This window comes from Sphingobium quisquiliarum P25 (assembly GCF_000445065.1).
GTDB classification, from domain to species: Bacteria; Pseudomonadota; Alphaproteobacteria; order Sphingomonadales; family Sphingomonadaceae; genus Sphingobium; species Sphingobium quisquiliarum.
Genome location: NZ_ATHO01000055.1, coordinates 57,672 through 104,201, shown reverse-complemented (window position 1 = coordinate 104,201; position 46,530 = coordinate 57,672). Strand labels below are relative to the sequence as shown.

General features: G+C 64.4%; 51 protein-coding genes and 2 tRNA genes (1 of these 53 cut by a window edge). 26 read left to right on the top strand and 27 right to left on the bottom strand.

The features are described 5' to 3' along the window. A partial coding sequence (locus L288_RS28840) for an energy transducer TonB (RefSeq protein ID WP_021237652.1) occupies positions 1-446 on the top strand: 446 nt, incomplete at its 5' end. 102 nt (positions 447-548) lie between these two features. Here the strand turns inward: L288_RS28840 and L288_RS28835 are convergent. Further along, positions 549-1,898, bottom strand: coding sequence for an alginate export family protein (locus L288_RS28835; protein ID WP_021237651.1), 1,350 nt, complete (start codon positions 1,896-1,898; stop codon positions 549-551). A 46-nt stretch (positions 1,899-1,944) separates the two neighbouring features. Between L288_RS28835 and L288_RS28830 the strand changes: the two genes are divergently transcribed. Continuing rightward, positions 1,945-2,901 (top strand): chromate resistance protein ChrB domain-containing protein, encoded by a 957-nt coding sequence (locus tag L288_RS28830; RefSeq protein ID WP_021237650.1) that lies wholly within the window; start codon positions 1,945-1,947, stop codon positions 2,899-2,901. After that, positions 2,898-4,298 carry a chromate efflux transporter gene (gene chrA / locus L288_RS28825; protein ID WP_021237649.1) on the top strand — a complete coding sequence of 467 codons (1,401 nt, stop codon included), beginning with the start codon at positions 2,898-2,900 and terminating at the stop codon, positions 4,296-4,298. The genes L288_RS28830 and chrA overlap by 4 nt, the downstream gene beginning before the upstream one ends. Positions 4,299-4,326: 28 nt before the next feature. On the opposite strand, the gene L288_RS28820 is transcribed toward chrA, so the two are convergent. From L288_RS28820 to L288_RS28800, 5 genes are all read right to left on the bottom strand, one after another. Further along, positions 4,327-4,403, bottom strand: a tRNA-Arg gene (locus L288_RS28820). 34 nt (positions 4,404-4,437) lie between these two features. Beyond that, positions 4,438-4,914: a DUF1178 family protein gene (locus L288_RS28815; RefSeq protein WP_021237648.1), complete on the bottom strand. Its 477-nt coding sequence runs from the start codon at positions 4,912-4,914 to the stop codon at positions 4,438-4,440. Continuing rightward, a complete protein-coding gene (locus L288_RS28810) occupies positions 4,911-5,741 on the bottom strand; it encodes a carbon-nitrogen hydrolase family protein (RefSeq protein WP_021237647.1) in 831 nt (276 codons plus the stop codon). The genes L288_RS28815 and L288_RS28810 overlap by 4 nt, the downstream gene beginning before the upstream one ends. A gap of 5 nt (positions 5,742-5,746) precedes the next feature. After that, positions 5,747-6,004, bottom strand: a complete 258-nt coding sequence (gene grxC, locus L288_RS28805) for a glutaredoxin 3 (protein ID WP_021237646.1) — start codon at positions 6,002-6,004, stop codon at positions 5,747-5,749. A gap of 49 nt (positions 6,005-6,053) precedes the next feature. Next, positions 6,054-6,803 carry a double zinc ribbon domain-containing protein gene (locus L288_RS28800; protein ID WP_021237645.1) on the bottom strand — a complete coding sequence of 250 codons (750 nt, stop codon included), beginning with the start codon at positions 6,801-6,803 and terminating at the stop codon, positions 6,054-6,056. 44 nt (positions 6,804-6,847) lie between these two features. On the opposite strand from L288_RS28800, the gene L288_RS28795 reads away from it, so the two are divergent. Beyond that, positions 6,848-7,696, top strand: a complete 849-nt coding sequence (locus L288_RS28795; RefSeq protein ID WP_021237644.1) for a methyltransferase domain-containing protein — start codon at positions 6,848-6,850, stop codon at positions 7,694-7,696. Between the two features lie 72 nt (positions 7,697-7,768). Here L288_RS28795 and L288_RS28790 read toward each other — a convergent pair whose 3' ends face one another. Continuing rightward, positions 7,769-8,737, bottom strand: a complete 969-nt coding sequence (locus L288_RS28790) for a diacylglycerol/lipid kinase family protein (protein WP_021237643.1) — start codon at positions 8,735-8,737, stop codon at positions 7,769-7,771. 6 nt (positions 8,738-8,743) lie between these two features. After that, positions 8,744-9,235: a DUF2141 domain-containing protein gene (locus L288_RS28785; RefSeq protein ID WP_021237642.1), complete on the bottom strand. Its 492-nt coding sequence runs from the start codon at positions 9,233-9,235 to the stop codon at positions 8,744-8,746. Between the two features lie 133 nt (positions 9,236-9,368). Here L288_RS28785 and lptF point away from each other — a divergent pair, with 133 nt between their 5' ends. Then, complete coding sequence (gene lptF, locus L288_RS28780) at positions 9,369-10,589, top strand: LPS export ABC transporter permease LptF (protein WP_021237641.1); 1,221 nt, start codon at positions 9,369-9,371, stop codon at positions 10,587-10,589. Between the two features lie 4 nt (positions 10,590-10,593). Beyond that, positions 10,594-11,694: an LPS export ABC transporter permease LptG gene (lptG, locus tag L288_RS28775; RefSeq protein ID WP_021237640.1), complete on the top strand. Its 1,101-nt coding sequence runs from the start codon at positions 10,594-10,596 to the stop codon at positions 11,692-11,694. Positions 11,695-11,731: 37 nt separating this feature from the next. Here the strand turns inward: lptG and L288_RS28770 are convergent, their stop codons facing one another. Then, on the bottom strand, positions 11,732-12,799 hold the full coding sequence (locus L288_RS28770; RefSeq protein WP_021237639.1) for a fatty acid desaturase family protein: 1,068 nt from the start codon (positions 12,797-12,799) through the stop codon (positions 11,732-11,734). Between the two features lie 130 nt (positions 12,800-12,929). Between L288_RS28770 and L288_RS28765 the strand changes: the two genes are divergently transcribed. After that, the gene (locus L288_RS28765; RefSeq protein ID WP_021237638.1) at positions 12,930-14,087 is read left to right on the top strand and encodes a GNAT family N-acetyltransferase; all 1,158 of its coding nucleotides are present in this window, start codon (positions 12,930-12,932) and stop codon (positions 14,085-14,087) included. A 12-nt stretch (positions 14,088-14,099) separates the two neighbouring features. Here L288_RS28765 and L288_RS28760 read toward each other — a convergent pair whose 3' ends face one another. Beyond that, the gene (locus L288_RS28760; protein ID WP_021237637.1) at positions 14,100-14,990 is read right to left on the bottom strand and encodes a diacylglycerol/lipid kinase family protein; all 891 of its coding nucleotides are present in this window, start codon (positions 14,988-14,990) and stop codon (positions 14,100-14,102) included. A gap of 73 nt (positions 14,991-15,063) precedes the next feature. Between L288_RS28760 and L288_RS28755 the strand changes: the two genes are divergently transcribed. Continuing rightward, positions 15,064-15,948, top strand: coding sequence for a metallophosphoesterase family protein (locus L288_RS28755; protein ID WP_021237636.1), 885 nt, complete (start codon positions 15,064-15,066; stop codon positions 15,946-15,948). 8 nt (positions 15,949-15,956) lie between these two features. On the opposite strand, the gene L288_RS28750 is transcribed toward L288_RS28755, so the two are convergent. The 7 genes from L288_RS28750 to L288_RS28720 all read right to left on the bottom strand — a co-directional run bounded on the left by L288_RS28750 (position 15,957) and on the right by L288_RS28720 (position 22,604). Further along, positions 15,957-16,487, bottom strand: a complete 531-nt coding sequence (locus L288_RS28750; protein WP_021237635.1) for a DUF2239 family protein — start codon at positions 16,485-16,487, stop codon at positions 15,957-15,959. A 62-nt stretch (positions 16,488-16,549) separates the two neighbouring features. Further along, the gene (xth, locus tag L288_RS28745) at positions 16,550-17,323 is read right to left on the bottom strand and encodes an exodeoxyribonuclease III (RefSeq protein WP_021237634.1); all 774 of its coding nucleotides are present in this window, start codon (positions 17,321-17,323) and stop codon (positions 16,550-16,552) included. A gap of 80 nt (positions 17,324-17,403) precedes the next feature. Then, positions 17,404-17,730, bottom strand: a complete 327-nt coding sequence (gene erpA, locus L288_RS28740) for an iron-sulfur cluster insertion protein ErpA (RefSeq protein ID WP_021237633.1) — start codon at positions 17,728-17,730, stop codon at positions 17,404-17,406. Positions 17,731-17,810: 80 nt separating this feature from the next. Then, positions 17,811-18,530, bottom strand: a complete 720-nt coding sequence (locus L288_RS28735; protein WP_031304131.1) for a M23 family metallopeptidase — start codon at positions 18,528-18,530, stop codon at positions 17,811-17,813. A 104-nt stretch (positions 18,531-18,634) separates the two neighbouring features. After that, entirely contained in the window at positions 18,635-19,438 is an 804-nt protein-coding gene (locus L288_RS28730) for a ferritin-like domain-containing protein (protein ID WP_408020494.1), read from the bottom strand. 2 nt (positions 19,439-19,440) lie between these two features. Further along, on the bottom strand, positions 19,441-19,902 hold the full coding sequence (gene bcp / locus L288_RS28725) for a thioredoxin-dependent thiol peroxidase (RefSeq protein ID WP_021237630.1): 462 nt from the start codon (positions 19,900-19,902) through the stop codon (positions 19,441-19,443). Between the two features lie 2 nt (positions 19,903-19,904). Next, on the bottom strand, positions 19,905-22,604 hold the full coding sequence (locus L288_RS28720; protein WP_031304127.1) for a bifunctional [glutamine synthetase] adenylyltransferase/[glutamine synthetase]-adenylyl-L-tyrosine phosphorylase: 2,700 nt from the start codon (positions 22,602-22,604) through the stop codon (positions 19,905-19,907). Between the two features lie 137 nt (positions 22,605-22,741). Here L288_RS28720 and L288_RS44090 point away from each other — a divergent pair, with 137 nt between their 5' ends. Next, positions 22,742-22,867: a hypothetical protein gene (locus L288_RS44090; RefSeq protein WP_021237628.1), complete on the top strand. Its 126-nt coding sequence runs from the start codon at positions 22,742-22,744 to the stop codon at positions 22,865-22,867. A 193-nt stretch (positions 22,868-23,060) separates the two neighbouring features. Here L288_RS44090 and ypfJ read toward each other — a convergent pair whose 3' ends face one another. Beyond that, a complete protein-coding gene (gene ypfJ / locus L288_RS28715; RefSeq protein WP_021237627.1) occupies positions 23,061-23,933 on the bottom strand; it encodes a KPN_02809 family neutral zinc metallopeptidase in 873 nt (290 codons plus the stop codon). 140 nt (positions 23,934-24,073) lie between these two features. Here ypfJ and L288_RS28710 point away from each other — a divergent pair, with 140 nt between their 5' ends. The 5 genes from L288_RS28710 to L288_RS43615 all read left to right on the top strand — a co-directional run bounded on the left by L288_RS28710 (position 24,074) and on the right by L288_RS43615 (position 28,746). Beyond that, complete coding sequence (locus L288_RS28710; RefSeq protein WP_021237626.1) at positions 24,074-25,252, top strand: DUF3734 domain-containing protein; 1,179 nt, start codon at positions 24,074-24,076, stop codon at positions 25,250-25,252. Beyond that, positions 25,249-26,040, top strand: a complete 792-nt coding sequence (locus L288_RS28705; protein WP_021237625.1) for a 3-hydroxybutyrate dehydrogenase — start codon at positions 25,249-25,251, stop codon at positions 26,038-26,040. Before L288_RS28710 ends, L288_RS28705 begins: the two co-directional genes overlap by 4 nt. Positions 26,041-26,227: 187 nt before the next feature. Then, on the top strand, positions 26,228-26,782 hold the full coding sequence (locus L288_RS28700; protein ID WP_021237624.1) for an opacity-associated protein: 555 nt from the start codon (positions 26,228-26,230) through the stop codon (positions 26,780-26,782). A gap of 195 nt (positions 26,783-26,977) precedes the next feature. Continuing rightward, positions 26,978-28,330: an amidohydrolase gene (locus L288_RS28695; protein ID WP_031304124.1), complete on the top strand. Its 1,353-nt coding sequence runs from the start codon at positions 26,978-26,980 to the stop codon at positions 28,328-28,330. A gap of 137 nt (positions 28,331-28,467) precedes the next feature. Continuing rightward, complete coding sequence (locus L288_RS43615) at positions 28,468-28,746, top strand: hypothetical protein (protein WP_169533909.1); 279 nt, start codon at positions 28,468-28,470, stop codon at positions 28,744-28,746. 43 nt (positions 28,747-28,789) lie between these two features. Here the strand turns inward: L288_RS43615 and L288_RS28685 are convergent, their stop codons facing one another. The 4 genes from L288_RS28685 to L288_RS28670 all read right to left on the bottom strand — a co-directional run bounded on the left by L288_RS28685 (position 28,790) and on the right by L288_RS28670 (position 31,413). Next, a complete protein-coding gene (locus L288_RS28685; RefSeq protein WP_031304121.1) occupies positions 28,790-29,782 on the bottom strand; it encodes a nucleotidyltransferase domain-containing protein in 993 nt (330 codons plus the stop codon). After that, entirely contained in the window at positions 29,779-30,642 is an 864-nt protein-coding gene (locus L288_RS28680) for an HprK-related kinase A (RefSeq protein WP_021237620.1), read from the bottom strand. Before L288_RS28680 ends, L288_RS28685 begins: the two co-directional genes overlap by 4 nt. Beyond that, positions 30,639-30,926 (bottom strand): HPr-rel-A system PqqD family peptide chaperone, encoded by a 288-nt coding sequence (locus tag L288_RS28675; protein ID WP_051209619.1) that lies wholly within the window; start codon positions 30,924-30,926, stop codon positions 30,639-30,641. Before L288_RS28675 ends, L288_RS28680 begins: the two co-directional genes overlap by 4 nt. A 61-nt stretch (positions 30,927-30,987) precedes the next feature. Next, positions 30,988-31,413 carry a hypothetical protein gene (locus L288_RS28670; protein WP_031304120.1) on the bottom strand — a complete coding sequence of 142 codons (426 nt, stop codon included), beginning with the start codon at positions 31,411-31,413 and terminating at the stop codon, positions 30,988-30,990. Between the two features lie 97 nt (positions 31,414-31,510). Here L288_RS28670 and L288_RS28665 point away from each other — a divergent pair, with 97 nt between their 5' ends. From L288_RS28665 to phoB, 7 genes are all read left to right on the top strand, one after another. Beyond that, positions 31,511-32,770 carry an ATP-binding protein gene (locus L288_RS28665; RefSeq protein ID WP_021237617.1) on the top strand — a complete coding sequence of 420 codons (1,260 nt, stop codon included), beginning with the start codon at positions 31,511-31,513 and terminating at the stop codon, positions 32,768-32,770. Positions 32,771-32,915: 145 nt separating this feature from the next. Further along, complete coding sequence (locus tag L288_RS28660) at positions 32,916-33,974, top strand: substrate-binding domain-containing protein (RefSeq protein ID WP_021237616.1); 1,059 nt, start codon at positions 32,916-32,918, stop codon at positions 33,972-33,974. Between the two features lie 9 nt (positions 33,975-33,983). Further along, positions 33,984-35,378, top strand: coding sequence for a phosphate ABC transporter permease subunit PstC (gene pstC, locus L288_RS28655; protein WP_021237615.1), 1,395 nt, complete (start codon positions 33,984-33,986; stop codon positions 35,376-35,378). Between the two features lie 49 nt (positions 35,379-35,427). Beyond that, positions 35,428-36,672 carry a phosphate ABC transporter permease PstA gene (gene pstA / locus L288_RS28650; RefSeq protein WP_021237614.1) on the top strand — a complete coding sequence of 415 codons (1,245 nt, stop codon included), beginning with the start codon at positions 35,428-35,430 and terminating at the stop codon, positions 36,670-36,672. Positions 36,673-36,677: 5 nt separating this feature from the next. Beyond that, positions 36,678-37,466 carry a phosphate ABC transporter ATP-binding protein PstB gene (gene pstB, locus L288_RS28645; protein ID WP_051209621.1) on the top strand — a complete coding sequence of 263 codons (789 nt, stop codon included), beginning with the start codon at positions 36,678-36,680 and terminating at the stop codon, positions 37,464-37,466. 61 nt (positions 37,467-37,527) lie between these two features. Next, entirely contained in the window at positions 37,528-38,223 is a 696-nt protein-coding gene (phoU, locus tag L288_RS28640) for a phosphate signaling complex protein PhoU (RefSeq protein WP_021237612.1), read from the top strand. Between the two features lie 2 nt (positions 38,224-38,225). Beyond that, the gene (gene phoB / locus L288_RS28635) at positions 38,226-38,927 is read left to right on the top strand and encodes a phosphate regulon transcriptional regulator PhoB (RefSeq protein WP_021237611.1); all 702 of its coding nucleotides are present in this window, start codon (positions 38,226-38,228) and stop codon (positions 38,925-38,927) included. Positions 38,928-39,121: 194 nt separating this feature from the next. Here the strand turns inward: phoB and def are convergent, their stop codons facing one another. Together def and recR are read right to left on the bottom strand one after the other, a co-directional pair. Then, positions 39,122-39,652, bottom strand: a complete 531-nt coding sequence (gene def / locus L288_RS28630) for a peptide deformylase (RefSeq protein ID WP_021237610.1) — start codon at positions 39,650-39,652, stop codon at positions 39,122-39,124. Between the two features lie 31 nt (positions 39,653-39,683). Next, positions 39,684-40,280 carry a recombination mediator RecR gene (gene recR, locus L288_RS28625; RefSeq protein ID WP_021237609.1) on the bottom strand — a complete coding sequence of 199 codons (597 nt, stop codon included), beginning with the start codon at positions 40,278-40,280 and terminating at the stop codon, positions 39,684-39,686. 53 nt (positions 40,281-40,333) lie between these two features. On the opposite strand from recR, the gene fmt reads away from it, so the two are divergent. Together fmt and truA are read left to right on the top strand one after the other, a co-directional pair. Continuing rightward, positions 40,334-41,242: a methionyl-tRNA formyltransferase gene (gene fmt, locus L288_RS28620; protein ID WP_021237608.1), complete on the top strand. Its 909-nt coding sequence runs from the start codon at positions 40,334-40,336 to the stop codon at positions 41,240-41,242. A gap of 74 nt (positions 41,243-41,316) precedes the next feature. Continuing rightward, positions 41,317-42,060 carry a tRNA pseudouridine(38-40) synthase TruA gene (truA, locus tag L288_RS28615; protein ID WP_031304118.1) on the top strand — a complete coding sequence of 248 codons (744 nt, stop codon included), beginning with the start codon at positions 41,317-41,319 and terminating at the stop codon, positions 42,058-42,060. A 10-nt stretch (positions 42,061-42,070) separates the two neighbouring features. Here the strand turns inward: truA and L288_RS28610 are convergent, their stop codons facing one another. Further along, positions 42,071-42,790, bottom strand: coding sequence for a queuosine precursor transporter (locus tag L288_RS28610; RefSeq protein ID WP_031304117.1), 720 nt, complete (start codon positions 42,788-42,790; stop codon positions 42,071-42,073). A gap of 87 nt (positions 42,791-42,877) precedes the next feature. On the opposite strand from L288_RS28610, the gene L288_RS28605 reads away from it, so the two are divergent. Then, positions 42,878-42,954, top strand: a tRNA-Arg gene (locus L288_RS28605). A gap of 108 nt (positions 42,955-43,062) precedes the next feature. Here L288_RS28605 and L288_RS28600 read toward each other — a convergent pair. Continuing rightward, positions 43,063-43,413 (bottom strand): antibiotic biosynthesis monooxygenase family protein, encoded by a 351-nt coding sequence (locus tag L288_RS28600; RefSeq protein WP_021237604.1) that lies wholly within the window; start codon positions 43,411-43,413, stop codon positions 43,063-43,065. A 161-nt stretch (positions 43,414-43,574) separates the two neighbouring features. Further along, complete coding sequence (fsa, locus tag L288_RS28595; RefSeq protein WP_021237603.1) at positions 43,575-44,228, bottom strand: fructose-6-phosphate aldolase; 654 nt, start codon at positions 44,226-44,228, stop codon at positions 43,575-43,577. A 140-nt stretch (positions 44,229-44,368) separates the two neighbouring features. On the opposite strand from fsa, the gene L288_RS28590 reads away from it, so the two are divergent. Both L288_RS28590 and L288_RS28585 read left to right on the top strand, forming a co-directional pair. After that, a complete protein-coding gene (locus L288_RS28590; protein ID WP_021237602.1) occupies positions 44,369-45,034 on the top strand; it encodes a DUF2490 domain-containing protein in 666 nt (221 codons plus the stop codon). Positions 45,035-45,112: 78 nt separating this feature from the next. Beyond that, positions 45,113-46,530: the 5' portion of a primosomal protein N' gene (locus L288_RS28585; protein ID WP_021237601.1), read on the top strand. Its footprint extends 754 nt past the window's final position; the window shows 1,418 of its 2,172 coding nt (coding positions 1-1,418); its start codon is at positions 45,113-45,115; its stop codon lies beyond the right edge, outside the window.

Below are 46,530 nucleotides of genomic sequence, written 5' to 3'. Positions count from 1 at the left end.
CTCCGGTCATCCTCGTGCCAGCGCCGGTCCTTCCCGCCGCTGGCGTCCCGGCCGCGACGGGAAGCGGCAACGGACCGGCCGGAGACAATGGCACCGGCAATGGAAGCGGATCGGGCGGCAGCGGCGCAGGCCGTGGCAGCGGGTCCGGCAATGGCGACGGCGGCACATTCTCGCCCGCCCGGCAGACCGGCGGACGCTTCCGCAACTCGGACTTCCCCGACTGGCTGCGCGGCAAGGTGCGCCTGAAAATCGGCGTGCGCTACAGCATCGGCGCGTCAGGCCGCGTCGATAAATGCGAGATCATCGAAAAGAGCGGCTATGCCGAGGTAGACGACATGACCTGTCGCGTCATCATGGAACGCTATCGCTTCCGCCCCGCCCGCGACCCCGACGGCTATGCCGTGACCGAAGTCAGGGAAGAGGATTATCGCTGGCAGGTACGATGATCAACGGGCAGTCCGCGCTGCCCCGTCACCGTTCGGGCTGAGCCTGTCTAAGCCCCGCCTGAGCGCTTCGCCCGAGGCCTCTCTCCGCAAGGAATCCAAGGCTTAAAAACTCGCCGTCACATTGAACGAGCTATAACGCGTCCACTTTCCACCGGGCGCATTCGGTGCGTCCCGCAGGAACCGCCCCTTGGCGAGCAGCACCCCGTCAAATTCGAAACGCAGCCGCGCCGGAATGATCCAGTATCGCACCCTGCCCTCCAGCTGATGTCCGGCAAAGCTGCCCGACCGGCCCGAACTGTCGCGCACGCCGGTGGCCGAAAAGGCGTCCGTCCGCGACGCAAGCCACAGGGCGCGATAGACCGCGAACCAGTCCCACCGCTTTCCGGGCGCCGCCTCGATGCGAAGGCCCGGCGTTACGATATTGGTGCGCGCAATGGCATTATAGAGGCCAGCGGGGGCCAAATCCGCCCTGCGCATGCCGAACAGCGTGTCGAACCGGCCATAGCGCCCGCCTGCCCTGTCGCCGCTCGCCCGGTCGAACTCGACCGACAGGCGCGCCTTCCATGCGCCGGGAAAGCTGTAGCCCGCATCGGCATGCACGAAATTCGCGCTCACCTCTTGCCGCGCGGCCCCCGCCGCCAGCGAGGCGCTGATGCTGCCCGTCTGGTAGAATGCCTCGACCTCATAATCGAAGCGGCCTGTCTCCGGCTCGCGGATGATCCGCCCGCCGAACGTGTCGAGCGACCGGTCGCGCGTCGGCCTGCCCGGCCCATCGCGCTCGCCCAGGTGAAAATAGGTCAGTTCCGCCGTGGCCGGGCCGATGATCTTCGCCTTGCTGACGATGCCGCCCCACAGGACCTGATCGAAACTCTCCCGATCCACCTTCACCCGCTTGTTCCTGACGCCTTCCGCGTCGTCAGGCCGCCGAAGCTGCGGCAGCGTATAGATGAAGACCGCTTTCACCCCATGCGGCGCGCTCAGATCGGCTCGCAGGCCCGTATAGCCGTTGGTCGTGTTGCGATAATCATCCGCAGCGACCAGACGCCGCGATCCAAGGTTCAGCGTCATCCGCCCCGCCGTCAGGTCCAGTCTGCTCCCCCTGCCCACCGGATCGTCTATCCGCGCTCCGATATAAGCCTGCACCAGTTCGAACGCATTGACCTCATTGGTGGAAACCGGCGTGCCCGGATCGGCGCCATAGACGCGGCTGTCGAACAGTTCAGCGCCAATGCGGAACGCGCCTGACCGGTATTCGCCCAGCAATTGCGACCGGATGTTGAACAGGCTGTCCTCCCCGTCAAAGCCCGCCCGCGCCTGCCCCTCTATCTCTTCGAAGCGCAGGCGGACGCTGCCGCTCAAGCTGAAGCCCTCATCCTGCGCCGCGACGGGCGTCACGCCCAGCACGGCGGACAGGAGGCTGGCCATGACGGCGAAGCGAGCGGCATGTGGCATGGATATTCCTGTTTCAACGAATCATATATGTTGATACATATGCATCATGACCCAAGCCGAAACCAGCCCCTGGCTCGCTCTGCTGCACCAATTGCCCGCCAAGCCCCCTTATCTTCGCGTGAAGATCTGGCGGCGGCTGCAATCCATCGGCGCGGTGCCGCTGAAAAACGCCGTCCATGTCCTGCCCTCTTCGCCGCAGGCCGAGGCGGCCCTCCTCGGCCTTCTCGGCGAAATCGCCGAAAATGGTGGCGAAGCAACCCTGATCGAAGCGCGTCTTCTCGCCGGGCAGTCGGATCAGGATGTGCGGCTGTTGTTCGATACCGCGCGTGACGCCGATTATGACGAGATCGCGCAATCGGCGCGGCGGCTGCTGGAAACCGGCCCCGCCAGCGGCGCTGACATCGCGCGCCTGCAAAAGCGCTTGGAAGAGGTGGGACGCCTCGACTTTTTCGGCGCTCATGGCAGGCAGGATGCCGAAGCGGCCCTCGCGGAACTCGACCGCCAGCGCTACCAGCATCCCGATGTCAGCCGCTCCGAACCGGCCAGCACGCCCCCGGCCGCCGACCTTACCGGACGGACATGGGTCACGCGCAGCGGCGTCCATGTCGACCGCATCGCCTGCGCCTGGCTGATCCGGCGCTTCATCGACCCGGACGCCCGCTTCAAGTTCGTCGACAGCCGCCATTATGATCCGGCGGACGGCGAGTTGCGCTTCGACATGGCGGACGCGGAATTCACCCATGAAGCAGATCGTTGCAGCTTCGAAACAATCCTGCTCCGCGCAGGCCTGGACGCCGATCCCGCACTGCGCGCAATTAGCGAGATCATTCATGATTTAGACATTGCCGACGACAAATTTTCCCGCCCCGAAACCGCTGGCGTCGGCGCCATGCTCTCCGGCGTCTGCGCCTCCACCGACGACGATCTCCAGCGCATCGCCATGGCCAGCGAAGCGCTCAACCAGTTCCACGCCTATTTCAGCAACAGAAAGGCGGACCGATGAACGCCACCGCATCCCCCATCGCCTCCGGCTCCATCGCGGCAGGAGAACACGGCATCCCGCTCGGCGAAGCAACACGCGTCTGGGCACGTATCGCCGCGCTCAGCTTCGGCGGCCCCGCCGGACAGATCGCCGTCATGCACCGCATCCTGGTCGAGGAAAAAAGATGGATCGGCGAGGAGCGTTTCCTCCACGCTCTCAACTATTGCATGCTGCTGCCCGGACCGGAAGCGCAGCAGCTCGCCATCTATATCGGCTGGCTGCTTCACAAGACGAAGGGCGGCCTGATCGCGGGCACCCTCTTCGTTCTGCCGGGCTTCCTCGCCATATTGGCGCTCAGCTATCTCTATGTCCTTCTCGGCCATGTCCCGCTGATCGAAGGGCTGTTTTTCGGTTTGAAGGCGGCGGTGCTGGCGGTGGTGGTGCAAGCGGTGGTCCGCGTCGGATCGCGGGCGCTCAAGAACAATGTCATGCGTGGCATCGCCGCGGCGGCGTTCGTCGCCATCTTCTTCCTCGACGCGCCCTTTCCGCTGATCATCCTGGCGGCAGGCCTCGCCGGCTATATCGGCGGCCGCAGCGGAGCCGCCCAGTTCAAGGGCGGCGGCGGCCATGGTCCGTCAGCCAGCAACGTCATCCATGACCGCGACACGGCGCTGGGCGAAATGCTCCCCGCGCATGCGCAGCCGAACCTGCGATGGTCGCTCAAGATATGCTCCATCCTTCTGGCCCTGTGGCTTGGCCCGGTGCTGGCGCTGTTCCTCGTCCTGGGGCCGGATGACATATTCACCCGGATCGCCAGCTTCTTCAGCCAGATGGCGGTGGTGACCTTCGGCGGCGCTTATGCCGTGCTGGCCTATGTCGCGCAGGAAGCGGTTGGCACCTTCGGCTGGCTCAAGCCTGGTGAGATGCTCGACGGCCTGGGAATGGCCGAAACCACGCCCGGACCGCTGATCATGGTCACGCAATTTGTCGGTTTCCTCGCCGCCTTCCGCGACGCGGGGCCTCTTTCCCCGCTGGCGGCCGCCACATGCGGCGCGATCCTCACCACATGGGTCACCTTCGTTCCCTGCTTCCTCTGGATCTTCGCGGGCGCTCCCTTCATCGAAAGGCTGCGGGGCAACAAGGCGCTGTCCTCCGCACTCACAGCCATCACGGCCGCAGTCGTCGGCGTCATCCTCAACCTCGCCCTGTGGTTCGCCATCCACACGCTTTTCCGAAGAGTGCAGCAGCTGCCCACCGCTTTGGGGACGATCGACGTCCCGCTTTTGGCCTCGATCAACATTCCAGCGTCCCTGCTCTCCGCCGCGGCACTGGTCGCAGTGTTCCGCTTCAAGGCTGGCGTGCTACCGGTGCTGGGGACCTGCGCAGCCCTGGGCGCCGCTTATGTGGTCCTTGGCTGAAGAAGCAGCCGGTAAAGGATGATGTGTGTGGTGCACCCGACGGGATTCGAACCCATGGCCCTCAGATTAGGAATCTGATGCTCTATCCTGCTGAGCTACGGGTGCCCGATGACGGCTCTATTCTGCGGGAGGCGCGGGGTCAATTCTTCGCTTCGGGCGGGATGACGGGAAAAGGCAGCGCGGCCACCTCCACGCCCTCGGCGATCAGGGCGCGGGCTTCGTCGGGAGCGACTTCGCCGTGGATGCTGGCGCGGTCCTGTTCGCCATAGTGCATCGCGCGCGCCTGTTCGGCAAAGCCGCGTCCAACCCAGGTGGAGCCTTCCAATACCTTCGCCTGCGCCTGAGCGAGGCTCGCCATCAATTCCCGCATCCGCGCTTCATCGCCCGTCACCGCCACAGGCGCAGCGTCACTTTCAGGCTGGCGCACGGCGGCGGCGCGGCTGTTTCCCTTGGGCGCAACGGCAGGAGCCATCAGTGCCTTGGCCACCTGCGTGTCGCCGCACATGGGACAGGTGAGCAAGCCCCGCGCCGCCTGATCCTCATAATCGGCGCTCGACCCGAACCAGGCCTCGAACACATGATCCTGAGCGCTGCACTTCAAATCGAAAACGATCACGATATTATCACGTCCTGGGCTATGACCCGCCGGTTGGCGAGCGCGGGCACGCGCGCGCGAACCTCCTCTATGCGGGCAAGGTCGATTTCGGCAAGACCCAAGCCTGCGTCAGACCCCATGTCCAGCAGCACGTCACCCCACGGATCCACGATCAGGCTGTGGCCATAGGTCTCCCGCCCGTCCGCATGCCGGCCGGTCTGTGCCGCCGCGATGACGAAACAGCCCGCTTCAATAGCACGGGCGCGCAGCAGGACATGCCAATGGGCCTGTCCGGTAGGCACCGTGAAGGCGGCGGGCATCAGCAGCACGGACGCTCCCGCATCGGTAAGCGCCCGGTAAAGGTCGGGGAAACGCATGTCATAACAGATCGACATGCCCATGCGTCCCCATGGCGTATTCACAGCCACCACGCGATCGCCCGGTCCATAGACGGAGGATTCCCGCCAGCTTTCGCCAGTCGCCAGATCGACGTCGAACAAATGGATCTTGTCATAGCGCGCGCGGATTTCGCCCGCCGCGTCGATCATGAAGCTCCGGTTGGCCCAGCGGCCGTCTTCCCGTTCATCTTTCAATGGCAGCGATCCGACATGGACCCACAGGCCATGCTTCGCTGCGGCCTCCTGTACCCGGGGCAAGACAGGATCATCCGCTTCGGACCGCAGGGTTGCCGCAGCACGCTGCCGGTCGCGATCCAGATAGCCCGCCATTTCCGGCGTGAAGAGAATGTCCGCACCCTCCCCCGCAGCGCGCGCGATCATGTCCGTCATCGCTGCGGCATTTGCGGCGGGATCGACCCCGCTCGTCATCTGGAAGATCGCGGCGCGCATCGGTTTTATACGCCCAGCAGCGGGTCGAGCTTTCCCTGCCGGTCCAGCGCCGCCATGTCGTCGCTGCCGCCGATGTGCCGCCCGTCGATGAAGATCTGCGGCACCGTCGTTCCGCCATTGGCGCGCTCCAGCATCTCGGTGCGTTTGGGTCCGCCCATGGTGATGTCATATTCCTCGAAGTCGACGCCCTTCCCCTGGAGCAGCGCCTTGGCTCGCGCGCAATAGCCGCACCACGCCTTGGTATAGATTTCGACTTTCGCCATGGGTCCCGATACTCCTTGCCAGTTCAAATTGTGGCTGGGCGCGCCTTTGTCAATCGGCCGCCTCGTCGCGGCCGGGCAAGGCGCGCGCCCAGCACAGCAAATGAACGCTGGACGCGCCGCCGCGTTTCAGCACGCGGGCGCAGGCGGCAGCGGTGGCCCCGCTCGTATGCACATCGTCGATCAGAATCACTGCCCGCCCTTTGAACCGATGGTTTCCTGCGAGAGCGAAGGCGCCCCGCACGGCCTTGGCCCGGCGTTTGGGGTCCATGGCGCGCAGCGGTTTCGTCGCCCGGATACGCTGCAAGCCATGCTTGTCGACATCCAGCCCCAGCAGCTTGCCCAGATGATCGGCGATCAGCGCGGATTGGTTGAAGCCCCGCCACCATAGCCGCCAGCGGTGTAGCGGCACCGGCACCACCAGCGGCGGCGGATCGCTGATCCCGACGTGCCGCGCCATCTGCCGCGCGATCAACCGGGCGAGGCCGATCCGCCGCCCATATTTGAGCCGCAGCGCCACCCTTCGCGCGACATCGCCATAGGCCAGCACCGCCCGCGCAGTGTCGAACGGCGGCGGATCGGCAAGACATGATCCGCATGCGCTGTCCTCCCCCATGTCATAATCGAACGGCAGGCCGCACCGGGCGCAGCAGGGGTCGCTCAGAAATTGCATCCCGCTCCAGCAGCGCAGGCAAAAGGCGTCCTCCGCATCCACGATGATCCCGCATCCGGGGCATCGCGGCGGCAGAGCGTAGTCGATCACCGGACGTGACACGGCCTTGAGAAAGCTGAGGAGCGGCATGATCTCCCTTGTTCCCGCTCCTCCGCCGATGCACAAGGCCCGCCATGACCCAGCCCGACATCTTCGACCGCGCCTTGAGAGCCAAACGGCGGGACCGGATGATGGGCCGGTTCGCCGGTCATGACTTTCTCTATCGCACGATGCTGGACGAACTGCTCGACAGGCTTGCGGATGTGAAGCGCGATTTCTCCGAAGTGCTGCTGATTGGATGCCCGGACGACAGCGGCCGGACCGCTCTGGAAGCCATGGGCAAGCGAGTCGTCTGCGCCGATCCTGGCTTTGCGGCGGCAAGGCGGCAGGGCGGCGTACAGGTGGATGAAGATGCCCTGCCCTTCGCCGACGATAGTTTCGATCTGGTGGTCGCCTGTGGAACACTCGACAGCGTCAATGATCTCCCCGGCGCGTTGATCCTGATACGCCGCGTCCTGCGGCCGGACGGTCTGATGCTGGCGGCATTCACCGGCGCTGGCACCCTGCCCCGCCTGCGCGCCGCCTTGATGGCGGGGGAAGGCGACCGCCCCGGACAGCATATCCACCCCCAGGTCGATGTGCGCGCCGCTGGGGATCTGCTCAGCCGCGCCGGTTTCGCCATGCCGGTCGCAGACAGCGAAACGATCTCCGTGCGCTATGGCGACATAGTGCGGCTGATGCAGGATCTGCGCGGCATGGGGGCAGGCAATGTCCTGACCTCGCGGCCGCCTGCCTTGCGGCGCGAAGCGTTGATCGGGGCGGCCGGGCAGTTTGCGGCCGCTGCCGATCCCGATGGGCGCACGGCCGAGCAGATGGCGATCCTGTACCTTAGCGGCTGGAAACCGCATCCAAGCCAGGCGAAGCCCGCCCGGCGCGGCAGCGCGACGGTTTCGTTGGCGGAAGCGCTTAAACGGAAGGAATGAGGGAGAAGGAACCGGCGTTGCCCATGTTCCCTTCCACTACCTCAGGCGGTCCCCCTCCCCTTCTGAACGGGGTTAAGCAGCGAGCCGGAGAAATGGCACAGGCTCGGTGGAGCGCAGCACGATGGGCTTGCCTTCCGACGCTTCGAACAGCTCGCCGTCCAGGATGACGCTACTATGCTCGCCCTCGATACGGATGATATCGCCCTGCTCAAGGTGGATGCCCTGCATCTTCGCCTTGCCCACCCGGCGGGTCACGCTGGCCCAGGCCAGGCGCAGCAAGGCGGAAAGGCTCTGATCGACAGCCATCAGCTTCATATTGCCGCGCCGGCTGTCGCCCGGCTGCACGCCCAGCAGCAGCCGTTCCAGCGTCGTTACGATCAGTACCGCGAATCGCCCCGCAAGTTGACCGTCACGGATCAGAGAAATGCGCACCGGATGGCTGGATTGCGGCAGGAAGTGCGCCTTGATCCCGAAGATTAGCGACGCCAGCACTGCTAGCACCGTCAGGAAATGGCTAAGGCCATTGGACAGTCCCAACGGATAGATGCGGTTGCGGCAATAGAGCATGTAATCGGCAAGGCCTGCCCCGCCCAGAAACATGCCCAGCACCGGCCGCGTATCGGCACCGCCATCCGAAAGAGCGATCAATTCTCGCGCAACGACATGGTCGTCAACGCCCGCCTTGGCGATCTGAACGATCCTTTCCAGCGCTTTGATAGGATCGCCGTGGATGCCGAGATCGAGCGCGATCAGGTTGGTCTTGCCATTGGGCAGCACGGCGATCGGCGGCACCCGGCCCTTGAAATGCTCACCCTGATATAGTTCGGTCAGCGCGGCCTGAACAGTGCCGTCCCCGCCATTGATGACGATGACCACCGGATCGACGCGCGCGATGGTCTGCAACGCCCGGCCGATCTGGTCGACATGCTCCACCTCATAATGGAAGATGTCGGGATTGCTGGCGCAGTAACTGCGCACGCGCGGCAGGCTCTGCCGGTTGCCCGTGGATTTGGGATTGGACAGGAGCGCGACGTGGACCATCTGGGATCACATATATTGAAGGTTGATGGTGATCCGCGTCACACCCGGACCAACCTGAATCGCGGCCTTCTCGACCGAAGGCTTGCCCAGGTTGAAGATGCTGATGGACGGATTGTTGGAAAAGCCGCCGCCGTCGCGCGAAATCTCCGTCTTGCCATTGCCGTTGCGGTCATGGCGGACGGCAATGGCGTAGCGGCCGGGCTCAGGCACCGGCATGCAGAAGCGCATGGCCCCATTGCTGGGCCGCACTGCCGTGTCGATGCGGTTCAGCCAGGCGCCCTTTGCCAGCCAGGCGCTTTTGGTGGCGGGGTAGGTTTGCAGACGCACCTTGCCCGTTGGCGCAGCGAATCCCCGGACGTCCACCAGCACCGCCGGCCCCGTGGCCGAAGCGCCGCAGCGGTCGAGGTCGTTGCTGATTTCCTGTCCATGGGCCATTGCGGGGGTGGCGGTGAGCAGCGCCACCGGCAAGAGACCCACCGAAACTTTGAACATGACCATCCAACTCCGTGAAGCTATAGCCGCCCAATGAACCGGACGGCGAGCCCCTGTTCGCCCCGCAAACTTCTTTCCGTGATTCCGCTATGGGGTGGGTTTGCGGCCAAATCATGGTGATGGGACGACCACATAGAGAATGCTGACCGCCATTGATCGATATCTGGCCCGGCTGATCGCCCTGCCCATGCTCGGCACGCTGGTGATCTCCGCGATGCTGCTCGTACTCGACAAGATGCTCAGTCTTTTCGACTTCGTGGCGGCAGAGGGTGGGCCGGTCAGCGTCGTATGGCGGATGCTGGCCAATATGATGCCCGAATATCTGTCGCTGGGTATCCCGATCGGGCTGATGCTGGGCATTCTGCTCGCCTTCCGCAAGCTGGCCCTCTCTTCCGAACTGGATGTGATGCGTGCGGTGGGCCTGTCTTACGGCCGCCTGCTGCGCGTGCCCTATATGTATGCAATCGCGCTGGCATTGCTCAATTTCGGCATCGTCGGCTTCGTCCAGCCGCTATCCCGCCATGCCTATGAAGCACTGCGTTTCGAACTGCGTTCAGGCGCGCTTGGCGCATCGATCAAGGTCGGCGAGTTCACGAGTCTGGGCAAGCGGATGACCTTGCGAATCGAGCGCAGCCTGGAGGGCGGGCGCAATTTGCAAGGCATATTCGTGCGCGCCGTGGGGAAGGATGGGCAGACCGTCGCCGTCACGGCTGCGCAAGGCAGCTTCCTTGCCACCGACGATCCCGACACCATCATCTTCCGCCTGCGCGACGGCGTGCTGGTGAACGACGCGCCCAAATATAAATCGCCGCGCATATTGTCTTTCTCCAGCCACGACCTTCCCATCGACCTGCCGCAGATCGAGCGGTTCCGGGGACGCAATGTCGACCGGGAGAAGACGATCATCGAACTGGCGGTCATGGGCCGCGATCCTTCGGTCAAGCCCAAGCTGCGCAACGAGATACGCGCCAATTTTCACTTCCGCATGGTGGAAGTGGCGATGATGCTTCTGCTGCCGCTCGCAGCGCTCGCCTTCGCGATTCCGCCCAAGCGATCGACCTCGGCGCTGGGCGTGTTCCTGTCGATCGTCTTCATCGTCACCTATCACAAGATCAACGAATATGGGCAGAGCATCGGCGCTCTTGGCCGGATCGATCCGATCATAGCTTTATGGACGCCGTTCCTGGCCACCGCTGCCCTGATCCTGTGGATGTATCATGTCGTTGCCCATCGCCCTGGCGGACAGCCGATCGGCGCGCTGGAATATGCCTTCGCCAAGCTTGGCAAGCAGGTGGGCAAGCTGCTGCGCCTGGGGCGACGGCGCAAAAAGCCCGATCTCGCAGCGGAAGGGATAAGCTGACATCATGCAGTTCGACTTTTTCCCCTCCCGCCAGCTTAGCTGGTACATGGCGCGCCTGTTCTTCACCCGCACATTCGCGGTGCTGGCGCTGCTCGTTGTCGTTCTTCAGACGCTCGACCTGCTGGGCGAATCCGGTGATATCCTCGCATATGCGGGCAATGGCGACGCGCAACTGTGGCATTATGTAGGCCTGCGCATGCCGCAGATCATTGCCCGGTTCCTGCCCTTCTCAGTGCTGCTCGGCACGCTGATCATGCTCGCAAGCCTCAACCAGAATAGCGAGATCATCTCGATGAAGGCGGCTGGCCTGTCAGCGCATCAGATATTGGCGCCGCTGATCGCATCGGCGCTGGTTGTGGCGCTCATCAGCTTCGCCTTCAATGAAAGGATCGTGGCGCGCTCCACTGCCCGGCTCAGCGCGTGGCAGGCGGTAGATTATGGACCCCTGCCGCGCGACAGCGGGATAAAAACCAGTCCCTGGGTGCGGGAGGGCAACAATCTGGTGACGGCCGCCATCGTCGCGGGGCGCGGCACCGCCGTTCAGTTGCGGAAGGTCGAGATCTTCAACCGCGTGAACAACAGCCTCGTCACCATCATCCAGGCTCCCAGGGGCCATTATGACGCCGCGACGAAAAGCTGGGTGCTGGAGGACGCGCGCCAGTTCGACGTCGCACGCGGCACCGAACGGCAGGTCGGCACCGTCCGCTTCGGGCGCGACATACGGCCGGATCAGTTCACGCTGGCCAAGGTCGATCCCGATGCCATGACTTTCAGCGAATTGCGCGACGCCATTACGGACCTGCGCGATGCAGGCAGGCCAACGGCGGAACTGGAAGGAAGTCTGTGGCACAAGGTGTCGGGGCCGTTGTCGGCACTGCTGATGCCGATTTTGGGATCGGTCGCTGCCTTCGGACTCGCGCGTTCCGGCCAGCTGTTTGTCCGCGCGGTCATGGGAATGGCGCTTGGCTTTGCCTATTTCGTGGCGGATAATTTCTCGCTCGCCATGGGCAATCTTGGCGCTTACCCGCCCTTCCTTGCCGCCTGGGCGCCCTTCTTCCTGTTCCTGCTGCTGGGTGAAACCGTCCTGTTCCGCACTGAGGAATGAGCGCCTGCCCCAGGCCAGGGGCGCGCCGCATCCTGCCTTAGCGCTTCACCATCGTGCTGCGCGCGATCTTCCCCACCAGCGGCCACATGCCGGCATAATTGCCCCGATGATAAGGTGATTCCGTGCCCAGCGTCGCAATCAGCCGGGCATGCGCCTTGCCCAAGGCATGATAGGGCACGCTGGGCAGCAGATGATGGAGCGCGTGATAGCGCAGCCCTACCGGAGCCCAGAGGGCGGCGAAGGGCGATGGAGGCGGAACGTTGACGGAGTCGAGATATTGGGCTGTCACTGTCATCGCCTCGCCTTCATTTTCCCACAGATGCGCGACAAGGGTGCGCAGCTGGTTGATGACGGTCATGCCTGAATGCACGGCCATATAGACGAGCAGCGGCTTCCATCCGAGAACCGCCGGGCTGGTCACCAGCGCGATCGCGAACAGGCAAGCGCCCGCTTCCTGCCAGAGCCATTGCCGGCGGAACTCGCCTTCCGGCGCGCGGCGGCGATAGGCGGGATTGATCGACAGCGCCGAATATTTCTCCCGCACCAACCGCCGCAACGATGGCAGAACGAGGCCCAGCGGGGTCAAAACGGCAAAACGCAGGATCAGGCCGATGGGCGCGAGCGAGGCTACGATGATGAACAGCGGCAATGACCACGGCTTCATCAAAGCCAGCGGCAGATATTCCGGGTCGTCCGCCGTGCCATAGCGGGTGCGCGCATGATGCTGCGTATGCACCCCTTCATAGAGGAAGGAGGGAATCATCAGCGGAATGCCCACCAGCAGATTCCAGCCCAGCCGGAAGCCTGGCAGCGCGCCCTTGCGGATATGGGTCAGCTCGTGAATGAAGCTGGCCGCGCGGTAGAGCGCCAGCATCGCCACCAACCCGCTCAACAGGGCCAGGGGAACGCTGTCCACCATGATGGCAGTAGCCAGCGCGGCATATCCCAGCAGTGCCGAAGCCAGCATGTCCGGCCAATAGATCGCCGGATTCGCCACCGAATATTCGCGCGTCAGGTCTGCGGCGGCGCGCAGCATCGCGGCATCGTCGGGGATCGCCTTACGATTCACCGGAGCGCTCGCAAAGATCGGGTCATGCACAGTCATGCATGCGCTCCTAACCAGGAATTGCGCTTAGATCGTGGCAGCAAGATGACGTTTTCGCCTTTGTGAAAGCCCGATTGACAATCGCGGGCCAAGCGCCGAACTGCTCCCATCTCTTAGCGAAAGCTCAGCCGTGGCCCATTCCGATCTGGTGATTACTCCCATCGCTTCCAAGGCCGATCGCAAGGCCTTTGTCGATCTTCCCTGGCGTCTCTATGCGGGCGATCCCCATTGGGCACCGCCGTTGAAGAGTGAGGTGTATGCCCTGATCACCCCTGGGAAAAACCCGTTCTTCGGTCATGCCGAAGCGCAATATTTCCTCGCCCGCCGCAACGGCCAAGTGGTGGGACGCGTGTCGGCACATATCGATCATCTGGCGCTCAGCCAGCCAGCGGAACAGGGCATGGGGCCAGGCACCGGCAATTTCGGCCTGTTCGAAGCGGAGGACGCCGAAATCGGTGCCGCGCTGATCGAAGCCGCGGAAGGCTGGCTTCGCGCAAAGGGCATGTCACGGGTCCTGGGACCGATATCTCTGTCGATCTGGGAAGAACCGGGCCTGCTCATCCAGGGCTTTGACCACAGGCCGACGGTGATGATGGGCCATGCCAAGCCCAGCTATCAGCCAATGATCGAAGGGGCCGGATATCAGCCGGTCAAGCAGCTCAAAACCTATGAGCTGGACATCACCAAGCCCTTTCCTCCGCTGATCCAGCGGATTGTCGCTTCCGGTGAAAAGAGCGATCGTATCCGCGTCCGCAAGGTCGACAAGAGCAAGTTCGATGAAGAGGCGGCCATCATCCTCGCCATTCTGAACGACGCATGGGGCCGCAATTGGGGTTTTGTCCCGATCACCGACGAGGAAGTGGCGCATTTCGGCAAGCAGTTGAAACCGATCGTCTTCAACGACCTCATCATGATCGCCGAGCTGGAGGGCGAACCAGTCGCCTTCATGATGACCCTGCCCGACCTAAACGAAGCGACCGCGCCGCTCAATGGATCGCTGTTCCCCTTCGGCTGGGCGAAGCTGCTCTGGTGGCTGCGCAAGCCCCAGGTCCGTACCATGCGCGTGCCGCTGATGGGCGTGGTTCAGCGGCTCCAGGCGTCCCGCCTCGCCAGCCAGCTCGCCTTCATGATGATCGAATATATCCGGCGCGCCGCGACCACTCATTATGGCGCGACACGGGGCGAGATCGGCTGGGTGCTTGACGACAATCAGGGCATGAACGCCATCGCCGACGCGATCGAAAGCAAGGTGAACAAGATCTACCAGATCTACGAAAAGGACCTCTGATCGCAGCGCCCGTCAGCGCGGCACCGCCACGTCGATAGCCCCCGGCGCCACCTTCGCCGTCGCGGGGGTGGCCGCCACGACTTCCCCGTCGATCGAGATACGCTGGCGCGGATGCGTTTCAATGCGGAAGGATTTGCCGCGAAACTCCTCAGTATGGGCATCGCGATCGCGCAGCTTGAAGAATTTGGAATACCAGTCCCACGCCAGCCGTGCATGGCTCCGCCCGACGACTGCCTGGATCACCAGTTCACCGCTGTCGACATCGGCCCGCTCCGACAGTTCGACGCCGCCATGATAGGGGCCGTTGAGAATCCTGACCTCCGTCGACCACATGCGCCTTTGCTGCGCACCATCGTCGATGGTCAGGCGAAAGGCACGAAAGCTGACGGAGCATTTGACGGCCCAGACCAGATATCCCACGCGTCCCAGATAGCGTTTCAGTTTAGCGGGCACGGTCTGCCCGATCATCGGTGACAGGCCGAGCGAGGCCGCGTTCACGAAATAGTCGCGATCGATCATGCCAAGATCAATCCGCCGCCGTCTGCCAGTTGCAATGACGTCGATCGCGCCGTCCAGGTCCAGAGGAATGCCGAGCGTCCTGGCGAAGCTGTTCGCCGTCCCCAAAGGCAGCACGCCAAACACGCACTCCTTGCCGACCAGTTCATCGACCGTGCCGGACAGGGACCCGTCGCCCCCGCCGACAATGACCATCGGCGCGCCTTCCTCCACCACTTGCCGCACTGTTCCCGGCAATCGGGCAGGATCGGACACGGCATGCGCCTTGACCAGCCTGACGCCAGCGGCTTCCAGCTTCTGCTTCGCCTCTTCGAAAAGCGCCTCGCCCCTGCGGCTGTGCACATTGACGACAAGGGCCGCCTGCTGCGGCAAGGACCTATTTTCCATGGCCTCAACAACTCGCCAGCGGCGCGCCGGGTCCAATGCGAAACAATATCGCGCATGCGCTCGTTGGAAGGGGATGGCTCGCATCGCTCACCTGTCCGACATACATTTCGGCGCGCATGATCCCAAGGTCGTATCCGCCGCCGAAGCATGGCTCCAACAAGCGCAACCCGATCTTGTCATCATCAGCGGCGACCTGACCCAGCGCGCGCGCCTGCAACAATTCAGGGATGCATCCGCCTGGCTCAACCGGCTACGGGCCGCTGGCATGCGGCTGCTGGTCATTCCCGGCAACCATGACGTGCCGCTCTATGACGTGATCCGGCGGTTCGCTGCGCCGCTGCGCCGCTACAAACGCTACATCAGCAATGATCTGTGCCCCTGGTATGAGGATGCGGAAGTCGCCATCCTGGGGATCAACACGGCCCGGTCGCTGACGATCAAGGATGGCCGCATTAACCATGAACAGATGCGCCTGCTACGTGAACGTTTCGCTGCGGTCGCAACGGAAAAGACGCGCATTTTGGTGACGCACCATCCGCTCTTCGCCATGCCGATTGGCAAGGGCGGGGAACTCAGCGAAGCGGTTGGGCGGCATGAGGATGCCGTCGCGGCTGCGCGCCAGGCGGGCATCCACATCGCTCTTGCCGGGCATTTCCACCGCACCTATGCCGAAGCCGCGCAAAAGATGGTGGCGGACGCGGGCGGCGCTCTCGTGATCCAGGCAGGCACCGCCACCTCGACACGGCTGCGCAATGCCGAACCGCAGAGCTTCAACTGGTTGCACGTCCATCACAATGATGAGATCGAATTACAGGTCGTGGTCTGGGACGGTGCAGGCTTCCAGCGCGGCCACCACGTCGCCTATCGCCGCCAAACGCAAGGTTGGACCTCGCAGGAAGTCTCCGGCGACCGTTCCATGCGCCAGGGCATGAAGGTAGCCGCAATGGCCCGCGCATGAAGCGACCCCTATGTCCTGGGAGTAGCGAAGGCGGGCTCGGCCAGCGCAGCGCCATGATCACGGATGGCGGACGGCCATTCTTCTGCCGCCTTGGCAAAGCCCTGCCTGTCCCGCGCATAGAGCGCCCTTATCGCATCCTCATAGCCGGGGCGATCGCCCGCCATGCCGGTCAGGAAGTGATAGGCTGCATCCATGGCTGCGCGTGGAGAGGGTGCGTCTTCCTGTGCCTTACGCGCATCCTCCACCAGCCGCCGCAGCGCCGCCGATGCGCCCCCCGGCTGAGCGGCCAGCCACTCCCAATGACGCGGAAGCAATGTCACTTCGCGTGCTTGCACCCCCAACTTAGGACGGCCGCGTCCTCGTGATGGTTCCTGACCATCGCCACGCAGATCGATATCGACCTGACGGCCAGTAGCGTCATCAAACAGCAGTAGGTTTTGCGCGTCATTTCCTATGGCGCGCAGGGCCGCGCGCACTTCATCTTCATCGCCGGTCGCAATCCAAAGATCTCCTGAAAAAACCGTGTATGTCCGCGTCATGCCGTCCTCCTGCGGCATGATTTATAATATCCGGGTAATTATAGTCAATATACCCGGATAAATTATTCGGCCAGTTCTACCCAGGCAGGGGCATGATCGCTGGCTTTTTCCCGCCCGCGAAAATCCTTGTCGACCTGCGCATCGATCAAGCGGTCGGCCGCGGCGGGACTCAGCAGCAGATGGTCGATACGAAAGCCCGCATCACGCGGCCAGGCATTCATCTGATAATCCCAGTAGGTCCACACGCCGCCTGCCGGATGCTTGCTGGCGATCGCGTCGGTCCAGCCATCGCCCAGCAGACGGCGGTAAGCTGCGCGGCTTTCCGGCTGCATCAATGCATCACCCGCCATGGCCTTGACTGAATAGACGTCCTTGTCACGGGGGATGACATTATAGTCGCCAGCGAGAATGGCGGGCACCTCTTCCGCCCAGATCTGCCGGGCTCGTTCACGCAGCCGCTTCATCCATCGCAGCTTATAATCGAATTTCGGGCCCGGCAGCGGGTTGCCGTTGGGCAGGTAGATGCTGCTAACGCGCACCCCCTTCACATCCGCTTCAATATAGCGGCTATGCTCATCCTCAGGCTCACCTTCGAGGCCGCGCCGGACTTCCACCGGCGTCTCACCACGGGCCAATATGGCCACGCCGTTAAACCCCTTCTGCCCGTGCCAGATCGCGCCATAGCCCACATCCTCGATATCCTTGAGCGGAAAGGTCTCGTCGGACGTCTTGATCTCTTGCAGGCACGCGATATCGGGCTGGGTTTCGTTCAGCCACTCCAGCAAGCGCGGCAGGCGCGCCTTGATGCCGTTGATATTGTAGGTGGCGATGCGCATTCGGAGCCTTTCTTACATTGCAACTGCGCCAGTCCAGCCTGTGCAACCGAACGTGCTCCTAGGGCATAATGCAAGAAAATTCAGATCGAAAAGCTTGATCCGCAGCCACAGCCGGCGGTCGCATTGGGATTGGTCACCTTAAACGCAGCGCCGCCCAGATCCGACACGAAGTCCACGGCCGAACCACGCACCAGGTCAAGGCTGACATCGTCGACCACAAGCGTCACCCCATCCCGCTCGACACTGACATCCTCCGCCTCGATCGCATCGGCCAATCCGAACCGGTATTGAAAGCCCGAACAGCCGCCGCCCTCCACAGCGAGGCGCAGGATCGCGGGCTTGCCCTGCTTGGCGGCAATGGCCGCTACGCGGGCGGCAGCGGAAGGAGTGAGGTCAATATCGGCCATGGCGCTTAGATAGGATCAAGCAAAAGGCCCGGCAAGCCATGGCGTGCCGGGCCTTGAAAAGGGTCGAAGAAGAAGCTCGTTCAGTCGGCGGCTTTTTCCTGCGCCTTGGTGGGGCCGCCCATGGCGATCGGCGGCTTGGTGTTCATCGCCACCAGATAGTCGGGACCAGCCACGAAGGGCAGCGGGTTCACAGCCTGGCCGTCGACGCGCACTTCGTAATGCAGGTGACTGCCGGTCGAACGGCCGGTCGATCCCATAAGGCCGATGAGCTGGCCACGGCGTACATAGCTGTTAGCGGAAACGATCAGCTTCGACATATGGCCGTAGCGGGTTTCCATGCCACCGCCATGCGAAATCTGGACGAGGTTGCCGTAGCCGCTGGCCCACCCGGCGCGGCTGACGATGCCATCAGCGGTCGCATAGATCGGAGTGCCAACCGGACCGGGAATATCGACGCCCTTATGCATCCGCGCGCCGCCATTGAACGGGTCGGAGCGAACGCCGAAGTTGGACGTCAGCGACAGCTTTTCGACAGGACGGCCAGAGGGGATGTAGTTGGCCTGCTTGGCTTCGCCATCGAGCCGCTGCAAGCTGGAGAAAAGATTCGAAAAACCAACATCGGACGGCCCAAGGGGGCTGGTGTTGATTTCGGAGGCATCTCCGTACGGATCATCCTCGATGCTCTTGGCCGCGGCTGGCGCCGCCGCCGAAAGGACACCTGCCAAACCTGCGGCGCCCGCCAATTTTAAAGCCGACCGGAACCATCGCGCCCGGCGTGCATTGAAATGAGTAATCAACATTGCGACCCCGACTATTCACCGAAGGCTATAGCCTCTCGGCGCTCCCGTTTGACCAAATTGCGGCACAAGCCGCCACCCGCAGCGGCAGAAGTGCAAATCACGGCTCATTGTGCAAGCGCGGCGTAATATTCCAGCGTTAAACCGGCTTGCCGACGCGCCGAGTCGTTGAACGGAGGTTTCAACGCACCCCGGAAATGGCGCTTTACAAGGATTTGGTAAGAATTTGCGGGGTCCAGCCCCACTCGGTTCGCCGCATGGTTGAACCATGCTGTCCCCGCCGCGACATGCCGAATCTCATCGGCCATAATGCGCCTCAACATTCGCGCTGACAGTTCGTCCCCCGCCTGGGTAAACCGCTCCACGGTGGCGGGAGTGATGTCCAACGCCCGCGCCTCAAGCACCATCGGCACCACGGCCAAGCGCGCCATTGCATCATGCGCGGTTTCAGTCGCGGCCTGCCACAAACCGTCATGCGCGGGCAGCGCTCCGTAAAAGCTGCCCAGTTGCCGCAAGCGGCGGTCGAGCAGTGCGAAGTGCATCGCCTCCTCCGCCCCCACCCGCATCCAGTCTTCGGTAAAGGCGCGGGGGAAATCTCCTCCGAATCGGCCGATCAGGTCGAACGCCAGATCGATTGCGACGAATTCAATATGTGCGAGCGCGTGTAGCATGGCAGCGCGTGCCCGGTCCGACCCCATCTTGCCGCGCCTTGGCATCTGGTTGGGTGGCAGGAGCTCCGGCTTGCCGGGGCGTGCAGGCCGATCGGGCATCGCCACGTCGAAGCGGTGATCAAGCCGCCCCTTCGCCCATGCGCGAGCGGTCTGCCGCGCCGCCATCACCTTCTTATAAGGATCAGCGCAGTTCAGCACATGAGCGCAGGCGGCGCCTACGCTCTCATTCGGCAGAGGCAGGCTCAAAGCGCCTTCGCAGCCTCCAGCACCTCGGCGGCATGGCCCTTCACCTTCACTTTCGGCCAGACGCGGACGGCCTTGCCGCCAGCGTCGAACAGGAAGGTTGCCCGCTCGATGCCCATATATTTGCGGCCGTAGAGTGACTTTTCCACCCAGGTGCCGAAAGCCTCACATGCCGTGCCTGGCTCATCCGACGCCAGCGTGACGGCAAGGCCATATTTATCGGCGAACTTCTTGAGCTTGGCGGGCTTGTCCTTCGAAATACCGACGACGGGTACGCCGATCGCCGCGAAATCCTGTTGCAGACTGGTGAAGTCCTTCGCCTGGTTGGTGCAGCCCGGCGTATCCGCCTTCGGATAGAAATAAACCGCCAGCGGCGCGCCACGGTAGCGTGACAGGTTGAAATCAACGCCATCCGCATCCTTGAGTGCCACATCGGGCAAGACGTCACCAACTTCCAGCATCGTCACTTCTCCTCAAAGCGCGCAGCCAGCGCCGCCCAGGCATCGCGCACCCTTTGCCGGGCCTGATCGTAGCTTTCAAGCAGCGCCTCCCAGTTTTCAACGCCGCATGCGCGCGCGACCACCGGCCGCGTGGCCTCAGGCGGCTCGGTCGATCCCGGCGAAACAAGGCGCGACACGATCAGGAAGCGCGTGATCAGGTCATGCGCCGCAACCAGTTCAGCGGGCAGATGCCCGGCAGCGGCCAATTGCGCCAGCGCCGCCCGCAGATCCGGGTCGAACGCCATATTATGCTGAAATTGCGTGACATGGATCAGGAACTCCAGGTCGACGAGTCCACCGGGGACAAGTTTGACGTCCAAATCGCTCGACGGCGGCTTGTGCTTGGCGATGTCGCCGCGCATCTTGACGGCATTGCGCGCAAGCTCGTCAAAATCGCGCGGCCGCTCCAGTGTTTCGGAAAGGATGGCGTTCAGCGCCGCCCTGCCCTGCTGGGAACCGAACACGGGCCGCGCGCGAGTGAGCGCCAGATGCTCCCAGGTCCAGGCCTCCTCCCGCTGATAGCGCGCGAAGCTGTCCAGACTTACTGCCAGCAGCCCCTGTGCGCCCGAAGGCCGCAGCCTCGTGTCCACCTCGTACAGCGGACCCGCTGCGGTCTGCACCGACAGGGCATTGGTTATGCGCTGGCCAAGGCGATTGAAATATTGCGTCGCGCCCAGCGGCCGGGCACCATCTGATTCCGTCAGAAAATCGCCCGTGAAGAGATAGACGAGGTCAAGGTCGGACGCGTGGGTCAGCACGCCCCCGCCCAGCCTGCCCAGCGCGAGGATCAGCATCTCCCCACCCGGCACCTTGCCATGCGCGCTTTCGAACTCCGCGACGGTCGCACGCGCCAGCGCTTCGATTGCGCCCTCCGCCACGCGGGAATAGCCACGGCCCGCCTCCAGCGGATCGCCGCCGCGAATAATCTGCGCGCCCAGCGCGAAGCGGCGATCATTCACCCGTTGGCGCACGCGGTCGAGCAGCGCCTGATAATCCTCGCCCGGCTCCAGCTGGGCAAACTGTTCGGCAAGCACCTCCACCGGCGGCGGCGGATCGAAGGCGGATGTGTCGATCAAGCCGTCCAGCAATTCCGCCCTGCGCCCAAGTGCATCGGCCAGCGTCGGCGCATGGCTCAGAAGTTCCGCCAGCAGCTCCACCAGGCCCGGCCGGGCGGCAAGCAGCTTGAAGAAGTTGATGGCGCTCGGCAACCGGCCGATCAGGTCGTCCAGCCGGTTGAGCGCTCGCGCCGGATCAGGCGCCTTGGCGAGCGCGCGCATGAGGCCCGGCAGCAGTTCTTCCAGCGCTTCGCGGGACGGCGCGCTGCGCAACGCCCGAATCGTGCCGCCGCGCCATCGTGTGATGCGCGCCACCGGCGTCTGCGCATCGGCAAAGCCCATGTCGGTCAGTTGCGCCGCCAAGCGCTCCTCATCATGCGACAGCGCTTCGTCTTTCGCTGCGGGCGTCAGCTTGTCATAGTTGCGGCCGACCCATTCGACCTTCGGGCGCAGCAGGTCCAGCAGCGCGCCGCCGTCCGCCAGCCCATGCAGCCGCGCGACATTGTCCATTGCCTCGGCTGTCTTGGGCAGTTCGTGCGTCTGGCGATCCTCGACCATCTGCAACCGGTGCTCGATCGTGCGGAACAGCACATAGGCTTCGTCCAGCCGCTGCGCGTCTTCCTGCTCCAGCACGCCCACTGTGGCGAGAGCGCGCAGCGCCTCGCGCGTATTGCCCGATCGCAATGCCGGATCGCGGCCGCCGTGGATGAGCTGATGGACCTGCGCGAAAAACTCGACTTCCCTGATGCCGCCCCGCCCGCGCTTGAGGTCATAGCCGGGGCCGAATGCCTGGCCTTGCGCATAATGATCGCGGATGCGGCGGGAGATGTCGACGATGGCGTCGATCGCGCCGAAATCGAGGCTGCGGCGCCAGACGAAGGGGCGAATCTGCTGAATGAAATAGTCGCCTAATGCGAAATCGCCAGCCGCTGGCCGGGCGCGGATGAAGGCCGCCTGTTCCCAGCCCACGGCGGTCGATTCATAATAGCCGATGGCCGCTTCCACCGGCAGGGCGATGGGGGTGGCTTCAGGCGAGGGACGCAGGCGCAGGTCGATGCGGAACACATAGCCGTCGCCGTCACGGGCGTTCAACAGCTCGCTGACCCGCCGCCCGATCCTGACCGCCGCGTCCGCCACATCTTCCCGCTCGCCATGGGGCAGACGGGCGGGATCGTAGAGCAATATGGGATCGATATCAGAGGAATAGTTGAGTTCGCGGCTGCCATGCTTGCCGAGCGCCAGCACGACAAAGCCCTCCGGCCGCGCATCGGGGTAGCGTTCGGCAAAGGCGGTTGCCAGAGCCTCCTCCAGCGCCTGGTCGGCGAAGTCGGACAAGGTGCGGGTCACGCGGTCCAGCGGCCATGCCCCCGAAAGGTCCGCAGCGGCCGTAACCAGCGCCAGCGCGCCCTTGCGCCGCCGCAGCGACCGGGCGACGCCATCGGCCGGATCGGCAATGTCCCGCGCGGCCTGGAGCGCCGCGTCGTGATCGCCCGCCGCCAGCAGGTCCGTCACCGCCGTGAAACGGTCCATCTGCCTGGAAAGAAAAGGCGAATGCGCCTGCATCCGCTCCGCTACCGCCGTCCAGTCCGTCACCTGCGCCTCTCCCATAACGGGACCGCTATCGCGCCGGTGGAACGTGAACGCCAGAAACTTTTCGTCATCTTGGCCGTTGAACATACATGGAAATGCAGCGAAAATCGTTGAGAGCATCGAACGGAGGGCCTGACGGCTCCCGGCGCGCTGTCGTGACGATCGGTCTTCCGCAGCCTCATGAAGGCATCGGCAATGCGCTTCGCTCCACCTTCCGCGCCCGGCGGGAGAGCCTGCCCGACGATATGATGGATTTGCTCAGGAAGCTTGATCATCATTGATTTGCGTGGCGGTCAGATGATTTAAAAACAATCATTTATGGTTAGGCTGGTTATTGAATCCCACTCTTCCTTTTGAAGAAGAAGTAGGACCCTTCGACAAGCTCAGGGCGAACGGGGTGGGTGTTCGGGTTGATCGGTCCCTCACCCTTTCAGCCTTCACCTCTTCACCCTGCTAATAGGCGTACTTATCCCCTCACCCCTTGAATGTGTCGCATTGGGCGGGGTCGCCGCTGGCCAGTCCCTTGCGGAGCCATTGCATCCGCTGCTCGCTGCTGCCGTGAGTGAAGCTTTCGGGCACGGGGCGGCGGCCAGCGGCTTTTTGCAACGTGTCGTCGCCAATCGCCTGCGCGGCGGTCATGCCTTCTTCCAGATCGCCGGCCTCCATGAGGCCGGTACGCTTGGCCCAGACCCCGGCATAGCAGTCCGCCTGCAATTCGACCCGCACTTGCAGGGCGTTGCCTTCCGCTTCGTTCACCGCGCGCTGGCGCTGGTTCACCTGACGCAAAGTGCCTTCCAGATCCTGCACATGATGGCCGACCTCATGAGCGATGACATAGGCCTGCGCGAAATCCCCCGGAGCACCGAAACGCTGGCGCAGTTCAGTGAAAAAGTCGGTGTCGAGGTAGATTTTTTGGTCATTGGGGCAGTAGAAGGGCCCCATCGCGCTTTGCGCCGCGCCGCAGCCCGACGCGCCATTCTGGGAATAGAAGGACAGGACGGTCGGCCGGTATTGCTGACCCGCCTCGCTGAAAATCTGGCCCCAGACCCGCTCGGTCGACCCCAGCACCCGCAGCGACCAATGTTGAATGTCCGTCAGCTTCTGCGGATCGCGGCTGACCTCCGCATTCTGCTGCACCGGCCCGCCTCCGCCACCGACGAGGCTGAGCGGATTGACGCCCATCACCGCCAGGATGATCAGGACGACGACGATGCCGCCACAGCCGAAGCGGCTGCCGATGAAGGGCAGCAGCATGCCAAGGCCGCCGCCAAGCCCGCCCCCCAATCCGCCCCCGCGTCCGCTCTGCACCTCGAAGTTGGAACTTTCCTGTTCATTGTCCAACCGCATGACATTCTCCCTCGCCGCCCTGGTGCAGGCTGTAGACCAGCCTCGGAACGGTTGCGATACGGCTTTGGTTGCCTAAGCGCACGGATAATCACACGCCGCCCGTTGGAATGCCGCTGACATTAGTTATATTGCACTGCGACATGGCTGATATCGATCCCCCAATCCGCCGCCGCGGCACGACGCCGCTGCCCCTTCCCAATGAGGTCGCCTTGTTGTTGCAGGGCGGCGGAGCGCTCGGTTCCTTCCAGGCCGGTGTCTACGAGCGGCTGGACAATCTGGGGATCGACATAAGCTGGGTCGCGGGCATTTCCATCGGCGCGGTCAATGCGGCGATCATCGCGGGCAACCTGCCGCACCGGCGGCTCAGCAGGCTGAAGAAATTCTGGCTGACCGTGTCGGGCGGGATGCCCAATATCGTGCTGCCGGAAATCGACCATATCCGCGAGGCCGCGCATCTGATGGCGGCGGGCGCGGTGGCGACATTCGGCGTGCCCGGCATGTTCCGCCCCCGCCTGTGGCCAGCGCCGCTGATGCCGGAGGGAACGCCGGGGGCCATCAGCTTCTATGACAGCGCGCCGCTCAAGGACACGCTGGACGCCTGCGTCGACTGGGACCTGCTGAACGACGGGCCGGTGCGCCTGTCGGTGGGGGCGGTCGATGTCGAAAGCGGCAATTTCGCCTATTGGGACACGCGCGGTCCCGATGGCAAGACGCGCATCGACGCCCGCCACATCATGGCTTCGGGCGCGCTGCCGCCGGGCCTGCCGCCGATCGAGATTGACGGGCGCTGGTATTGGGACGGCGGCATCGTGTCGAACACGCCGCTCGCCCATGTGCTGGATCATCAGAGCGAGGACATGCTGGTGTTCCAGGTGGACCTTTTCCCCGCCGAAGGCCCCAAGCCGCAGCAGATGACGGACGTTTACTCGCGCACCAAGGACATTCAATATTCCAGCCGCACGCGTCAGGTGACGGATCAATATCTGCGCCTGCGCCGCGAGCACCGCGCCATCGCCGCGCTGCTGAAAAAGCTGCCCCCGGAGCTTCAGAACGATCCCGACGCGCTGAGGCTGCGCCAGTGCCTGGATCGCGGATCGGTCAACATCGTTCACCTGATCTACCGCAGCCGCGCCTGGGAAAGCGGCGCGCGCGACTTCGAATTTTCCCGCTCGACCATGCTCGACCATTGGTCGCAGGGGCGCGACGCGGTGCAGGAAGTCATGCACAAGGGCGACCTGATCGCCCGCAACATATTGAACGGGAAAAGCGCCACCTTCGACCTCGACGCGCCCGATCACCTCAAGGAGAAGAACGCATGACCAAGTCTCTGGCCGGAAAGACCGCATTGATCACGGGCTCCACCTCCGGCATCGGCCTTGCCTATGCGAAGGCGCTGGCGGCGGAGGGCGCGAACATCGTCATCAACGGCTTTGGCGACGCGCAGGCGATCGAGCAGGAGCGGCAGGCGCTGGAGCAGGCGAGCGGAGCCAGGGCGCTCTACAGCGGTCATGACCTGACCAAGCCCGCCGAGATCGAGGCGATGATGAAGGAAGCCGCCGATGCCTTTGGCGGGGTCGACATCCTGATCAACAATGCGGGCATGCAATATGTCTCTCCGATCGAAGAATTTCCGGTCGAAAAATGGGACCTGATCATCGCGCTCAACCTGACCAGTGCTTTCCACACGTCGCGTCTGGCCGTGCCCTATATGAAGTCGAAAAAGTGGGGCCGCATCATCCAGACGGCCAGCGCCCATTCGCTGACCGCGTCCCCGTTCAAGAGCGCCTATGTGACGGCCAAGCATGGCCTGGCGGGCCTTACCAAGACGCTGGCGCTGGAACTCGCGACCTTCGGCGTCACCGCAAATTGCATTTCGCCCGGCTATGTCTGGACCCCGCTGGTGGAAAACCAGATCCCCGACACGATGAAGGCGCGGAACATGACGCGCGAGCAGGTGATGAACGACGTCCTGCTTGCCGGACAGCCGACGAAACAGTTCGTCACCGTGGAGCAGGTCGCCGCCATGGCGCTGTTCCTGTGCAGCGACGCAGCGGCCAATATCACCGGCGCGAACATGAGCATCGATGGCGGCTGGACCGCGCAATAGCCGCGCGTCGAACATCCTCTTCGGCGCCGCAGCATCCCTGCTCCGGCGCCGCCAGCCGCGCTAAATTATTGTGATAAATTTGTCACGCGCGGAAGCATTTGTTTTCCGGGCGGGAAACCAACCTTCCCTCGTGCAGTTTTCCTCCCCGACGGGTTTGATCATCAAAACTGCTTAAAGGGAGTAATCCATGAAGAAATTTCTTTTCGCAGCCGCGCTGGCGGCAGCGCTGCCTTCGGCGGCTTTCGCTCAGGAAGAAACCGCGCCTGACGGCACGCCCGCTTTCGGCGTCGAACCCTATGTCGGCGTGCTTGGCGGCTGGCACAGCTTCGACCGTGGATCGGAATTCGGCAGCGTTCCCGGCGAAACCGTGATGAGCGGCGCGATCCTCAGCGGCGTCGCGGGCATCAACGTGCCGCTCGGCCCCGTCTTCGTCGGCGTGGAAGGCAATGCGACCAAGGGCTGGGCTGACATCGATTGGGAATATGGCGTGAAGGGCCGCTTTGGCGCCCGCGCCGGTGACAGCGGCATGATCTTCGCATCGGCGGGTTATCAGTGGGTCAATGGCAAGCAGGGCTGGCCGAACCGCAAGGATTGGATGTACGGCGTCGGCGTTGAAGTCGGCCCGAAGGACATCGGCCTGGGCGGCATCACCGGCAACAGCGGCATTCGCCTGCGTTTCCAGACCGAAACCTATGATTTCGACAGCTTCCGCCCGACCGCGGGTGTGATCTTCCACTTCTGATCCATCCCATAGCGATCAGAGGAAGGCGTCCGTCTCATGACGGGCGCCTTTTCCTTTGCGGGCGCTTCCGGCATTTGCATTATGCTGGCCGGGCCTGTTGCGCTCCTGCGCCGCTTCATCGCGCAGGCGTTGCCGCCCCCTTCCAAGTCGATGCCAAACAGCTATGCTCGCCATCGAAACGGGAGCTTCATCATCATGCGTCATGCCTTGGCGGCTCTGGTGGCCGCGTCCAGCCTTTCATCACCGTCGCACGCGCAGACGCCGCCCGCGCCCCCCGCTGCTCCTGCCCCGCCTAACGAGATCGCAGCCGCCATCGCCAGGGACATGGACGGGCTGATGTCGCTCTATCGCGACCTTCACGCCAATCCCGAACTGTCGGAACAGGAAAGCGCCACCGCCGCCAAGCTCGCGCGCAGGCTGAAGGCGATGAAGTTCGACGTGACGGAAAAGGTAGGCGGCACGGGCGTCGTCGCGGTGATGAAGAATGGCGGCGGGCCGGTATTGCTGATCCGCGCGGACATGGACGCCCTGCCGGTGACGGAACAGACCGGCCTGCCCTTCGCCTCCAAGGTGAGGACGAAGACGACCGATGGCGTGGAGACGGGCGTCATGCACGCCTGCGGCCATGACACGCACATGACCGCCTTCATCGAAACGGCGCGCCTGCTTTCCTCCATGAAGGACAGGTGGAAGGGCACTTTGGTGATGATCCTGCAACCGGCGGAGGAAGTCGGCCGGGGCGCGCGGCTGATGCTGGAGGACGGGCTGTACACGCGCTTCCCCCGCCCGACCCATGCGCTGGCCTTTCATGACGCGGCCAATCTGGAGGCGGGCAAGATCGGCTACACGCCGGGCTATGCGCTCGCCAATGTCGACAGCGTGGACATAGTGGTGCGGGGAACCGGCGGGCACGGCGCCTATCCCCAGACCGCGCGCGACCCCATCGTGCTGGGCGCGCGGATCGTCTCCTCCCTCCAGACGCTGGTCAGCCGGGAACAGGACCCGCTCGACCCGGCGGTGGTGACGGTCGGCAGCTTCATCGGCGGGGCGAAGCACAACATCATCCCGGACGAAGCGAAGCTGCTGCTCACGGTGCGCAGCTATTCGGACGAGACCCGCGAAAAGCTGATCCGGGGCATAGAGCGGATCGCGCGCGGCGAAGCGATCGCGGCGGGCATCCCCGAAGACCGCATGCCGGTGGTGAGCGTGAAGGATGAGTTCACCCCCGCCGCCTACAACCCGCCCACCTTCGCCAACCAGATGGCCGACAGGCTGAAGGCGCATTTCCCCGGCGGCGATGTCATGGAGGTCAAGCCGTCGATGGGCGGCGAGGATTTCGGCCGCTATTATCGCGCGGACAAGAGCATCAACAGCTTCATCTTCTGGGTGGGCGGGGTGCCCGCGGAACAGATGGCGAAGGCGGCGGCGGGCCAGGCGAGCCTCCCTTCGCTCCACAGCCCCTTCTGGGCCCCGCAAGCCGACAAGGTCATCGCCACCGCCAGCGAGGCGATGACCGTGCTGGCGCTCGACATATTGAAGAGGGACTGACCGGAAGGCGGGCTGGCGGGACGGCGGCCCTCCTCCACCCTTCGGCTGACCCTGGACTTTGGTTCATCACCCTCTTTAGCAAGCGGGAGAAGTGATGAGGTGATCTACTCTGTGCGCTTCGCAAGGAGGTGATGACCATGGAAGACAAGCCGATTTCCGCCGCCGAAGACAGACGCAGCTTCCTCAAGACCTGCGGCAGGTTCGCTGCGTCGGTTCCTCCTGCGATGACGATCCTGGTGTCCACCTCGCTCACGTCCGAAGCGATCGCGCAGTCGGCTGGCGGCGGAGGTGGCGGCGGCACAAAGGATAGCGGCGTCAAGACCGGCGCGGACTCCGGCGTGAAAAGCGGGAAGGATATAGGCGTGAAGCAGCCTGAGCCCGTGCGCGATCATCCTGAAAGGAACAAGGGCAACTGACCGGAGCGTCCGGTTCCTTCCCGGACAGGCGCGGGCCAGCGGCCTATCCGGGACGATGCCCCTTGCGCCATTTGGTGAGCAGGTGCCGCGCCAGCATCAGCGGCGGCATCCGCAGCCAGTGGGACCGGATATAGAAGGCCGAGCGCAGCAGCTTCCGGCTTTCCCCTCCCCAGCCGTCGCGCGCGAGCAGGCGGCGCAGGACGATGCGGTCCCAGAGGGTCAGCCGCGCCTTGCCCGTGCCATACAGCGCATCCGCCAGCCGCTGCGCCTGCCGCACATGCGGCGCGATGCCGTGCCGCCGCGCGCGCGCATCCAGCTTGCGCAGGTCGGCATCGGCCAGCAGGCAGTGAATGTCCCAGAGATTGCGCAGCCCGCCCGCAAGGTCGCCATCGGCAAGCATGTGGGCGGCGGCGTGGCAGACCCGGTCCTCCGGCGAGAGAATATATAACTTTCCGGTAATGGGAACGGCGGCGGCCAGCATCGCGTCCGCATCAGGCTTCTGCCGCGCGGTCAACGGCAATATGGTGTGATGCACATCGATCATGCGGTCGCGATCGCGGTGGATCAGCGGCGGCAGTTCGTGCATCCATTGGCGGTAATAGGCGTCGTCATAAGGGTCCTGCTTGACCCATTCCCAGCCCGCCGCGATGAGGCGCTGCTCCACATCCGCCATGGCCCCGCGCGGGACCAATATGTCGAGGTCGCCGATGAAGCGCCCCTCCCCCGCCGTCAGTCCGGCGGCGGCATAGGCCGTGCCCTTGAGGAGGACCACCGGGCCGTCCCAATCCGCAAGCGCCGCCGCTGCCCGGTCCGCTTCCCACAGCGCCTGCCGGGTTTCGCGTTCCGCCTCCCTGCGCGCGTCGGCCCAGATCCGGCGCACCGGCTCCGGCACGGGGCCATCGCCAATGCGCAGCGCCAGCGTGCCGATCAGCCTTTCCGCCCGTGCCGCCGCGATAAGGGCGTTCCACCCCGCCCCGTCCAGCGCCGCGACGGAGGCCGGTTGCCGCAAGGCCTGCACCAGCAGCGCGGCGCTCATGCCCGCTCCGCCCATAATTGCTCGACCATGGCGATCGCCTGTTCGCCCGATGGAAAGTCGATCGCGTGGGCGGGAACATTCTGGACGAAGCGGGTCAGCGCGCGAAATCCCGCTTCCCCCAGCGCGACATAGTTGGTCGATGCCTGGGTGAGGCGCATGAAGACCTCCGCCTGTCCCACCGGCCGGATGTCGGCGTCTCCGCCAAAGCGGGGGAACAGCAGCAAGGCCGGTTGCCCGCCCGCCTCCATGCGATCGATCGCGGTGGAGCGCGGCACGAGATGGCGGATGTCCCCCTTCGCAGTGCCAGCCAGCAAGGGCCCCATCCGCTGTTCCGGCACGTCCGCCGCCAGCACGCCGATCGCGCTATTTTTGAGCGACACGAGCCGGGGGAAGGGAAATATCCACCCGCTTTCTAGGTCCAGCAGCGCGAATTCGTCGCCCATCAGCCGCCAGCCCCGCTCGCCAAGCTGCGCGGCCAGGGTGGACTTGCCCGAACCGGACTCGCCCGTCATCACCAGCACGCGCCCGTCCTTCTCGACGCTGGAGGCGTGGAGCAGAAGGTGCCGCCGCCAGCCCAGCGCCATTTGCAGGTTCATGCCCATTTCCGCCGCGAGCAGACCATGCGCCAGGCTCATCGGCGCGGCTTCGGCAAGGCCATGATCGCCGGTGATGAAGATCGAGGGACGCAGCCAGCGGCGCAACGGGCTTACAGGCTCCAGCCGCACGCTGAAATCCGCTATCGCGCCGGGCAGAACGGGATAGGCGGCATAGAGGCTGGCAAGCCGGTCGATCGGATCGCGCCAGGCCGACCCGACCCGGAAGACCGCCGGTCCGATCCCGATGGTGATATGATGCTTCACAGGCCGCGCACCAGCCCCAGCCCGGCCAGTTCCGCCAGATGCGCGCCGATGAGGGCGACCGCTTCGGCGGCATCGCCCAATTCGTAGCGCTGGCTCATGTGGCGGTGGATGTCCGCAGGGGAAGCGGGACGCGTTTCGTCCAGAGCGTCCAATATCTCCGGCACGGGGCTGATCACCATATGGGTCTGGCCCGACGCGCGATGGTAGAGCAGCGTCATGCCGTCCAGCGCGCAAGCCGCGATCGCATCGCGTTCCAATCGGCAATAGCGGCTTAATCTGGTCACAACCCTGCTTCCTGCCGGTGGTCCTTCGCCACCGCTTTACAGCAGAGGAGTAATCAGGTGCCTAACGCGGCATTTGCAAGGAAGCAAAACAGGTAAAGCCGCTCGTCCCGGACTGAAGGCGGCGGATATAGTTCAGATAGGCCTGATTCTGCTCATAGCTCGTGCCCGGCAGCGGCCGTCCGCGCAGGGCCTGTTTTACCTGTTCCCCGGTGAAGCTGCGCCCCGTGCCGGGGAAAGCGCCCGGCGTGCCAGCGGGCACCACCTGCCCGCTGGGGGCGATATAATTGCCCGCCCGCCCCTGATCCGGGACGTTGATGGTGCAGTTGAGGACCGAGGCGGCCGTGTTGGCGAGGGCCGGACGGATGGAAACGATGGCCGAAGCCGCCACCGCGCCGCCCATCAGCAACTGGCGGCGGGAGGACACGGCAAGGCCGGTTGCTTCCTCTTCATCCGCCTTTGCGGCCTGTCCGGGCAGTTGCTCGCTCATACCATAATGATCCGCTATCGCGCTTGCCAAAGCGTAAAGATTGCTCGCTATTGGCCAGCCATCGCAGCAAGTGCGCCGAAAATCCAGCTTGGTAACCATGAATCGACTGACCATCTCCCAGATCATCGCCTCTCTTGCCGTGCTGCTGCTGGCCACGGGCAGCGCCTTGATGCTGGGCGCGGCGCCGCTGGCGGTCGCCTTGCCGGTGCTGGCAGGCGTGGCGGTGCTGCTGATCACCTCTCAGGGCGCGGAGCCCGGAACGGAGGCACCCGCCGCCCCTGCCGAGCCGCCCATGCCCGACCTTGCCGCCCATCCCGACTTCACAAGCCTGCTGGAGGGCATTTCCGACCCGCTGCTGCTGATCGAGAAAGGCCGCATCCTGCGGGCGAACCGTGCAGCGCAGCGCCTGCTGGGGACTCATATCGAGGGGGAGGATGCGCGCATCGCCATCCGCCATCCGGCGGCGGCGGAACGGCTGGCGAATCAGGCCCCGATGGCGGAGCCCGCGATGGTCGAACTGGTGGGCCTGGGCACGCGCGAGCAGCGCTGGCAGATGCGGATCGCGCCGCTGGGCGATCCCGCGCAGGTGCGGCGGCTGGTCCACCTTGCCGACCATAGCGGCGCTTATGCGGCGGAGCGGATGCGGGTGGATTTCGTCGCCAACGCCAGCCACGAACTGCGCACGCCGCTGGCGGGCATATTGGGCTTTATCGAGACGCTCGCCGATCCCGATCTTGGCCGCGACACCGAAACGCGCCAGCGCTTCCTGAAGATCATGGAAGGCGAAGCGCGGCGGATGCAGCGGTTGATCGAGGATCTTCTGTCGCTGTCGCGGATCGAGGCGGAGAAATATCGCGCCCCGGTCAGCGAAGTCGACCTGTCCGAACTGGTGGCCGAAACGGTGAGCGTCTTCCGCGCCAGCCATGACGAGCGGGGCCGCGACGTGGAAATGGACATCACGCCGGGCCTACCCGCCGTGCAGGGCGACCGGGCACAGTTATCGCAACTGCTCCACAACCTTATCGGCAATTCGGTGAAATATGGCCGCCCCGGCACGCCGATTCGCGTGAGCCTGGGCGAAGGTCCAAGCGGCATGTCGCGCATCTGCGTGGCCGACGAGGGGGAAGGCATCGGCCCCGATCACCTGCCCCGCCTGACCGAACGATTCTACCGCGTCGATTCGGGGCGCAGCAGGGCCATGGGGGGCACCGGCCTTGGCCTTGCCATCGTGAAGCATATCGTCGAACGCCACCGGGGAAGGCTGGATATCAGCAGCGTGCTGGGGAAGGGCACCACCGTTTCCATCCTGCTGCCGCGCAGCACCGAAGGCGACAAGGCCGCGTGGCGGCACGGCTGAAATCAAGCGACTGAAATGACGTGCAGGAGGCGATGTCATAAAAATGCAATTGGATTGTCACAAAGGCGCGACGTAGCGCGGTTAAGGCGCGTTCCCATGAGGGGGGCGGCGACTGCGATCGCGGCCATAATGATGGAGATTTCCCGTGAAGCATTTCGCCTTGTTCGCCGCGACGGCTGCGGCTGCATTCACTCTCACCGGCTGCGGCGACCAGGGTGCGGGCGGCGGCGCCGGCGGCACGCGCGACCAGATTCGCGCCGTTGGTTCATCGACCGTCTATCCCTTCGCCACGGCGGCGGCTGAACTGTTCGTGCAGGGCAATCCGGGCATGAAGTCGCCGATCATCGAATCGACCGGCACTGGCGGGGGCATGAAGCTGTTCTGCGCTGGCGTGGGCGCGCAGCACCCCGACATCGCCAACGCGTCGCGCCGCATGAAGAAGTCGGAATTCGACGATTGCCAGAAGAATGGCGTCAAGGACATCATCGAAGTCCAGATTGGTGTGGACGGCCTGGCCTTCGCCGAATCCAAAAAGGGTCCCGGCCTCAAGCTGACGCCCAAGATCGTCTATGAGGCGCTGGCCGCCAATCCCTATGGCAAGGGACCGAACAAGACCCAGAACTGGAAGGATGTGGACCCCAGCCTGCCCGCCACCCCGATCAGCGTCTTCGGCCCGCCATCGACCAGCGGCACCCGCGACTCGCTCGCCGAACTGATCCTGACCAAGGGCTGCGAGAGCGATCCGGCGATGAAGGCGCTCAAGGACAAGGATGAGGACGAGTTCAAGGCGACGTGCACCCGCGTCCGCGAAGACGGCAAATATGTCGACTCGGGCGAAAACGACAATCTGATCGTGCAGAAGCTGGGCGCGAACCCGCAGGCGGTCGGCGTGTTCGGCTTCAGCTTCCTTGAAGAAAATAAGGACACGTTGAAGGACGTGCCGGTCAACGGCATCGAAGCGACCTACGAAACCGTTTCCACCGGCCAATATCCCGGCGCGCGTCCGCTCTATCTTTACGTCAAGAAAGCGCACATGACGGCCATCCCCGGCCTTCAGGCCTATCTCAACACCTTCGTCGCGAACTGGGCCCCGAACGGCGCCCTGACCAAGCGCGGCATGGTCGCCGCGCCTGAGGATGTCCGCAAGGCGAACGCCGAAGCGGTCAAATCGCTGGCCGTGCTTGACGGTTCGAAGCTGAAATAAGCGAAGACGATGACAGGTCCTGCAATCCTCCTGCTGCTGGCCGGCCTAGGCGCGATCGCCTGGGTCAGCGCCCGCGCCCGCGCGCTGCGGCTGCAATCCACGGCGCGGGCGTCGGGACGGCGCGACGCGGTGCACAGCCTTCCGGGCTATCATGGCTGGTATGTCGCGCTGTGGACGCTCATTCCGGCGGCCATCTTCCTTGCCGTCTGGTCGAATGTCGCGCCGGGCCTCGTGACGCAGGATGTGCTGCAAAGCCCGGCGGCGCAGGACCTGCCCGCCGACGCCTTTTCGCGCTCCGCAGTGCTGGCCGAAGCCCGCGCGATTGCGACCGGGCGTCAGGCGGGCGCGTTCAACCCGCTTTCGCAGGGCCTTGTCGAACCCTACCGGCAGGCGAGCGACAAGTTCGGCTATGCCGGGGCGGCGCTGGCGATCGTCCTCGCCTTTGCTGGGGGCGCTTACGCCTTTACCCGCGTTCGCCCCGATTTCCGGGCGCGCACGCGGGTGGAGCGGCTGGTGATGGCGGCGTTGCTGATCGCCTCTCTGCTGGCGATCGTCACGACGCTGGGGATCGTGGTGTCGCTATTGTGGGAAAGCTTCCGCTTCTTTTCGATGGTGAGCCCCGTCGATTTCCTGTTCGGCACGAAATGGAGCCCCCAATCGGCGGCGCTCGGCTATGGCAATGACGATGCGTTCGGGGCGGTGCCGCTTTTCTGGGGCACCATCTTCATCGGCGCGATCATCGCCATGGTCGTCGCCATCCCCCTGGGGCTGATGAGCGCCGTCTATCTGACCCAATATGCCCGTCCCGCCGTCCGCAGGTGGATGAAGCCGATGCTTGAGGTGCTGGCGGGCGTTCCGACGGTGGTCTACGGCTATTTCGCCGCGCTCACCATCGCGCCCGCGCTGCGCGACTTCGCCGTTGCGATCGGCATTCATGGCGCATCGTCGGAAAGCGCGCTGGCGGCCGGTCTGGTCATGGGCGTGATGATCATCCCGTTCGTTTCCTCCATGGCCGACGACAGCATCGCCGCCGTGCCGCAATCGATGCGCGACGGCAGCCTGGCCATGGGCGCGACCACCAGCGAGACGATCCGCAAGGTGCTGATCCCCGCTGCCCTGCCGGGCGTGGTCGGCGGCGTGCTGCTGGCGGTGAGCCGCGCGATCGGCGAAACGATGATCGTGGTGATGGCTGCTGGCCTTGCCGCCAACCTCACCCTGAACCCGTTCGCCAGCGTGACGACGGTGACGACGCAGATCGTGCAGCTTTTGACCGGCGACCAGGAATTCGACAGCGCCAAGACGCTGGCGGCATTCGCCCTGGGCCTCGTCCTGTTCGTGGTGACGCTGCTGCTCAACATCGTGGCCCTGCGGGTCGTGAAGAAATATCGCGAGGCCTACGAATGAGCCTGTCCTTACCTACGCCGTTCATCCTGGGTCCGAACGGGAAAGCGCTATGACCGCAAAACGCCTCCCCACCGACTGGAAGTCGGACGCCATGCGCAGGCGGATCGCGCGGCGCTATGCGTCTGAGCGCCGGTTCAAGGCCGCGGGCCTGCTCGCGGTGCTGCTGTCCGCCGCTTTCCTCGCCTTCCTGCTGTTCAGCATGCTGGGCAACGGCCTCAACGGCTTCACGCGCACGGAGATCGCGGTGAAGACCGACTTCCCGGCCTCCCCCATCCTGCTGGACCCCGCCGCGATCACTGATCAGGCGCTCGCCAACGCCAACCTGCCGATGGTGACGGGCGAAGTCGTGAAGAAGGCGCTCGGCCCCGATGCCGAAGAATGGGTGTCCCCCACCGCCTGGACCGTTCTGCGCGACGCGATCAAGGCTGATCCCGAAATCCTTGGGCGGACGGAAACGCTGCGCCTGCCCGCCTCCACCGCGATCGACCTTGCCGCCAAGAGCGATGGCGCGCCCGAAGCCGAAGCGGCCGTCGATCGCCTGAAAAAAGCTGGCCTTCTGTCGACCGGCTTCAACACCGGCTTCCTGACGGGCAGCGACGGCACCGATCCGACGCAGGTCGGCATCTGGGGCGCGTTCAAGGGATCGTTGCTGACGATGCTGGTGACGCTGGTGCTGAGCTTCCCCATCGGCGTTGCGACCGCCGTCTATCTGGAGGAATATGCGCGCAAGAACTGGCTGACCGACATCATCGAAGTGTCGATCAACAATCTGGCGGCCGTCCCCTCCATCATCTTCGGCCTGCTGGGCCTGTCGATCTTCCTCAACTTCCTGCACCTGCCGCGCTCGGCGGCGCTCGTCGGGGGCATGACGCTGGCGCTGATGACCATGCCGGTCATCGTCATAGCGGGCCGCAACGCCATCAAGTCGGTGCCGCCCAGCATCCGCGACGCCGCCCTCGGCATCGGGGCCAGCCCCGTGCAGGTGGTGTTCCACCATGTCCTGCCGCTCGCTTTGCCCGGCATCCTCACCGGCACGATCATCGGCATGGCCCGCGCCCTGGGCGAAACCGCGCCGCTGCTGATGATCGGCATGCGCGCCTTCATCGCCACGCCGCCGGGCGGGATTACCGATCCCGCAACGGTGCTGCCGGTGCAGATCTTCCTCTGGTCGGACGAAGTCTCCAAGGGCTTTGTCGAAAAGACATCCGCCGCCATCATCGTCCTGCTGATCTTCCTGCTCGCGATGAACGGCCTCGCCATCTACCTGCGCAACAAGTTTGAAAAACGGTGGTAACGATGATGCACGAACCGCAAACCCTGGTGCCAGCCACCGAAACCAAGATGACCGCGCGCGACGTGAAGGTCTTTTACGGCGAAAAGCAGGCGATCAAGGGCGTCTCCATCGACGTCGACATGGACAATGTCACGGCCTTCATCGGCCCGTCGGGCTGCGGCAAGTCGACCTTCCTGCGCACGCTCAACCGCATGAACGACACGGTGGCGAGCGCGCGGGTCGAAGGCACGATCACGCTGGACGGCGAGGATATCTATGCCCCCAGCATGGACGTGGTGCAGCTGCGCGCGCGGGTCGGCATGGTGTTCCAGAAACCCAACCCCTTCCCCAAGTCGATCTACGAAAATATCGCCTACGGGCCGCGCATCCACGGCCTTGCCAGCAGCAAGGCGGACCTTGACGTCATCGTCGAAAAGTCGCTGCGCCGCGCTGGCCTGTGGGAGGAAGTGAAGGACCGCCTGAACGACAGCGGCACCGCCCTGTCGGGTGGTCAGCAGCAGCGCCTGTGCATCGGCCGCGCCATTGCCGTCGAACCCGAAGTCATATTGATGGACGAGCCCTGCTCGGCCCTCGACCCGATCGCCACGGCCAAGATCGAGGAGTTGATCCACGAACTGCGCGGCCGCTATGCCATCGTCATCGTCACCCACAATATGCAGCAGGCCGCGCGCGTGTCGCAGCGCACCGCTTTCTTCCACCTGGGCGAACTGGTCGAATATGGCGTGACGTCTGACATCTTCACCAATCCGCGGCAGGAGCGGACCAAGGATTATATCACCGGCCGCTACGGCTGAGCCGGCGAACGAAACACCCGGCATCGGCCTGCAAGAAACGATGCCAGCGGAGAGACGAGACATGGCAGAACATACGATCAAGGCCTTTGACGAGGAAATGGACAAGCTGCGCGGCCTGATCGCCGAAATGGGCGGGCGCGCGGAATCGGCGATCGAAAACGCGATGCTGGCGCTGCAACGCCATGACAAGGCGCTGGCGGCGGAAGTCGTGACCGGCGACAAGCGCATCGACGCGATCGAGGCGGAGGTCGAGAAACTGGCGATCGAGATCATCGCCCTGCGCGCGCCCATGGCCAACGACCTGCGCGACGTGATCGCGGCGCTGAAGATCGTCGGCGTGGTCGAACGCATCGGCGACTATGCCAAGAATATCGCCAAGCGCGTGCCGCTGGTCGCGTCCAACCAGCGCACGCAGGAGCCGATCGCGCTTCTTCCTTCGATGGGCCAGGTCGCGGGCGAGATGGTGCATGACGCGCTGAACGCCTTCGCCGCGCGCGATGCGGACCTGGCCGTGGCGGTATGCAAGCGCGATACGGTGGTCGACGATTTCTACAACAGCGTGTTCCGCACGCTCGTCACCTTCATGGTCGAAAATCCCAAGACGATCAGCGAATGCGCGCATCTGCTGTTCATCGCCAAGAATATCGAGCGGATCGGCGACCATGCCACCAACGTCGCCGAGATGGTCTATTATGCCGCGACCGGCCAGACCCTGCCGGAGCGCGAGCGCGGCGGCACCCAGCCCCTGGAGGACTGAATATGGCGAGAGCCAAGATGCTTCTGGTCGAAGATGACGCGGCGCTCGCAGAACTTCTCATCTGGCATTTCAAGCGTGAAGATTTCGAAGTCGCCCACACCGTCGATGGTGAGGAAGCGCTGATCCTGGCGCAGGAAAATGTGCCTGACATCGTTCTGCTCGACTGGATGGTCGAAAGCCTGTCGGGGATCGAGGTCTGCCGCCGCCTGCGCCGCATGAACGGCACGGCCAATGTGCCCATCATCATGCTGACGGCGCGCGGGGAAGAAGAAGATCGCGTGCGCGGGCTGGAAACGGGCGCGGACGATTATGTGACCAAGCCCTTTTCCCCCCGCGAACTGGTCGCCCGCGTCGGCGCGGTGCTGCGCCGCGTCCGCCCTGCGCTGGCGGGTGAGACGCTGACCTTCGCCGATGTCGAAATGGACACGGTCGGCCACAAGGTCCGCCGTGGCGGCCAGGTGATCCCGCTCGGCCCCACCGAATTCCGGCTGCTCAAGCATTTCCTGGAGCATCCGGGCTGGGTGTTTTCGCGCGAGCGGCTGCTCGACAGCGTCTGGGGACAGGATAGCGATATCGAACTGCGCACCGTTGACGTGCATATCCGCCGCCTGCGCAAGGCGATCAACGCGGACGGGAAATATCGCGACATCATCCGCACGGTCCGGTCTGCCGGATATGCGCTGGACACGGACGGGGTGGGCTGAGCCGGAATGGCCTCCGGCTGAGCCAAAGGAACGCAAAAGGAAGGTTTGCAGCTACTCGAATCCTCCCCATGGCGCATGGGGAGGATTTTAAGCGCGGCCAATAATCGTGAGCAGAGCGCACGGCTCATAGCTCATAAGCAAAGACGCCCCAGCTTTTCAGCCGGAGCGCCTTCCTTGACACTTCGATTCAGCGTTCAGGCCGCCTTGCGCGCCTTCACCAGCTTCTTCATCAGCATGTCGCGCTTGAGGCGTGAGAGATGGTCGATGAACAGCACGCCCTGCAAATGGTCCATCTCATGCTGGAGGCAGGTGGCGAGCAGCCCTTCCAGCTGCTCCTCATGGATGCGGCCGTCGCGGTCCATCCAGCTTGCCCGGATCGTCGCGGGGCGTTCCACCTCGGCATATTGGTCCGGCACCGACAAGCAACCTTCATTATAGACCGACAGTTCCGCCGATCCTTCCAATATCTCAGGATTGATGAACACCATCGGCTTCTTGACCGCTGGCGCGCCCTCTTCATCCGATTCGGGTTCCTGCAAGTCGATCACCAGCACGCGCTTGGGCACGCCCACCTGGATCGCCGCAAGGCCGATGCCCGGCGCATCGTACATCGTTTCGAACATATCGTCGATCAGGCGTTGCAGATCGTCATCGATCGTCTCCACCGGAGACGAAATGGTACGCAGGCGCGGATCAGGCGCCTCAAGGATCGGAAGAATGGCCATGATGCTAAAATAGCCCTAATGCCGGGCTTTTTCAAGCGACCGGACGGCGCGCGCGCAACGCCTGCGCCAGCGTGCCTTCGTCCAGATAGTCGAGTTCGCCGCCTACTGGGACGCCATGCGCAAGCTGCGTCAGGCGCACCGGGAAGCGCTCCAGCCGCTCGGCCAGATAATGCGCCGTGGTCTGCCCCTCCAGCGTGGCGTTCATCGCCAGCACCACTTCATCGATGCCGCCCGCCTCGACCCGCGCGATCAGCGTGTCGATGGAAAGATCCTCAGGCCGCACCCCTTCTAGCGCCGACAATCGCCCGCCCAGCACATGGAAGCGGCCGGGGAAGAGGCGCGACTTGTCGAGTGCCCACAGGTCGGCCACATCCTCCACCACGCACAGCGCCCGCGCGTCGCGGCGCGGATCGGCGCAGATGCCGCAAGGGTCGACCGTGTCGACATTTCCGCATATATGACAGGTGACGAGCCGGTCGTTCACCGCATCAAGTGCGCGCAGCAGCGGTTCCAGCGCGCTTTCCCGCTTCTTGAGCAGGTGCAGGACGGCGCGCCGCGCCGAACGCGGGCCAAGGCCGGGCAGACGGGACAGCGCCTGCGTCAACGCATCGATCTCGGGAGAAGCCATGGAACCGAGATAGGGGCTTGCAAGTCCGGGGTCAAAAGAGTTGAGAGGCCGCCATGCGCATCATCTACATGGGAACCCCCGATTTCGCCGTCCCCGCGCTCGTCGCGCTGGCCAAAGCCGGGCATGAGGTCGCGGCGGTCTACAGCCAGCCGCCCCGTCCGGCAGGGCGCGGCAAGGCGCTGCGCCCCTCACCCGTGCAAAGCCAGGCCGAGGAAATGGGCATAGAGGTGCGCACGCCGGTTTCGCTCAAGGATGCGGAGGTGCAGGCCGCCTTCGCCGCGCTGAACGCAGACGTGGCGGTGGTCGCCGCCTACGGCCTGATCCTGCCGCAAGCCATATTGGAGGCGCCCCGCTTCGGCTGCCTCAACATTCATGCCTCGCTGCTCCCCCGCTGGCGCGGCGCCGCGCCGATCCAGCGCGCGATCCTGTGGGGCGATAATGTCACCGGCGTCACCATCATGGACATGGAAGCGGGACTCGACACCGGGCCCATGCGCGCCAAGCATGTGACCCCGATCGAGGACAAGACGGCAGGCGCGCTGACCGGGGAACTGGCGCAGGCCGGAGCGGAATTGATGGTGGAGGTGCTGGACGACCTGCCTGCTCACCCGCCTGTGCCCCAGCCAGAGGACGGCGTCACCTACGCCGCCAAGATCGAAAAGAGCGAGGCGCGGATCGACTTCACCCGCGATGCGCATCAGGTCGAACGGCAAATCCGCGCCTTCAATCCCTTTCCCGGCGCCTTCTTCGAATATCGCGGCGAACGCTTCCGCATCCTGGCCGCCCATGTCGAGGAGCATGGCGGCCCGAGCGGCGAACTGCTGGACAACAGCCTGCTCATCGGCTGCGGCCATGGTTCGATCCGCCCCGCCCTTATCCAGCGCGCGGGCAAGGGGGCCATGCCGCCGGGCGAACTGCTTCGCGGCTACGACATGCCCGCAGGCACCCGCGTCGATGGTTGAAGCCGTTCACCGTCCGTTTCGAGCGAGGCCGGGGAGCGCTTCTCGACACGCTCGAAGCGAACGGAAGTGACCGCATGACCCGCTTCGCCTTCACCGTCGAATTTGACGGCCGCCCCTTCATGGGCTGGCAGAGGCAGGCGCATGGGCCGAGCGTGCAGCAGGCGCTGGAAGACGCGATCCACGCCATCACCGGCGAACAGGCGGTGATCCACGCGGCTGGCCGCACCGATGCGGGCGTCCACGGCCTCGCCATGCACGCCCATGCGGACATTGAAAAGCCGATCACGCCCTTCCGCCTGATGGAAGCGATGAATGCGCGGCTGCGGCCCCAGCCCGTCGCCATAATGGGCTGCGAGATCGTGCCTGGTGACTGGCATGCGCGCTTTTCCTGCACCGGCCGCTCCTATGTCTATCGCATCGCCAACCGGCGCGCGCCGCTGACCTTCGAAAGCGGGCTCGTCTGGCGCGTCATCCAGCCGCTGGATGCCGCCGCGATGCAGGAGGCTGCGCAGTTGCTGGTGGGACGGCATGACTTCACCACCTTTCGATCGGCGCATTGCCAGGCGGAGAGCCCGCTCAAGTCGCTCGACCGGCTTGACGTGGAACGTGACGGCGACCGCATCGCCATCCATGCGGAGGCGCGCTCCTTCCTACATCATCAGGTTCGCTCGATGGTCGGCTGCCTCGCGCTGGTGGGCATGGGGCGCTGGACCGTGGAGGACATGCGCGCCGCGCGCGACGCAAAGGATCGCGCGGCGCTGGGGCTCAATGCTCCGCCGGACGGGTTGTATTTCGTGCGGGCGCGGTATCCCGGCTGACGTTCTTCCCCTAAAGCCGCGTGCGGAACGGGGTGAAGTCCGTGCCCTCGTCATAGATGTCGAGCCCTTCGGCGCGTTTCAGGCTGTTGACCATCAGATAGGTGACCGGCGTCAGCACCGCTTCCCAGCTGACCTTCAGCAGCCAGTTGGTGACCATCACGGTCAGCACCTGGGCATTGGTCCACTCACCGTAGAAGGCGAGCGGGTAGAACAGCAGGCTGTCCACCCCCTGCCCGACGATGGTGGAACCGATGGTCCGCATCCAGAGATGCTTGCCCTCCGTCAGCAGCTTCATCTTCGCCAGCACGAAGCTGTTGGCGAACTCGCCCGCCCAGAAGGCGGTGAGCGACGCGAAGACGATGCGCCATGTGCTGCCGAACACCGCCTCATAGGCTTTCTGGTCGGGCCAGCCCTGCGCCGGGGGCAGTTTCACCACCACCCAACTCATCAGCGCCATGAACAGCATCGCGCCGAACCCCGCCCAGACGCAGCGGCGCGCGCGGGCATAGCCGTAGACCTCCGTCAGCACGTCGCCCAGCACATAGCCCAGCGGGAAGAAAAGGATGCCGGCGCCAAAGGTGAAGCCGAACAGCGTCGACAGCTTCGCCGCGCCGATCAGGTTGGACAGCAGCAATATGGCGACGAAGGCGGCGATGAAGAAATCGAAATAGCGCATCGGCCGCTCTGCGAGCGCCTGCGCATCGATTTTCCGAACCCCCATATCCGTCATGGCCACTTGCATATCGGGCCGCCGCGCAAATGCAATGGCGCGCATGATTGCGCGCGGGCACAAGCCCCGCTATCGAAGCGCCGGTGCGGCCCCGTAGCTCAGCTGGATAGAGCATTCGCCTTCTAAGCGAATGGTCACAGGTTCGAATCCTGTCGGGGTCGCCATCGGCTGCTTCCGCCGCCTGTTACCAGAGCCAGCCCAGGCCCAGCAGCAGCACGCCCGCAATCAGCATCGCGAAGGCCAGGAATCCCCAGCCGAAATCAAGGCCGCCCCTATTCGCCATCGAGCGGGCTGTCATCGGGCCGCGCGCGCAGAAGCAGGTCGTCGGTCACGGTCATGGTGAAGATGGGATCGGCATCGGCGGGCACTTCGGCGATCGCATCGACAAAGGCGGCACGCGTTTCCGGGTCGTCATAGACCATCTTGCGGTCAAAGGCCGCGCGCCAGGTCTCCTCGTCCGGCCATTCCGCATAGCCGACGAAGCGCCCATCGGCATCGCGATGCAGGCGCGAGCCGTAGCTGCCATATTTCTCCCGGATCAGGTCAGTTCCACGCCGCCATGCCGCGCGGAACTGGTCCTCCTTGCCCGGATGCACCCGCCACCAATAGACCGCGACGAACATCACACCTCTCCTTCACGGATGAGAGAATGATGCGCGCGGCCAGAGGTTGCGGCAATCACTTACATCCCCCGTTCGTTTCGAGCGTAGTCGAGAAACGGTTTGAGGGTGCCTTTCCGTTTCTCGACTGCGCTCGAAACGAACGGAGGCGGTCGGCCTGACGATTAAAGAACCGACTGCCCGGTCTTTTCCCAATCCGCCAGGAAGCCCGCAATGCCCTTGTCCGTCAGCACATGGTTGAACAGCGCCTTGATCACCGAGGGCGGCGCGGTCATCACGTCCGCGCCGATCTTGGCGCTTTCCAGCACATGGATCGGGTGCCGTACGCTCGCCACCAGGATTTCCGTGTCGAAAGCATAATTGTCGTAGATCAGGCGGATATCCTCGATCAGCTTCATGCCGTCGAAGCCATTATCGTCATGCCGCCCGACGAAGGGCGAAATGAAGCTCGCGCCCGCCTTGGCCGCCAGCAGCGCCTGATTGGCGGAGAAGCAGAGCGTCACATTGACCATCGTGCCTTCGCTGGTCAGCGCCTTGCAGGTCTTGAGCCCGTCGATGGTCAGCGGCACCTTGATGCAGACATTGTCCGCGATCTTCCGAAGCACGGCGGCTTCCTTCATCATCGTCTCATGGTCGAGCGCGACGACCTCTGCCGACACGGGGCCGTCGACGATGCCGCAGATTTCCTCCACCACTTCCACGAACTTGCGGCCCGACTTGTGGATCAGCGATGGGTTGGTGGTGACGCCGTCGAGCAGGCCGGTGGCGGCAAGGTCGCGGATTTCGTTGGTGTCGGCGGTATCGACGAAGAACTTCATGGCTATGCTCCGGGGCGGGATGTGCGAATCGGCTCCCCTTTAGCGGCTGATGCCCGGATTAGCCATTATTGCCAGCGGCAGGCTTTACGGAAACAGCCGCGTAACATTATGACGGCGGCACCTTTCCAAAGGACCCGCCAATGCCCCGCCCCTTGCGCCCACGCCACATATCGGGCGCCCTTCCCCTGCTGGCGGCGATCGCTGCCCCGCCAGCCACAGCCGCCACCGAAGAAACGCAGGCGTGGATCACCGAATCCCTGACCATCGCCGCGACACCGGCCGACAGCATCTCGCTCGACCTCAGCCAGCGTTTCCGCCGCGACAGTTCCAATGGAGAGCAGCAGACCGCGCGCATCCTTCTGGATCACCGCATCGCCAACGGGCTCCAGATCGGCGGCGGCTTCGCCTTCTTCCACTCCGGCCCCGAACAGGAGCTGCGCCTGTTCCAGCAGGCGACCGTCACGCGCGGCATCTTTCTTGCCCGCACCCGGATAGAGCAGCGCTTCTTCGACACGGCCGATGGTGCAAGCTGGCGGCTTCGCCAGCGAGTGCAGGCGTCCCTGCCCCTGGGCTCCCCAAAAGCCCCGGTCCTCATCGCCGCAGCCGAACTCTTCTTCCACCTCAACCGCGCGCGGCCCGGCGACAAGACGGGCGTGGCCGCCATGCGCCAGCAGATCGGCCTGCGCCAGCCGCTGGGCAGGTCGCTCGATGCGCAGTTGCTCTACATGCGGCAGCAAAGCGTTCGCGACAGCGCTCCTGACGCCGTGGTCCATGTCCCCTGGCTAACCCTCAACTGGAAGATCTGACCGGCTGCGCGCCCGCATCCTCGCATTCTTCGGGAATCCCGCCTTGCCTCCCGCCCCTCACGCGATAGGGAGGGGCAGATGAGTTCGCGCGCCCGTGTCATCCTTTTGAACGCCGCCCTTGGGCCACTCGATTACCGCGTGCCTCATGGCATGAGCGTCAAGCCCGGCAGCATCGTCGTCGCGCCGCTCGGCCCCAGGCAACTGGTCGGCGTGGTGTGGGAAGAGGATGCCTTTCCCGATGTAGAAAGCGTCGGCGACAATCGCCTGCGCAACATCATCGGCCCGGTCGATGCGCCGCCTGTCCCTGAAACGCTGCGCCGCCTGATCGAATGGACGGCGGACTATTATCTGGCTCCCGTCGCTTCGGTCCTGCGCATGACGCTGGCGTCCATGCCCGCGCTGGAGGGCGCGCGCACCGTCATCGAATATCGCGCCACCGGGGACCTGCCGGACCGCATGACCGAACAGCGCGCCCAGGCGATGGAGCGCATTGGCGAGCGTCAGGGCCTGATCCGCGAACTGGCGCTGATTGGCGGGGTCAGCGATGCGGTGATCCGCGGACTCGTCAAGGCGGGCGCGTTCGAGCCGGTGGAAGTCAGCATCGACACGCCCTTTCCCCGGCCCGACCCCGATCACGCGCCGCCGCAGCTTTCCGATGGCCAAGCCGATGCGGCGGGCGAGTTCATCGAAGCCGTCCGGCAGCGCGACTTCGCCCCTTTCCTGCTCGACGGCGTCACCGGCTCCGGCAAGACGGAGGTCTATTTCGAAGCCATCGCCGCCGCCATCCGCGAAGGGCGGCAGGTGCTGGTCCTCCTGCCCGAAATCGCGCTGACCGAGCCTTTTCTAGAACGGTTCGAAAAGCGGTTCGGCACCGTGCCAGTGAGCTGGCATAGCGGCCTGCGCCAGAGCGAGCGGCGGCGGGCGTGGCGCGCCATCGCGGCAGGCGACGCGGCGGTGGTCGTCGGAGCGCGCTCCGCCCTGTTCCTGCCGTATCCCAATCTGGGCCTCATCGTCGTGGACGAGGCGCATGAGGCGAGCTTCAAGCAGGAGGACGGCGTTCATTATCATGCCCGCGACGTGGCGGTGATGCGCGGGCTGATGGAGAAATTCCCCGTCATCCTCGCATCCGCCACGCCCGCCATCGAAACCCGGCATCAGGTGGAGCTGGGCCGCTATCGCGAAATCAAGCTGCCCGCCCGGTTCGGCGGCGCTGAAATGCCCGCGATCGAGGGCATCAACCTCCTCACCGACCCGCCCGAACGCGGCCGCTGGATCGCGCCGCCGCTGATCCGCGCGATCGACGAGACGATGGAGAAGGGCGAACAGAGCCTGCTGTTCCTCAACCGGCGGGGTTATGCGCCGCTCACCCTCTGCCGCCATTGCGGCTACCGCTTCCAATGCCCCAACTGCACCGCCTGGATGGTCGAGCACCGGCTGACGCGCCGCCTTGCCTGCCATCATTGCGGCCATGTCATCCCGTCCCCGCGCTTCTGCCC

What these genes read in the sequence shown, in the direction of transcription:
- L288_RS28720 (WP_031304127.1), bottom strand. Translation starts at nt 22,604, where the DNA reads ATGGGAGAGGCGCAGGTGACGGACTGGACGGCGGTAGCGGAGCGGATG.
- lptF (WP_021237641.1), top strand. Translation starts at nt 9,369, where the DNA reads ATGCTGACCGCCATTGATCGATATCTGGCCCGGCTGATCGCCCTGCCC.
- truA (WP_031304118.1), top strand. Translation starts at nt 41,317, where the DNA reads ATGACCCGCTTCGCCTTCACCGTCGAATTTGACGGCCGCCCCTTCATG.
- L288_RS28795 (WP_021237644.1), top strand. Translation starts at nt 6,848, where the DNA reads ATGACCCAGCCCGACATCTTCGACCGCGCCTTGAGAGCCAAACGGCGG.
- pstA (WP_021237614.1), top strand. Translation starts at nt 35,428, where the DNA reads ATGACCGCAAAACGCCTCCCCACCGACTGGAAGTCGGACGCCATGCGC.
- L288_RS28755 (WP_021237636.1), top strand. Translation starts at nt 15,064, where the DNA reads ATGGCTCGCATCGCTCACCTGTCCGACATACATTTCGGCGCGCATGAT.
- phoU (WP_021237612.1), top strand. Translation starts at nt 37,528, where the DNA reads ATGGCAGAACATACGATCAAGGCCTTTGACGAGGAAATGGACAAGCTG.
- fmt (WP_021237608.1), top strand. Translation starts at nt 40,334, where the DNA reads ATGCGCATCATCTACATGGGAACCCCCGATTTCGCCGTCCCCGCGCTC.
- L288_RS28835 (WP_021237651.1), bottom strand. Translation starts at nt 1,898, where the DNA reads ATGCCACATGCCGCTCGCTTCGCCGTCATGGCCAGCCTCCTGTCCGCC.
- L288_RS28735 (WP_031304131.1), bottom strand. Translation starts at nt 18,530, where the DNA reads ATGTTGATTACTCATTTCAATGCACGCCGGGCGCGATGGTTCCGGTCG.
- ypfJ (WP_021237627.1), bottom strand. Translation starts at nt 23,933, where the DNA reads ATGCGGTTGGACAATGAACAGGAAAGTTCCAACTTCGAGGTGCAGAGC.
- L288_RS28810 (WP_021237647.1), bottom strand. Translation starts at nt 5,741, where the DNA reads ATGCGCGCCGCGATCTTCCAGATGACGAGCGGGGTCGATCCCGCCGCA.
- L288_RS28610 (WP_031304117.1), bottom strand. Translation starts at nt 42,790, where the DNA reads ATGACGGATATGGGGGTTCGGAAAATCGATGCGCAGGCGCTCGCAGAG.
- pstB (WP_051209621.1), top strand. Translation starts at nt 36,678, where the DNA reads ATGCACGAACCGCAAACCCTGGTGCCAGCCACCGAAACCAAGATGACC.
- L288_RS28760 (WP_021237637.1), bottom strand. Translation starts at nt 14,990, where the DNA reads ATGGAAAATAGGTCCTTGCCGCAGCAGGCGGCCCTTGTCGTCAATGTG.
- def (WP_021237610.1), bottom strand. Translation starts at nt 39,652, where the DNA reads ATGGCCATTCTTCCGATCCTTGAGGCGCCTGATCCGCGCCTGCGTACC.
- L288_RS28685 (WP_031304121.1), bottom strand. Translation starts at nt 29,782, where the DNA reads ATGAGCGCCGCGCTGCTGGTGCAGGCCTTGCGGCAACCGGCCTCCGTC.
- L288_RS28670 (WP_031304120.1), bottom strand. Translation starts at nt 31,413, where the DNA reads ATGAGCGAGCAACTGCCCGGACAGGCCGCAAAGGCGGATGAAGAGGAA.
- L288_RS28710 (WP_021237626.1), top strand. Translation starts at nt 24,074, where the DNA reads ATGGCTGATATCGATCCCCCAATCCGCCGCCGCGGCACGACGCCGCTG.
- L288_RS28705 (WP_021237625.1), top strand. Translation starts at nt 25,249, where the DNA reads ATGACCAAGTCTCTGGCCGGAAAGACCGCATTGATCACGGGCTCCACC.
- fsa (WP_021237603.1), bottom strand. Translation starts at nt 44,228, where the DNA reads ATGAAGTTCTTCGTCGATACCGCCGACACCAACGAAATCCGCGACCTT.
- lptG (WP_021237640.1), top strand. Translation starts at nt 10,594, where the DNA reads ATGCAGTTCGACTTTTTCCCCTCCCGCCAGCTTAGCTGGTACATGGCG.
- xth (WP_021237634.1), bottom strand. Translation starts at nt 17,323, where the DNA reads ATGCGCATCGCCACCTACAATATCAACGGCATCAAGGCGCGCCTGCCG.
- phoB (WP_021237611.1), top strand. Translation starts at nt 38,226, where the DNA reads ATGGCGAGAGCCAAGATGCTTCTGGTCGAAGATGACGCGGCGCTCGCA.
- grxC (WP_021237646.1), bottom strand. Translation starts at nt 6,004, where the DNA reads ATGGCGAAAGTCGAAATCTATACCAAGGCGTGGTGCGGCTATTGCGCG.
- bcp (WP_021237630.1), bottom strand. Translation starts at nt 19,902, where the DNA reads ATGCTGGAAGTTGGTGACGTCTTGCCCGATGTGGCACTCAAGGATGCG.
- recR (WP_021237609.1), bottom strand. Translation starts at nt 40,280, where the DNA reads ATGGCTTCTCCCGAGATCGATGCGTTGACGCAGGCGCTGTCCCGTCTG.
- L288_RS28665 (WP_021237617.1), top strand. Translation starts at nt 31,511, where the DNA reads ATGAATCGACTGACCATCTCCCAGATCATCGCCTCTCTTGCCGTGCTG.
- L288_RS28790 (WP_021237643.1), bottom strand. Translation starts at nt 8,737, where the DNA reads ATGGTCCACGTCGCGCTCCTGTCCAATCCCAAATCCACGGGCAACCGG.
- L288_RS28590 (WP_021237602.1), top strand. Translation starts at nt 44,369, where the DNA reads ATGCCCCGCCCCTTGCGCCCACGCCACATATCGGGCGCCCTTCCCCTG.
- L288_RS43615 (WP_169533909.1), top strand. Translation starts at nt 28,468, where the DNA reads ATGGAAGACAAGCCGATTTCCGCCGCCGAAGACAGACGCAGCTTCCTC.
- chrA (WP_021237649.1), top strand. Translation starts at nt 2,898, where the DNA reads ATGAACGCCACCGCATCCCCCATCGCCTCCGGCTCCATCGCGGCAGGA.
- L288_RS28800 (WP_021237645.1), bottom strand. Translation starts at nt 6,803, where the DNA reads ATGCCGCTCCTCAGCTTTCTCAAGGCCGTGTCACGTCCGGTGATCGAC.
- erpA (WP_021237633.1), bottom strand. Translation starts at nt 17,730, where the DNA reads ATGGCCGATATTGACCTCACTCCTTCCGCTGCCGCCCGCGTAGCGGCC.
- L288_RS28785 (WP_021237642.1), bottom strand. Translation starts at nt 9,235, where the DNA reads ATGGTCATGTTCAAAGTTTCGGTGGGTCTCTTGCCGGTGGCGCTGCTC.
- L288_RS28830 (WP_021237650.1), top strand. Translation starts at nt 1,945, where the DNA reads ATGACCCAAGCCGAAACCAGCCCCTGGCTCGCTCTGCTGCACCAATTG.
- pstC (WP_021237615.1), top strand. Translation starts at nt 33,984, where the DNA reads ATGACAGGTCCTGCAATCCTCCTGCTGCTGGCCGGCCTAGGCGCGATC.
- L288_RS28700 (WP_021237624.1), top strand. Translation starts at nt 26,228, where the DNA reads ATGAAGAAATTTCTTTTCGCAGCCGCGCTGGCGGCAGCGCTGCCTTCG.
- L288_RS28600 (WP_021237604.1), bottom strand. Translation starts at nt 43,413, where the DNA reads ATGTTCGTCGCGGTCTATTGGTGGCGGGTGCATCCGGGCAAGGAGGAC.
- L288_RS28695 (WP_031304124.1), top strand. Translation starts at nt 26,978, where the DNA reads ATGCGTCATGCCTTGGCGGCTCTGGTGGCCGCGTCCAGCCTTTCATCA.
- L288_RS28770 (WP_021237639.1), bottom strand. Translation starts at nt 12,799, where the DNA reads ATGACTGTGCATGACCCGATCTTTGCGAGCGCTCCGGTGAATCGTAAG.
- L288_RS28750 (WP_021237635.1), bottom strand. Translation starts at nt 16,487, where the DNA reads ATGACGCGGACATACACGGTTTTTTCAGGAGATCTTTGGATTGCGACC.